Origin of the sequence: Phytohabitans maris, assembly GCF_031085175.1 — a bacterium.
In the GTDB taxonomy this organism is placed as follows: domain Bacteria; phylum Actinomycetota; class Actinomycetes; order Mycobacteriales; family Micromonosporaceae; genus Phytohabitans; species Phytohabitans maris.
On the sequence record NZ_JAVHUY010000021.1, the window covers coordinates 56,799 to 114,469 of the forward strand.

Annotated in this window: 50 protein-coding genes (2 of these 50 cut by a window edge); 37 read left to right on the forward strand and 13 right to left on the reverse strand. The window is 73.1% G+C overall.

Annotated features, from left to right (window positions below):
• Positions 1-1,162, forward strand: partial view of a putative bifunctional diguanylate cyclase/phosphodiesterase gene (locus tag RB614_RS22575; RefSeq protein WP_308714663.1) — the 3' portion only. The gene continues 980 nt to the left of window position 1, outside the view; the window shows 1,162 of its 2,142 coding nt (coding positions 981-2,142); the start codon falls outside the window, past its left edge; its stop codon occupies positions 1,160-1,162.
• Positions 1,163-1,273: 111 nt separating this feature from the next.
• Complete coding sequence (locus RB614_RS22580; protein WP_308714581.1) at positions 1,274-3,238, forward strand: serine/threonine-protein kinase; 1,965 nt, start codon at positions 1,274-1,276, stop codon at positions 3,236-3,238.
• Position 3,239: 1 nt separating this feature from the next.
• Here the strand turns inward: RB614_RS22580 and RB614_RS22585 are convergent, their stop codons facing one another.
• Positions 3,240-5,633, reverse strand: a complete 2,394-nt coding sequence (locus RB614_RS22585) for a GcvT family protein (RefSeq protein WP_308714582.1) — start codon at positions 5,631-5,633, stop codon at positions 3,240-3,242.
• A 125-nt stretch (positions 5,634-5,758) separates the two neighbouring features.
• Between RB614_RS22585 and RB614_RS22590 the strand changes: the two genes are divergently transcribed.
• The 10 genes from RB614_RS22590 (at position 5,759) to RB614_RS22635 (ending at position 16,013) form a co-directional block, all read left to right on the forward strand.
• Positions 5,759-6,802 (forward strand): phosphotransferase, encoded by a 1,044-nt coding sequence (locus tag RB614_RS22590; RefSeq protein WP_308714583.1) that lies wholly within the window; start codon positions 5,759-5,761, stop codon positions 6,800-6,802.
• Positions 6,803-6,822: 20 nt separating this feature from the next.
• Positions 6,823-8,394 (forward strand): amino acid permease, encoded by a 1,572-nt coding sequence (locus RB614_RS22595; RefSeq protein ID WP_308714584.1) that lies wholly within the window; start codon positions 6,823-6,825, stop codon positions 8,392-8,394.
• Between the two features lie 69 nt (positions 8,395-8,463).
• Positions 8,464-9,330 carry a FadR/GntR family transcriptional regulator gene (locus RB614_RS22600; protein ID WP_308714585.1) on the forward strand — a complete coding sequence of 289 codons (867 nt, stop codon included), beginning with the start codon at positions 8,464-8,466 and terminating at the stop codon, positions 9,328-9,330.
• Between the two features lie 59 nt (positions 9,331-9,389).
• Positions 9,390-10,793 (forward strand): glutamine synthetase family protein, encoded by a 1,404-nt coding sequence (locus RB614_RS22605; RefSeq protein WP_308714586.1) that lies wholly within the window; start codon positions 9,390-9,392, stop codon positions 10,791-10,793.
• Positions 10,790-12,145, forward strand: coding sequence for an aldehyde dehydrogenase family protein (locus RB614_RS22610; protein ID WP_308714587.1), 1,356 nt, complete (start codon positions 10,790-10,792; stop codon positions 12,143-12,145). The genes RB614_RS22605 and RB614_RS22610 overlap by 4 nt, the downstream gene beginning before the upstream one ends.
• Positions 12,146-12,217: 72 nt before the next feature.
• Positions 12,218-12,982 carry a 3-oxoacyl-ACP reductase gene (locus tag RB614_RS22615; RefSeq protein ID WP_308714588.1) on the forward strand — a complete coding sequence of 255 codons (765 nt, stop codon included), beginning with the start codon at positions 12,218-12,220 and terminating at the stop codon, positions 12,980-12,982.
• Positions 12,983-12,997: 15 nt separating this feature from the next.
• Positions 12,998-13,672 (forward strand): gamma-glutamyl-gamma-aminobutyrate hydrolase family protein, encoded by a 675-nt coding sequence (locus RB614_RS22620; RefSeq protein WP_308714589.1) that lies wholly within the window; start codon positions 12,998-13,000, stop codon positions 13,670-13,672.
• Between the two features lie 10 nt (positions 13,673-13,682).
• Positions 13,683-14,414, forward strand: a complete 732-nt coding sequence (locus RB614_RS22625; protein ID WP_428983089.1) for a gamma-glutamyl-gamma-aminobutyrate hydrolase family protein — start codon at positions 13,683-13,685, stop codon at positions 14,412-14,414.
• A 31-nt stretch (positions 14,415-14,445) separates the two neighbouring features.
• Positions 14,446-15,303 (forward strand): type I methionyl aminopeptidase, encoded by an 858-nt coding sequence (gene map / locus RB614_RS22630; protein ID WP_308714591.1) that lies wholly within the window; start codon positions 14,446-14,448, stop codon positions 15,301-15,303.
• Positions 15,300-16,013: a VIT1/CCC1 transporter family protein gene (locus RB614_RS22635; RefSeq protein ID WP_308714592.1), complete on the forward strand. Its 714-nt coding sequence runs from the start codon at positions 15,300-15,302 to the stop codon at positions 16,011-16,013. The genes map and RB614_RS22635 overlap by 4 nt, the downstream gene beginning before the upstream one ends.
• A gap of 20 nt (positions 16,014-16,033) precedes the next feature.
• On the opposite strand, the gene RB614_RS22640 is transcribed toward RB614_RS22635, so the two are convergent.
• The 6 genes from RB614_RS22640 to RB614_RS22665 all read right to left on the reverse strand — a co-directional run bounded on the left by RB614_RS22640 (position 16,034) and on the right by RB614_RS22665 (position 21,992).
• On the reverse strand, positions 16,034-16,786 hold the full coding sequence (locus RB614_RS22640) for a nucleotidyltransferase domain-containing protein (protein ID WP_308714593.1): 753 nt from the start codon (positions 16,784-16,786) through the stop codon (positions 16,034-16,036).
• 145 nt (positions 16,787-16,931) lie between these two features.
• On the reverse strand, positions 16,932-19,721 hold the full coding sequence (locus tag RB614_RS22645; RefSeq protein ID WP_308714594.1) for an FtsX-like permease family protein: 2,790 nt from the start codon (positions 19,719-19,721) through the stop codon (positions 16,932-16,934).
• Entirely contained in the window at positions 19,718-20,431 is a 714-nt protein-coding gene (locus RB614_RS22650) for an ABC transporter ATP-binding protein (RefSeq protein WP_308714595.1), read from the reverse strand. The genes RB614_RS22645 and RB614_RS22650 overlap by 4 nt, the downstream gene beginning before the upstream one ends.
• Positions 20,428-21,009 carry a PadR family transcriptional regulator gene (locus RB614_RS22655; protein ID WP_308714596.1) on the reverse strand — a complete coding sequence of 194 codons (582 nt, stop codon included), beginning with the start codon at positions 21,007-21,009 and terminating at the stop codon, positions 20,428-20,430. The genes RB614_RS22650 and RB614_RS22655 overlap by 4 nt, the downstream gene beginning before the upstream one ends.
• 49 nt (positions 21,010-21,058) lie before the next feature.
• A complete protein-coding gene (locus tag RB614_RS22660) occupies positions 21,059-21,484 on the reverse strand; it encodes a ferritin-like domain-containing protein (RefSeq protein WP_308714597.1) in 426 nt (141 codons plus the stop codon).
• A gap of 46 nt (positions 21,485-21,530) precedes the next feature.
• Positions 21,531-21,992, reverse strand: coding sequence for a hypothetical protein (locus RB614_RS22665; RefSeq protein ID WP_428983093.1), 462 nt, complete (start codon positions 21,990-21,992; stop codon positions 21,531-21,533).
• A 377-nt stretch (positions 21,993-22,369) separates the two neighbouring features.
• Between RB614_RS22665 and rimP the strand changes: the two genes are divergently transcribed.
• The 10 genes from rimP to truB all read left to right on the forward strand — a co-directional run bounded on the left by rimP (position 22,370) and on the right by truB (position 32,610).
• Positions 22,370-22,984 (forward strand): ribosome maturation factor RimP, encoded by a 615-nt coding sequence (gene rimP / locus RB614_RS22670; RefSeq protein WP_308714599.1) that lies wholly within the window; start codon positions 22,370-22,372, stop codon positions 22,982-22,984.
• Complete coding sequence (nusA, locus tag RB614_RS22675) at positions 22,981-24,015, forward strand: transcription termination factor NusA (protein WP_308714600.1); 1,035 nt, start codon at positions 22,981-22,983, stop codon at positions 24,013-24,015. The genes rimP and nusA overlap by 4 nt, the downstream gene beginning before the upstream one ends.
• A 47-nt stretch (positions 24,016-24,062) precedes the next feature.
• On the forward strand, positions 24,063-24,350 hold the full coding sequence (locus RB614_RS22680) for a YlxR family protein (RefSeq protein ID WP_428983094.1): 288 nt from the start codon (positions 24,063-24,065) through the stop codon (positions 24,348-24,350).
• Positions 24,351-24,457: 107 nt separating this feature from the next.
• Entirely contained in the window at positions 24,458-27,496 is a 3,039-nt protein-coding gene (gene infB / locus RB614_RS22685; protein WP_308714601.1) for a translation initiation factor IF-2, read from the forward strand.
• 76 nt (positions 27,497-27,572) lie between these two features.
• On the forward strand, positions 27,573-27,866 hold the full coding sequence (locus RB614_RS22690; RefSeq protein ID WP_308714602.1) for a DUF503 domain-containing protein: 294 nt from the start codon (positions 27,573-27,575) through the stop codon (positions 27,864-27,866).
• Between the two features lie 96 nt (positions 27,867-27,962).
• The gene (gene rbfA, locus RB614_RS22695) at positions 27,963-28,439 is read left to right on the forward strand and encodes a 30S ribosome-binding factor RbfA (protein WP_308714603.1); all 477 of its coding nucleotides are present in this window, start codon (positions 27,963-27,965) and stop codon (positions 28,437-28,439) included.
• A gap of 5 nt (positions 28,440-28,444) precedes the next feature.
• Positions 28,445-29,506, forward strand: a complete 1,062-nt coding sequence (locus RB614_RS22700) for a DHH family phosphoesterase (protein ID WP_308714664.1) — start codon at positions 28,445-28,447, stop codon at positions 29,504-29,506.
• A gap of 410 nt (positions 29,507-29,916) precedes the next feature.
• Positions 29,917-30,336, forward strand: a complete 420-nt coding sequence (locus tag RB614_RS22705; protein WP_308714604.1) for a hypothetical protein — start codon at positions 29,917-29,919, stop codon at positions 30,334-30,336.
• Between the two features lie 43 nt (positions 30,337-30,379).
• Positions 30,380-31,681, forward strand: a complete 1,302-nt coding sequence (locus RB614_RS22710; protein WP_308714605.1) for an MATE family efflux transporter — start codon at positions 30,380-30,382, stop codon at positions 31,679-31,681.
• A gap of 44 nt (positions 31,682-31,725) precedes the next feature.
• Entirely contained in the window at positions 31,726-32,610 is an 885-nt protein-coding gene (truB, locus tag RB614_RS22715; RefSeq protein ID WP_308714606.1) for a tRNA pseudouridine(55) synthase TruB, read from the forward strand.
• On the opposite strand, the gene RB614_RS22720 is transcribed toward truB, so the two are convergent.
• Positions 32,597-35,593, reverse strand: a complete 2,997-nt coding sequence (locus tag RB614_RS22720; RefSeq protein ID WP_308714607.1) for an NACHT domain-containing protein — start codon at positions 35,591-35,593, stop codon at positions 32,597-32,599. The two genes, truB and RB614_RS22720, sit on opposite strands and share 14 nt — an antisense overlap.
• A 76-nt stretch (positions 35,594-35,669) precedes the next feature.
• Here RB614_RS22720 and RB614_RS22725 point away from each other — a divergent pair, with 76 nt between their 5' ends.
• The 6 genes from RB614_RS22725 (at position 35,670) to dapB (ending at position 42,799) form a co-directional block, all read left to right on the forward strand.
• Positions 35,670-36,596, forward strand: a complete 927-nt coding sequence (locus RB614_RS22725; protein WP_308714608.1) for a bifunctional riboflavin kinase/FAD synthetase — start codon at positions 35,670-35,672, stop codon at positions 36,594-36,596.
• 285 nt (positions 36,597-36,881) lie between these two features.
• Positions 36,882-37,151, forward strand: a complete 270-nt coding sequence (rpsO, locus tag RB614_RS22730; protein WP_308714609.1) for a 30S ribosomal protein S15 — start codon at positions 36,882-36,884, stop codon at positions 37,149-37,151.
• 194 nt (positions 37,152-37,345) lie between these two features.
• Positions 37,346-39,721: a polyribonucleotide nucleotidyltransferase gene (locus RB614_RS22735; protein ID WP_308714610.1), complete on the forward strand. Its 2,376-nt coding sequence runs from the start codon at positions 37,346-37,348 to the stop codon at positions 39,719-39,721.
• Positions 39,721-40,977, forward strand: coding sequence for a M16 family metallopeptidase (locus tag RB614_RS22740; protein ID WP_308714611.1), 1,257 nt, complete (start codon positions 39,721-39,723; stop codon positions 40,975-40,977). The genes RB614_RS22735 and RB614_RS22740 overlap by 1 nt, the downstream gene beginning before the upstream one ends.
• Before the next feature lie 48 nt (positions 40,978-41,025).
• A complete protein-coding gene (locus tag RB614_RS22745; RefSeq protein WP_308714612.1) occupies positions 41,026-41,937 on the forward strand; it encodes an acetylxylan esterase in 912 nt (303 codons plus the stop codon).
• A gap of 100 nt (positions 41,938-42,037) precedes the next feature.
• A complete protein-coding gene (gene dapB / locus RB614_RS22750; protein ID WP_308714613.1) occupies positions 42,038-42,799 on the forward strand; it encodes a 4-hydroxy-tetrahydrodipicolinate reductase in 762 nt (253 codons plus the stop codon).
• 472 nt (positions 42,800-43,271) lie between these two features.
• Here the strand turns inward: dapB and RB614_RS22755 are convergent, their stop codons facing one another.
• Complete coding sequence (locus tag RB614_RS22755) at positions 43,272-45,293, reverse strand: amylo-alpha-1,6-glucosidase (RefSeq protein WP_308714614.1); 2,022 nt, start codon at positions 45,291-45,293, stop codon at positions 43,272-43,274.
• Between the two features lie 165 nt (positions 45,294-45,458).
• Between RB614_RS22755 and RB614_RS22760 the strand changes: the two genes are divergently transcribed.
• The 4 genes from RB614_RS22760 to RB614_RS22775 are packed head-to-tail and all read left to right on the forward strand — an operon-like array spanning position 45,459 to position 49,566.
• The gene (locus RB614_RS22760) at positions 45,459-46,475 is read left to right on the forward strand and encodes a LacI family DNA-binding transcriptional regulator (RefSeq protein WP_308714615.1); all 1,017 of its coding nucleotides are present in this window, start codon (positions 45,459-45,461) and stop codon (positions 46,473-46,475) included.
• 12 nt (positions 46,476-46,487) lie between these two features.
• Entirely contained in the window at positions 46,488-47,723 is a 1,236-nt protein-coding gene (locus RB614_RS22765; RefSeq protein WP_308714616.1) for a sugar ABC transporter substrate-binding protein, read from the forward strand.
• Positions 47,720-48,727 carry a carbohydrate ABC transporter permease gene (locus tag RB614_RS22770; protein ID WP_308714617.1) on the forward strand — a complete coding sequence of 336 codons (1,008 nt, stop codon included), beginning with the start codon at positions 47,720-47,722 and terminating at the stop codon, positions 48,725-48,727. The genes RB614_RS22765 and RB614_RS22770 overlap by 4 nt, the downstream gene beginning before the upstream one ends.
• Entirely contained in the window at positions 48,724-49,566 is an 843-nt protein-coding gene (locus RB614_RS22775; RefSeq protein WP_308714618.1) for a carbohydrate ABC transporter permease, read from the forward strand. Before RB614_RS22770 ends, RB614_RS22775 begins: the two co-directional genes overlap by 4 nt.
• Positions 49,567-49,920: 354 nt before the next feature.
• On the opposite strand, the gene RB614_RS22780 is transcribed toward RB614_RS22775, so the two are convergent.
• Together RB614_RS22780 and RB614_RS22785 are read right to left on the reverse strand one after the other, a co-directional pair.
• Entirely contained in the window at positions 49,921-50,472 is a 552-nt protein-coding gene (locus tag RB614_RS22780) for a GNAT family N-acetyltransferase (RefSeq protein WP_308714619.1), read from the reverse strand.
• Positions 50,473-50,528: 56 nt separating this feature from the next.
• Entirely contained in the window at positions 50,529-51,356 is an 828-nt protein-coding gene (locus tag RB614_RS22785) for a bifunctional DNA primase/polymerase (protein WP_308714620.1), read from the reverse strand.
• Between the two features lie 60 nt (positions 51,357-51,416).
• Here RB614_RS22785 and RB614_RS22790 point away from each other — a divergent pair, with 60 nt between their 5' ends.
• Both RB614_RS22790 and RB614_RS22795 read left to right on the forward strand, forming a co-directional pair.
• A complete protein-coding gene (locus RB614_RS22790; RefSeq protein WP_308714621.1) occupies positions 51,417-52,622 on the forward strand; it encodes a winged helix-turn-helix domain-containing protein in 1,206 nt (401 codons plus the stop codon).
• A gap of 69 nt (positions 52,623-52,691) precedes the next feature.
• Positions 52,692-53,177: a DUF2752 domain-containing protein gene (locus tag RB614_RS22795; protein ID WP_428983090.1), complete on the forward strand. Its 486-nt coding sequence runs from the start codon at positions 52,692-52,694 to the stop codon at positions 53,175-53,177.
• A gap of 96 nt (positions 53,178-53,273) precedes the next feature.
• On the opposite strand, the gene RB614_RS22800 is transcribed toward RB614_RS22795, so the two are convergent.
• Together RB614_RS22800 and RB614_RS22805 are read right to left on the reverse strand one after the other, a co-directional pair.
• The gene (locus RB614_RS22800) at positions 53,274-54,080 is read right to left on the reverse strand and encodes a DUF4097 family beta strand repeat-containing protein (protein ID WP_308714622.1); all 807 of its coding nucleotides are present in this window, start codon (positions 54,078-54,080) and stop codon (positions 53,274-53,276) included.
• 44 nt (positions 54,081-54,124) lie between these two features.
• A complete protein-coding gene (locus RB614_RS22805) occupies positions 54,125-54,601 on the reverse strand; it encodes a toxin-antitoxin system HicB family antitoxin (RefSeq protein ID WP_308714623.1) in 477 nt (158 codons plus the stop codon).
• Between the two features lie 80 nt (positions 54,602-54,681).
• On the opposite strand from RB614_RS22805, the gene thyX reads away from it, so the two are divergent.
• The 3 genes in view from thyX to RB614_RS22820 are tightly spaced (at most 60 nt apart) and all read left to right on the forward strand, a layout consistent with a single transcriptional unit that may run on beyond the window.
• Complete coding sequence (gene thyX / locus RB614_RS22810; RefSeq protein ID WP_308714624.1) at positions 54,682-55,434, forward strand: FAD-dependent thymidylate synthase; 753 nt, start codon at positions 54,682-54,684, stop codon at positions 55,432-55,434.
• A 60-nt stretch (positions 55,435-55,494) separates the two neighbouring features.
• On the forward strand, positions 55,495-56,388 hold the full coding sequence (gene dapA, locus RB614_RS22815; protein WP_308714625.1) for a 4-hydroxy-tetrahydrodipicolinate synthase: 894 nt from the start codon (positions 55,495-55,497) through the stop codon (positions 56,386-56,388).
• Positions 56,385-57,671: the 5' portion of a ribonuclease J gene (locus RB614_RS22820; protein ID WP_308714626.1), read on the forward strand. It continues 402 nt past the right edge of the window; 1,287 of the gene's 1,689 nt are visible here — the first part of the coding sequence; its start codon is at positions 56,385-56,387; its stop codon lies off the right edge, out of view. The genes dapA and RB614_RS22820 overlap by 4 nt, the downstream gene beginning before the upstream one ends.

Consider the following 57,671-nt stretch of genomic DNA (forward strand, 5'->3'; position numbering starts at 1 on the left):
CCACTACGTCGGCGACGAGCTGCTCGTGGTCGTCGCCCGGCGGCTGGCCGCGTCGGTCTCCGCGCGCGGCCACCTGGTGGCGCGGATGGGCGGCGACGAGTTCGTGATCCTGGTCGAGGACTCCAGCGGCACCGACGCGGCCGTCGCGGTGGCCGAGGCGGCGCTGGCCGCGGTGGCCGAGCCGGTGAAGATCGACTCGCATCAGCCGCTCTCGGTGACCGCCAGCATCGGCATCGTCGAGCGCGAGGTCCGCGGCACCAGCCCCACCGACGTGATGAAGGCGGCCGACACCACGCTCTACTGGGCCAAGGCCGACGGGCGTGGCCGGTGGGCGCTCTTCGACCCGGTGCGCGGCGCGCACCAGCTGGCCCGCGCGGCGCTCGCCGCTGCCCTGCCCGGCGCGCTCGACCGGGGCGAGTTCACGCTCGAGTACCAGCCGATCGTGGGCCTTACAAGCGGGCGGCTGCGCGCGGTCGAGGCGCTCGTGCGCTGGCGCCACCCGGAGCTGGGCACGGTGCCGCCGGACCGGTTCATCGGGCTGGCCGAGGAGACCGGCATGATCGTCCGACTTGGACGGTGGGTGCTGGAGCAGGCCTGCGTCCAGGCCGCGCGGTGGCACCGCGAGTTTCCGGACGCGGGGCTGGTGGTGAGCGTCAACCTCGCCGTACGCCAGGCGAACGCGCCGGGCATCGTCGAAGAGGTGGCCGGCGTGCTGGAACGCACCGGGCTACCGGCCCGCCAGCTCCAGCTGGAGCTGACCGAGAGCGCGGTGATGCCGACCGCCGGCGAACCGGTGCGGTCGCTGCGCGGGCTGGCCGACACCGGCGTACGGATCGCGATCGACGACTTCGGCACCGGGTACTCCAACCTGGCGTACCTGCGGCGGCTGCCGATCCACTCGCTCAAGCTGGCCGGGCCGTTCATCGAGGGGCTCCGCTCCGGCGACCTGGCCGACTCGGCGAGCGTGGCGGACGAGCGGATCGTGGACGCGCTGGTACGGCTGGCGCACGCGCTCGGCCTGACCGTGACGGCGGAGGCGGTCGAGACGGCCCAGCAGGCCGACCTGCTGCGCGGGCTGGACTGCGACACCGGCCAGGGCCTGCTCTTCGGCGGCGCCACGTCGGCCGACGACATCACGGCACGATTGCGGTCAACCCGCTGAACGGGCAAACCTGCCCTCCAGGACTGTCGTGATCCGCGAACGGATGGGATGCTGTCGCCTGGTCTGTTGGGTCTCGTGGAGGTCGGGGCCCTGACTGGGGGGTATACGGCCGTGAACGGGGATGTGGGGTCGCGTGCTGCGCCGCTGCGCAAGGGCGACCCGAAAAAACTGGGGCGGTACGAGCTGGTCGGGCGGCTCGGCGAGGGCGGCATGGGGGTCGTCTACCTCGCCCGTGGCGCCGACGGTCAGCAGGTGGCGATCAAGATGATCCGCGCCGACCTGGCGGTGGACGAGGAGTTTCGCCGCCGCTTCCGCAGCGAGGTCAACCGGGCGCGGCAGGTGCCGCCGTTCTGCACGGCCGAGGTGCTCGACGCCGACCCGGACCACGAGCGGCCCTACCTGGTGGTCGAGTACGTCGACGGCCCCAGCCTCTCCGCCGTCGTCGCCGAGCGCGGCCCGCTCAGCCCGGCCAACCTGCACGCGCTGGCGATCGGCATGGCCACGGCGCTGACCGCCATCCACGGCGCCGGCGTGATCCACCGCGACCTCAAGCCCAGCAACGTACTGCTCCCGCCGGGCAGCCCGAAGGTCATCGACTTCGGCATCGCGCGGGCGGTCGAGGCGACGAGCCACCACACGGCGACGAACCAGTGGCTCGGCACGGTGGCGTACATGGCGCCGGAACGGTTCGGCAGCGACGCCAGCGAGGTCATCACGCCCGCGGCCGACGTCTTCGCCTGGGGCGCCGTGCTGGCGTACGCGGGGACCGGCCGGACCCCGTTCGCGGCCGACTCGCCGCCGGTGGTCGCCGCCCGCATCCTGACCCAGCCGCCCGAGCTGGGCGGGCTGGTGCCGCCGCTACGCGACCTGGTCGAGCGTGCGCTCGCCAAGGACCCGGCCGCCCGGCCCACCTCGCGGGCGCTGCTCGACCTGCTGCTCGCCACCGGCCCGGACCAGCCGCCCGCGGTGGCCGCAGCGCTGGCCCGGCAGCCGGGCCTGCTGGTCGCGGCCGAGGAGGCGCAGGCGGCCACGGAGCAGCGCCCGGAGCACGCGATGACCGCGGTCGCCGTGCCGCCGGAGCTGAAGACGGTCGCCGCGGGCCCGACCGAGGTGTCGCCCACCCACCAGCCGACGGCGTTCCTGCCACCCGCCTCGCCTCCGGCGTCGCCCGCGGCCTCGTCCGCGATGGCGCCTGCCTCGCCCGCGGTGGCCGGCCCGCCCGGCGCTGTTGGCCCGCCGGCCCCGGCCGGGATGGGTGTCGCGCTCCCGCCTTCGGCTCCGCCGCCGGCCGGGCCGGTCACCGTGGAGGTGCCATCCGCGCCGCCGGCCCGGGGCAGCAGCCGCTGGGGCCGCTTCGCGAACGTCGCGATGGCCCTGGCCGTGCTCGTCACCTCGCTGACCGTGGCCGGCATCGCGACCGGCGTGCTCCCCTTCGGCGACGACGCCACTCCGTCCGGTGCGGCGGCCACGCCCAGCGCCGGCTCGCCGGCCGCGCCGACGCCCTCCGCGTCGACCCGGGCCAGCGAGCTCGTCGCCCAGGACCCGCTGACCGCGCCGCGGCTGTGGCAGCTGCGCGAAGACGACGCGCAGCTCACCACCTGCACCTTCGAGGGCGCGCTGGTGGTCACCCGTGGCAAGCAGGGGCCGTACCGCTGCCCCGGCCCGATGGACCAGCTCACCGACTTCTCCATGACCGTGGACGTGCGACTGCGCTCCGAGGGCGCCTGCGCCGCGCTGTGGTTTCGCTTCGTGGCCGCCGCCGGGTACATCGTGCGGGTCTGCCCGGAGGGCTTCTACGTCGGCACCCACGGCGTCGGCGACGGTACGACCGTGCGGGTGCTGCGCACGATGCCGTTCCCGACGCCGATCGCGCTCGACACCCCGACCCGGGTCGGCGTGTCGATGCAGGGCACGACGATCGCGCTGGAACGGGACGGGCAGCAGGTCGGCACCGTGCAGGACTCGACGTTTCGCGAGGGCCGCGTGGTGCTCGGCATCTACCCGGAGACCCCCGACCACGAGCCGCCGTTCACGGTCGCCTTCAACGACGTCGAGGTCCGCTCCTTCACCGGCTAGCTCAGACGCCCCGTACCCGCGCGTTCGCCGGGTCGTAGAGCGGCTCGGCGCGGACCTCGGCGCTCTGCCACGAGCCGAAGACCCCCACCTCGACCTTCGCGCCGACCTCCACTGTGGACGGCAGGTAGGCGTACGCGATGGAGGCGCCGACCCGGTAGCCGTAGCCGCCGGAGGTGACCCGGCCGCAGGGACGGCCGTCGACGCGGACCGGTTCGGTGCCGAGGCAGACCGTGCGCGGGTCGTCCAGCACCAGGCAGCGCAGCCGGCGCGCCGGCCCACCCGCCGCGCGGGCGGCCAGCAGCGCGTCGCGGCCGAGGAAGTCGGTCTCGGTCCGGACCGCGAACGACAGGCCGGCCTCGTCCGGGGTGGTCTCCGGCGTGATGTCGGCGCCCCAGACCCGGTACCCCTTCTCCAGCCGCAGCGCGTCGATCGCCCGGTAGCCGGCGGGGGCCAGCCCGGACGGGCCGCCGGTCGAGAGCAGCAGGTCCCAGAGCGTCAGCGTGTACTCGGTCGGCGCGTATAGCTCCCAGCCGTGTTCGCCGACGAACGTGACCCGCTGGGCGAGCACCGGCACCGGGCCGACGGTCAGCCGCCGGGCCCGCATGAAGCGGAAGTCGAGCGCCTCGTCGACCAGCGGCTGGAGGATGTCGCGGGCGGCCGGCCCCCACAGGCACAGGCAGCCGTACGCGCCGGTGACGTCCTCGACGCCGACCCCCTCGGGCGCGTGGCGGCGCAGCCAGGCCAGGTCGCGTACGCCGGAGGCGGTGCTCGTCACCACCCGGAAGTGCGTCTCGCCCAGCCGGGTGACGGTGAGGTCGGCCTCGATGCCGGCGCGGGCGTTGAGCAGCTGGGTGTACACCACCGTCCCCACTGGACGGTCTACGTCGGCGGCGCACATCCGCTGCAGGAACGACACCGGGCCGCGCACGTCGAGCTTGGCGAAGGAGGACTGGTCGAAGAGGCCGGCCGCGTCCGCCGTCGCGCGGCACTCCGCCTCGATGGCCGGCGACCACACGTGTCCGGCCCAGCCGGCCGGGCGGGGCGCCGAGGGTACGAAGCCGGGCGGCGGCGCGAACCAGTTGACCCGCTCCCAACCGGCCTTCTCACCGAGCGCCGCGCCGAGCGGCTCCAGCCGCGGCCAGGTCGCGGAGCGGCGCAATGGGCGGCCGGCGGACCATTCCGTGTACGGGTACACGACGTCGTAGTAGCGGGAGTAGGCGTCGAGAGCCTTGGCGGTGGCCCACGAACGGCTCGCCGCGTGCGCCCCGAACCGGCGGATGTCCATATGGGACACATCGAATTCCGGCTGGCCGTCCACAATCCACTCCGCCAGCACCTTGCCCACTCCGCCGGCCGCCGCGAGCCCGTGCACGCAGAAGCCCGCCGCCACCCAGAAACCGCCCACCGGCGTCTCGCCGAGCAGGAACTCGCCGTCCGGCGTGAACGCCTCCGGCCCGTGCACCACCCGGTCGATCCCGGCCGCCCGCAGTGCCGGGACCCGGCGCCGGGCGTTCGCCCAGGACTCCTCGAACTTGGGCAGGTCGGGCGGGAAGAGCGTGCGGGCGGTCGCGAGCGGCGCCTCGCCGCCGTCCGGCCAGCACACCTCGGGTGTCCGGATGTAGCCGCCGACCAGCAGCCCGTCACCCTCGCCGCGGAAGTACACGATGTGGTCGGGGTCCCGGACGGTGGGGATGCCGGGGACGTCCGGGGCGTCCAGCGCGGACGAGACCACGTACTGGTGCTTGATCGGCACGATCGGGACGGCGACTCCGGCGAGGCGCCCGACGTGGCCGGCTGCCGCGCCGGCCGCGTCGACGACCGTCTCGGTGGCGATCCGTCCCTGGTCGGTCAGGACCGCCCGCACCCGGCCCCGCTCCACCTCGACGCCGGTGACCCGCACTCCGGTGCGGAACTCGACGCCGAGCTGGCGGGCGCCGGCCGCGAGCGCCGCGGCGAGCGGCTCGGGCCGCAGGTAGCCGTCGCCGGGCAGCCAGCCGGCGGCGCGCACGTCGGAGACGTCCAGCAGGGGCAGGAGCGAGCCGGCCTCGGCGGGGGAGAGCAGCTCCATCTCCAGGCCGTACGTGGTCGCGGCGCTGACCTGCCGCAGCAGCTCCTCCTCGCGTTCCGGCGTGGTGGCCAGCCGCAGCCCGCCGACGCCCCGCCAGCCGGGGTCCAGCCCGGTGCGCTCGCGCAGCTCGGCGTAGAGCGACGACGAATACATGATCATGCGGGTCTGGCTGATCATCGAGCGGAGCTGGCCGACGAAGCCGGCCGAGTGCCAGGTGGTGCCCTCGGTCAGCTCGTGCTGCTCCAGCACCAGGACCTCGGTCCAGCCGAGCCGGGCCAGGTGGTACGCGATGCTGCACCCGGCCACCCCGCCGCCCACCACGACCACTCGCGCTTCTTTCCGCACACGTGAGTCGTATCACCTAATTGGTCAGACCAAAAGAGCTGAGTGGACACTCAAAACGTAACCTGGCGTGTATTGACGCTCCTCAGCCCGCGGGCTGAAACTCAGCCATGGGTGCACGGACGATCCATGTCGAAGACGTGCTGGGACGCGTCTCGATATGGGCTGGCCAGCCGGTCACCCACCGGCCGCTGACGGGCGGCCTTTCGCACCACATTTGGCGGGTCGACACCGAGCCTGCCTTTCGCGCGCGACTGCGGGGCTCGCAGGCGTCGGCCTCCGCGGAGGGGCTGGAGGCCGCCGGAGCTCACTCCTCGCGCACGCAGGGTGGGGCCAGCTACGTGCTGCGCGTGCTCGAACCCGCGGTCTCCGCGGCGGGGTTGGGGGTTCCCCCGCCGTTGGAGATCGAAAACACCCGGCTGGCGGCGGAGTCGGGCGCCGGCGCGCGGGTCTTCGAGGTGCTGCCCGACGTTCCCGCGCTGGTGCTGGAGTTTCTGCCGGGGCGCACACTGGACCCGGCGTCGGTCCGGGAGGCGAGCACGATCCGCCGGGTCGCGGCCGCCTGCCGGCGCCTGCACGCCGGGCCTCGCTTCGGCAACGACTTCGACATCATCGGCAAGCTGTACGAGCTGCTGGACGTGTGCCGCCACCACGACCTGCCGCTGCCGGACGGCTACCTGGAACGGCTCTCCACAGTGGAGCACGTACGGGCGGCGCTGGGCGTCCTCCCGCTGCCGACCGTGCCCTGCCACAACGACCTGCTGGCGGAAAACCTCATCGACGTCTCCGGCGACATCCGGATCGTCGACTACCAACTGTCTGGAAACAACGACCCGACGTTCGAGCTGGGCGACATCGCGGCCGAGTCCGACTTCGACCCGGACCAGGCGGCCGACCTCACCGCCGCCTACTTCGGCGCCGAGACCACGCCCACTCTGGTCGCCCGGGTACGGCTGAACCTGCTGCTCTCCAACGTCACCTGGACGTTGTGGTTCACCGTGCACCACGGCTTGCTCCGGGATCCCGAGTCGACGTTCGACTACTGGGCCGAGGCGGCCGACAAGTGGGGCCAGGCCTGCCGGGACATGGACGCACCGGACCTGGGCCGGCTCATGCGGGCGGCCGCGGGCCGCACGTCCTCCCTCCATCCTTAGTAGACATAGGGAGATCCCTCATGGCAACCACCGCGCCGGCGACGGCCGAGCAGCCCATGGATGACGACGCGCATCGCCTCGCCGAACTCGGTTACAAGCAGGAGCTGCGCCGCAAGTGGAGCGGCTTCTCCAACTTCGCCATCTCGTTCTCGATCATCTCGATCCTGGCCGGCTGCTTCACCACGTTCGGCCAGGCGTGGAACAATGGCGGCCCGATCGCGATCAGCTGGGGCTGGCCGCTCATCTCGCTGTTCATCCTGATCATCGGGTTGAGCATGTCCGAGCTCGTGTCGGCGTACCCGACGGCGGGCGGCATCTACTGGTGGGCGGCGCGGATGGGCAAGCCGATCCACGGGTGGTTCACCGGGTGGCTCAACCTCATCGGGCTCATCGCGGTCACCGCCTCGGTCGACTACGGCTGCGCGACGTTTCTCAACCTGACCCTGTCGGCGCTCTTCGAGGGCTGGGCCGGCACGCTCAACCAGGCGTTCCTGCTCTTCGTGATCATCTTGACGCTGCACGGGATCATCAACATCTTCGGCCACCAGATCATCGACGTCCTGCAGAACGTCTCGGTGTGGTGGCACGTGGTGGGCGCCGCCGCGGTCGTGCTGATCCTCGTCTTCGTACCGGACAACCACCAGAGCATGCAGTTCGTCTTCACCGAGAAGTTCAACAACTCCGGCTTCGCCGGCGGCGACTCGGGCGGGCTGACGTTCTGGTTCTACATCCTGCCGCTGGGCTTCCTGCTCACCCAGTACACGATCACCGGCTTCGACGCCTGCGCGCACGTGTCCGAGGAGACCAAGGGCGCGGCGCTGTCGGCGGCCAGGGGCCTGTGGCGCTCCATCTTCTACTCCGCGATCGGTGGCTGGATCCTGCTGCTCTCGTTCCTCTTCGCGGCGACCAATGTGGACGCGATCAACGAGGCGGGCGGCTTCTCCGGTGCCATCTTCGAGAGCGCGCTCACGCCGTTCTTCTTCAAGGCCGTCATCATCATCTCCACCATCGGCCAGTTCTTCTGCGGCATGAGCTGCGTGACGAGCATGTCCCGGATGACGTACGCGTTCAGCCGGGACGGCGCGGTGCCGGGCTGGCGGCTGTGGTCCAAGGTGGACCGCAACGGCACCCCGGTCAACGCCATCATCGGCGCCACCATCGCCGGCCTGGTCCTCACCCTGCCGGCGCTGTACCAGAGCCCGGCCGGCATCCCGGTCGCGTTCTACGCGGTCGTATCGGTCGCGGTCATCGGCCTGTACCTCGCGTTCCTCATCCCGATCGCGCTGCGGCTGCGGATGGGCGACCGCTTCGTGCCCGGGCCGTGGACACTCGGCCGCCGGTACAAGCTCTTCGGCTGGATCGCGGTCATCGAGATCGCGGTGATCTCGCTGTACTTCATCATGCCGATCGTGCCCGCGGGCGTGCCCGGCAACGACGACTTCAGCTGGTCGTCGGTGAACTACGCGCCGATCGCGGTCGGCGGTGTGCTGGTCCTCGTGGCGATCTGGTGGTACGCCTCGGCCCGCAAATGGTTCACCGGCCCCCGCCGTACGATCGACGAGCCGGAGGCCGCCGCGGAGCAGCCGGCCTAGCCCGAGGGGTGTTCGATGCCGAGCGACGGGGCCGCCGCGCCGCCGGGACAGGAGTCCAGGAGCGCGGCCATGCCCTTGTGGCGCCCCGTCCGCGGCGGCAACGCGTTCGAGATCACGGTGTCCCGGCTGGCCCAGGCGATCAAGCTCGGGCTGGTGGCCGAGGGAGAGCGGCTGCCGGCCGAGCGCGAGCTCGCCGAAAAGCTCCAGGTCAGCCGGGTCACCCTGCGCGAGGCGATCCGCGCGCTGCGGGAGGCGGGCTATCTCGAGTCGCGCCGGGGGCGCACCGGCGGCACGTTCGTCGTCTCGCGGGCGGGGCGGCCACCGGCCCAGCCGCGGGGCTCCGCGGGCCGGCTCGCGCCGCTCGCCTCGGCCCCGGAGGCCGGCTCGGTCCGGGCGGGTCGCGCCGCGCCCAGCTCCGGGTCGAGCCCGGCCCGGGGCAGGTCCGGCCGGAAGTCGGTGACGGCGGCCACCGTCACCCCGCTGGCCCGGCGGGGCGACGCGGCCGAGCTGGCCCGCGAGATGGGCGACGCGCTGCACGACGCGCTCGACTTCCGGCGGGTGGTCGAGCCGGGCGCGGCCGGGCTCGCGGCCAGCCGGGCGCTCGCCGCGACCGACCGGCAGCACCTGGTCGCCTGCCTCACCGCGTCCCGCGACCGCGACCCGGCCACGCGGCGGGTGGCCGACTCGCGGCTGCACCTGGCGATCGCCGGGGCGAGCGGCAGCCCTTCGCTGGTGGCCGCGGTCGCCGACGTGCAGCTCACGCTCGACCGGCTGCTCGCCGCGATCCCGGTCATCAAGCGCAACCTCGACCACTCCGACGCCCAGCACGGCCGGATCGTCGACGCGATCCTCGCCGGTGACCCGGCCGGCGCGCGGTCGCTGATGGAGGAGCACTGCGACGGCACGGCAGAGCTGTTGCTGGGGTTGCTCACCTGATATGCCTATAGCTCAGGAAGATTTGGTATAGCTACAGACCTTTTCCCGGAGGCGCTCTCATGACGGTACGCAGGGCCGCACTGTCGCTGGAAGAGCTGCGCGTGGCGGTCGACGCGGGGCAGATCGACACGGTAGCGCTCGCGCTCACCGACATGCAGGGCCGGCTGCAGGGCAAGCGGTTCCACGCCCGCCACTTCCTCGACGAGGTGGTCGCGCACGGCAGCGAGGGCTGCAACTACCTGCTCGCCGTCGACGTCGACATGAACACAGTGGACGGATACGCGATGTCGTCGTGGGAGCGCGGCTACGGCGACTTCGCGATGGCGCCGGACCTTTCCACGCTGCGCCGGGTGCCGTGGCAGCCGGGCACCGCGATGCTCCTGGCCGACCTGCGGTGGCTCGACGGTTCCGGCGACGTGGTCGCCTCGCCGCGGCAGATCCTGCGCCGCCAGCTCGACCGGCTGGCCCAGCACGGGCTGACCGCGTACGCCGGCACCGAGCTCGAGTTCGTGCTCTACCGCGACTCGTACGAGGACGCGTGGCGGCGCGGCTACCGCGACCTCAGCCCGGCCAACCTCTACAACATCGACTACTCGCTGCTCGGCACGGCCCGGGTCGAGCCGCTGCTGCGCCGGATCCGCAACGAGATGGCCGGGGCGGGGCTGGTGCCGGAGAGCGCCAAGGGCGAGTGCAACCTCGGGCAGCACGAGATCGCGTTCCGGTACGCGGACGCGCTCACCTGCGCCGACAACCACGCCATCTACAAGAACGGGGCGAAGGAGATCGCCGCCCAGGAGGGCATGTCGATCACTTTCATGGCCAAGCCCAACCAGCGCGAGGGCAACTCCTGCCACATCCACTTCTCGCTGCGTACCCTCGCGGGTGGCGCGGCGATGGTCGGCGACGGTAGGCCAGGCCCAGCGGCCGAGAGCGGCGGGAGGGCCCACCTCTCCGCGGTCGGGCAGCGCACGCTTGCCGGCCTGCTCGCCACGATGCGCGAGCTGAGCCTCCTCTACGCACCCAACATCAACTCGTACAAGCGCTACCAGCCCGGCTCGTTCGCCCCGACGGCCGTGCGCTGGGGCATCGACAACCGCACCTGCGCGCTGCGCCTGGTCGGGCACGGCGGCCACTCGCTGCGGGTGGAAAACCGGGTGCCGGGCGCGGACGTCAACCCGTACCTGGCGCTCGCCGCGCTCGTGGCCGGGACCCTGCACGGCATCGAGAACGAGCTGCCGCTGGAGGAGGCGTACGGCGGCAACGCGTACGAGGACGCCAGCGCTCCCCGGGTGCCGGCGTCACTGCGCGAGGCGGTGGGCCTGTGGGAGACTTCCGCCGTCGCGCGCGCGGCGTTCGGCGACGAGGTCGTCGCCCACTACGCCAACAACGCGCGCGTCGAGCTGGCCGCCTTCGACGCCGCGGTGACCGACTGGGAGATGCGGCGGGGGTTCGAACGGCTGTGACGACGACGGATGTGCTCAACCCGGCGACCGGGCAGGTCGTGGCGACGGTGCCGTCGTCATCGACCGACGAGACCGACGCCGCCATCGAGCGCTCGAGGGGGGCGTTCGATTCCTGGCGCCAGGTCTCGCCCGGCGATCGGGCCCGGCTGCTGCGGCGCTTCGCCGCGGTGGTCGACGCGCATCTCGCGGAGCTGGCCGACCTCGAGGTGCGCAACTGCGGGCACACGATCGGCAACGCCCGCTGGGAGGCGGGCAACGTCCGCGACGTGCTCGACTACTACGCGGGTGCCCCGGAGCGGCTGACCGGGCGGCAGATCCCGGTGCCGGGCGGGCTCGACGTGACGTTCCACGAGCCGTTGGGCGTCGTCGGCGTGATCGTCCCGTGGAACTTTCCGATGCCCATCGCCGGCTGGGGCTTCGCGCCGGCCCTGGCCGCCGGCAACACGGTGGTGCTCAAGCCGGCCGAGCTGACCCCGCTCACCGCCCTCCGCCTCGGCGAGCTGGCCTTGGCGGCGGGCCTGCCGGAGGGCGTCCTCACGGTCGTACCCGGGAAGGGGTCGGTCGTGGGGGAGCGGTTGGTGAGCCATCCCGCGGTGCGCAAGCTCTGCTTCACCGGATCCACCGCGGTGGGTAAGCGGATCATGGCGGGCTGCGCGGAGCGGGTGAAGCGGGTGACGCTGGAGCTCGGTGGCAAGAGCGCCAACCTGGTCTTCGCCGACGCCGACCTGGCGGCGGCCGCGGCGGCCGCGCCCGCCGCGGTCTTCGACAACGCCGGCCAGGACTGCTGCGCGCGGTCCCGGATCCTGGTCCAGCGATCCGTGTACGACGAGTTCCTGGCGCTGCTGGAGCCGGCGGTGCGGGCGTTCCGGGTGGAGGACCCGGCGCTCCCGACCGCGCAGATGGGGCCGCTCATCTCGGCCGGGCAGCGGGCCACCGTGTCGTCCTATGTGGAGGGTGCGGAGGTGGCGTTCACCGGCTCGGTCCCGGCCGGCGCGGGGTTCTGGTACCCGCCGACCGTGCTGCTCGCCGGCTCGCCGGCCGAGCGGCACTGGCGGGAGGAGATCTTCGGGCCGGTCGTGTCGGTGCTGCCCTTCGACGGCGAGACGGACGCGATCCGGCTGGCCAACGACACCGAGTACGGGCTCTCCGGCTCGATCTGGACCCGCGACGTGGGGCGGGCGATCCGGGTGGCGCGGGGCGTGGAGTCGGGCAACCTGAGCGTCAACTCCAACTCGTCGGTGCGCTACTGGACCCCGTTCGGCGGCATGAAGCAGTCCGGGCTCGGCCGCGAGCTGGGCCCCGACGCGTTGCACGCCTTCACCGACGTGAAGAACGTGTTCATCGCATCGTGATCGAAGCTCCCGCCACGTCGTTCTAGCGACGTGAGGGGAGCTTCGATCACCCAAAGCAGCGAGAGGAGTGGCATGGAGCGTCTTGCCGGGCGTGTCGCGGTGGTGACCGGGGCGGGCAGCGGGATCGGGCTGGCCAGCGCCCGCCGGCTGCACGCCGAGGGTGCCCTGGTGGTCTGCGTCGACATCGACGAGGCGAAAGGCAAGGCGGTCGCCGCCGAGGTGGCCGGCGAGTTCGTGGCCTGCGACGTGACCGGTGAGGCGGCCGTGCGCGACCTCTTCGACGGGGTGGTGGCGCGGCACGGGCGGGTGGACGTCGCGTTCAACAACGCCGGCATCTCGCCCCCCGACGACGACTCGATCCTGGTCACCGGGATGGCGGCGTGGGAGCGGGTGATCAAGGTCAACACCACGAGCGTCTACCTCTGCTGCAAGTACGCGATCCCGCACATGCGGCGCCAGGGCAAGGGCTCGATCATCAACACCGCCTCGTTCGTCGCGCTGATGGGGGCGGCGACCAGCCAGATCGCGTACACGGCGAGCAAGGGCGGGGTCCTCGCGCTCAGCCGGGAGCTCGGCGTGCAGTTCGCCCGGGAGGGGATCCGGGTCAACGCGCTCTGCCCCGGGCCGGTGGCGACGCCGATGCTCATGGAGCTCTTCGCCAAGGACCCGGAGCGGGCCGCGCGGCGCCTCGTGCACGTACCGATGGGGCGCTTCGCGCAGCCGGAGGAGATCGCCGCCGCGGTCGCGTTCCTCGCCAGCGACGACGCGTCGTTCGTGACCGCGTCCCAGTTCGTGGTCGACGGCGGCATCACCGGCGCGTACGTGACCCCGCTCTAGGGTAGGAACGCACAGATGCGTCCGATTATCGGAATCACCTCGTACGTGGAGCCCGCCGCCTGGGGCGTGTGGCACGACGTGCCGGCCACCCTCCTGCCGCACTCGTACGTCCGCGCGGTCGAGGCGGCCGGCGGGCGGGCGATCGTGGTCCCACCCGACCCCTCGGGTGCGGAGATCCTGCGCGTCCTCGACGGCCTGGTCCTCGCCGGCGGCCCCGACGTCGACCCGGCCCGGTACGGTACGCCGGCCGACCCGCGCACCGACAGCCCGCGCCGCGAGCGAGACGCGGGGGAGTTCGCACTGGTCGGCGCCGACCTGCCGATCCTGGGCGTGTGCCGGGGCATGCAGTTGCTCGCGGTCGCGTACGGCGGGCGGCTGCACCAGCATCTGCCCGACGTCCTGGGGCACGACAAGCACCGCCCGGCGCCCGGCGAGTACGGCTCGCACGGCGCCCGCTTCCTCCCCGGCAGCCTCGTCGACCGGATCATGGCCGGCGACGGCGAGGTCAACTCGTACCACCACCAGGGCGTCGCCGACGCCGGGCGGCTCACGGTCACCGGCTGGGCCGACGACGGCACGATCGAGGCGGTGGAGGACCCGGCGCGCCCCTTCCTGCTCGGCGTGCAGTGGCACCCGGAGGTGGACGGGGACGCCCGTCCGTTCCGGGCGCTGGTGGAGGCGTCACGATAAGTTGGGGCCCATGGGGCGGCCCTTGATTGGTTTGACCACTTACGCCGAAGACGCCCGGTTTGGCGTCAACGACACCTTCTCCGCCGTGCTCCCGCTGTCGTACGTGCACGCGGTGCACGAGAGCGGCGGCCGGGCGGTCCTGATCACCCCGGACGCGCCGGACACCGACGTGCTGGACGGTCTCGACGGGATCATGTTCACCGGCGGCTCGGACGTCGACCCGGCGCTCTACGGCGAGCCACCCCACCCCGCCACCAAGGTCAAGCCGCAGCGCGACACGGCCGAGCTGCTCCTGCTCCGCGCGGCGGTCGAGGCCGACCTGCCCGTGCTCGGCGTCTGCCGCGGGATGCAGCTGATGGCCGTCGCGTACGGCGGGCGCCTCCACCAGCACCTGCCCGAGGTGCTCGGCCACGAGGGGCACCGGCCGGAGCGCCGGGCGAGTGCCAACGGGCGCGGCCCCAAGTTCGCCCACCATCCGGTCCGCCTGCGGCCGGGATCCCGGGCGCACGCGATCCTCGGCGACGAGCTGGTCGTCAACTCGTACCACCACCAGGGCGTGCGCGACCCGGGCGGGCTCACGCCGGTGGGCTGGTGCCCCGGCGACGACCTCGTCGAGGTGGTCGAGGACCCGAGCCGCACGTTCGTCCTCGGCGTGCAGTGGCACCCCGAGGACACCGACGACTTCCGGGTCTTCGAGGCCTTCGTGGAGACGGCCAACGCCCGCAAGATGGCGTTGCGGTAACCGCCGCACGGCCGGCGCTAGGGTGGATGCCATGACCGACCGTGCCCCACTCGTGCCGGGCCAGATCTCGCCCTGGCGCCAGGTGCCCGCCAGCATTCCCCGCCCGGAGTACGTGGGGAAGAAGCGGCCCAAGGAGTGGCGCGGTTCGCACGTGCAGACGCCCGAGACGATCGAGCGGATGCGGGTCGCCAGCCGGCTCGCCGCCCAGGCGACCCAGCTCGCCGGCGAGCACTGCAAGCCGGGCGTCACCACCGACGAGATCGACAAGGTCGTGCACGAGTTTCTCTGCGACCACGGTGCCTACCCGTCGACCCTCGGCTACAAGGGCTTTCCGAAGTCCTGCTGCACCAGCCTCAACGAGGTGATCTGCCACGGCATCCCGGACTCCACGGTGCTCGAGGACGGCGACATCATCAACGTCGACGTGACCGCGTTCATCGGCGGGGTGCACGGCGACACCGACGCCACGTTCGGAGTGGGCGACGTCTCCGAGGAGGCGCGGCTGCTCGTCGAGCGCACCCACGAGGCGATGATGCGGGGCATCCGGGCGGTCGCGCCGGGCCGCCCGATCAACGCCGTCGGCCGGGTCATCGAGGCGTACGCGCGCCGCTTCGGGTACGGCGTGGTGCGCGACTTCACCGGGCACGGCATCGGCGAGGCGTTCCACAGCGGCCTGTACGTGCCGCACTACGACAACCCCAAGCTCGACGTGGTCATGGAGCCGGGCATGACGTTCACCATCGAGCCGATGATCACGCTCGGCACCCACGAGTACACGATGTGGCGCGACGGCTGGACGGTCGTGACCAAGGATCTCAAGTGGACCGCCCAGTTCGAGCACACGATCGTGGTGACCGACGACGGGCACGAGATCCTGACCTTGCCGTGACGGCCGATAGACCGGCAGCCCTCGACCCCAACCACCACGCCGACGTCTCCGGCGGCTGGCTCCGCGCGGCCGTGTTCGGGGCGATGGACGGTCTGGTCACCAACATCGCGCTGATCGCCGGCGTCGGCGGTGGCGGGGTCTCGCCGCGGAGCATCGTGCTCACCGGCGTGGCCGGCCTGGTCGCCGGCGCGATCTCGATGGGGCTCGGCGAGTACACCAGCGTCCGCACCCAGAACGAACAGGTGGCCGCCGAGGTGGCCAAGGAGCGGCGGGAGCTGGAGCGGTTTCCGGAAGCCGAGGCGGACGAGCTGGTGCGGGCCTGGACCGGCCGGGGCATGCCGCGCGAGCTGGCCGAGGAGGTCGCCGCCGTGCTCAAGCGCAACCCGGAGGAGGCGCTGCGCTTCCACGCCCGCGAGGAGCTCGGCGTCGACCCGGAGGAACGGCCCAGCCCGTGGATCGCGGCCTGGTCCTCGTTCGTCTGCTTCTCGATCGGGGCGGTCGTGCCGCTGCTGACCTACCTGCTCGGCTTCGACCAGCTGTGGCTGGCGCTCGCGGTCGGCGGCGTGGGGCTCTTCCTGGCCGGCGCGCTGGTCGCCCGGTTTACCAAGCGGTCGTGGTGGGGCAGCGGCCTGCGCCAGCTCCTTCTCGGCGCCGCGGCGGCGGCCGCCACGTACCTCATCGGCAGCCTGATCGGCGTCAGCGCCGCGTGATCGAAGCTCCCGCCACGTCGCTAGAACGACTTGACGGGAGCTTCGATCACCGGGCGGGGGCGGGCGTCGAAGACCGGGCGCACCGTGGCGGCGACCGGGCGGCCTCTGTTGGCCAGCTCCTTGGCCTGGTCGCGCAGGATCAGGCCGAGCTCGGTCATGTCGACGCCGGCCAGGCCGGTGCGCTTGACCGCGTCCGCGCTGTTGCGAAAGTACGTGCGGGTGAGCAGCCCCACCACCATCGCCGCGGAGAGCCGGGCCTCGCCGATCATCAGCATCGCGGCGTCCGTCTCGTACCACTGGGTGAGCCGGACCGCCCGCGCGTGCGCCGAGGAGGCCCGGCACCACGCCTCCCGGGCCAGCGTCGTGAACTCCAGCGACTTCGCCTCCGCCAGCCGGCCGAGGTGGGTGTCGCGGAGCCGCTCCAGCCACCCGTCCGGGTCGTAGATGGGGCGGGTCGTCACGTACCGGTCGGCGGCCAGCGGCCACGACGTGGAGAGAGTGCGGGCGTGCTGCAGGTACTCGTCGGCGGCCACCACCCCGAGGTCGACCAGGATCCCGTCCACCCGGCGGGTGACCGGTCGCGGCCCGGTGCCCGCCTTGTAGGTGACGACGACCAGGTCGACGTCGCTGGTGTCGGTGTCGTCGCCGTGGGCCAGCGACCCGTGCGCCCCGATCGCCAGCACCCCCGCCGGATATCGGCGCCGGGCCGCGTCGGCGACCTGTTCCGCCACGACCCAGCGGGGATTGGCGAGGTACGGGTTTGGCTCCGCCACGGCGATCATTCTCCGGCATCACCGTGTTCGTGCGGTAGCGCTCAGTTCTTTCTCGTCGGTCCGGCCCATCGCGTCATGCTTTCGAGCGTGCCGGCCGGCGGGCCCGCGCGGGCCCGCCGGCCACGCCTGTGGCACGACTTCGGGATCAGGTCGCGCGGCGCGCCTCGATCGGCAGCCGCGAGCGGGTGAGCAGGCCCGCGCCGAGCATCGCCACGAGCGGCACGACGGCGACGACCGCCAGGCTGCCCCAGGGCACCCCGACCGGGTACGCCGGTTGGACCGGCCACCGGTCGGCGCCGGCCTGGTTGTAGGCGTACAGGACGGCGGCGGAGACACCGAGCCCGGCGGCCACGCCCAGCACCGTGCCGAGGCCAGCGATCACGCCCGACTGGCTCAGCGACAGCCGCCGCCGTACCCCCGGACTGGCCCCCACCGCCGCGAGCGTGGACAGGTCGGAGCGGCCGTCGGCGGCGGCCAGGCCGGTGGCGATGCCGGCCGCGCCCAGCGTGATCAGCCCGGCCGCGCCGGCGAGGATCAGCAGCATCGGGTCGGAGCCGCGGGAAGGGCCGCGCTCGACCGAGACGAACAGGCTCTGGTCCAGGTCGCGCAGGCTGGCGGTCAGCCGGTCCTCTTCCACCGTGGTGGGCGTCCGGCTGTTGACCACCACGACGCCGGCCGGACGCTCGGCCAGCTTGGCCGCCGCGACCGCGCCGCTGGAGAGGATGGCGGAGCCGTGCGGCGGCGTGCCGGTGGCGACCGCGTACCCGGGTACCACGACCGTGGGTATCTTCGCCTGGTCCGCGGCCGTGACCGTACCGTCCTGCTGGCGGGCGTCGTAGATCTCCAGGGTGACCTTGCCGTCGACCACGAACCGCGGGTCGCCGAGCACGACGCCACCCGCGGCGATGGCCGCCTCGGCCCGGGCGAGGTCGTCGCCGGTCGCCCCGGTCAGCCCGGCGAGGGCGTCCGGCGTGGCGACGATGCCGCCGTAGCCGACGGACGACCAGCCGGTGTCCTGCGCGCAGCGCGGGTCCTGCCGGGCCTTGCGCTGGTCGGCGGCGCTGAGCGTGCCTCCGTCGTCGGCCCACGGGCACTCCCGCTCCGCCGGCAGGCGCGGAGTGAGTCCACAGTAGACGTCGGTGGGTGTGCCGGCGGCGCAGGCGACCTCGTTCGCGGGGACGGCGGCGACCACCGGGAACGCCGCCTGGGCCAGCGCCGCCACCCGCCCCAGGTCGGGCCCCTTCCCGGCGTCCCGCGGGTCCTCGGCGGAGCCGCCGTACTGGTACTGGATGAGCGCGTTTCCGGCGGGGATGCCGGCCCGGTAGCCGGCGTCGTCGCGCTCCTGCTCGGCGGTGAGCACGACGCCGAGGGCGACGCTACCGGCGACGGCGGCCATGACCGCGGCGATGGCCGGTGCCGAGGCGGCCCGGTTCCGGGCGGTGTCGCGCAGCGCGATCCGGGGCGCGAGCGGCAGCACCCGGCCGAGCCGGGCGATGAGCCCCACCAGGGCGGGGGTGCAGAGCACCAGCCCGAGCTCGCCGAGGATCAGGCCGGCCAGCACGGCGTTGATGTCGGTGCGGCGGGCGCCGAGGAACGTCACGGCGGCGCCGACCACGGCGAGCACGACGCCGGCGACCAGCCAGCGCTTGCGCGAGCGCACGCTGCCGCGCCGCCCGGTCAGGGCCGCGACCACGTCGCCGCGGGCCGCGGTGAACGCCGGCACGAGCGCGGCGAGCAGCCCGGTACCCACCGCGAGCGCGGCGATGCCGGCGAGGGCGAGCGGAAAGGCCCGGTAGCCGCCGGCCCGCTGGCTGACGACGTGGACCTCCAGCAGCGGGCGGGTGAGGAAGGCGACCGCGACGCCGAGCACCAGCCCGGCGCCGGCACCGAGCGCGCCCAGCACCACGCCGTCGGCGAGCACGATGCGGCGCAGGTGTGCCGGGGTACCCCCGTTGGCGGCGACGAGTCCGAGGTCGCGCCGCCGGCGGCGGGCGCCCACCGCGAACGCCGGGCCGGCCAGCAGCACGATCTCCAGGATCGCGAGGCCAGCGACCAGGCCGCCGACGCCGACCGCCTGCGCGTCGACGCCGGTGGAGCGGAACCCCGCCGGTACCTGCGACGCGGGCGGCGGGTGCAGGAACACGTCCCGCGAGAAGACCACCATGCCGCGCTGGTTGAGCTGCTTGACCTGCTCCCAGCTGACCGGGGCGGGGGCGTCCCAGAGCCAGGCGGCGCCGTCCGTCGAGTTGGGGCCGGTGGGCATGGCACCGGGCAGGAAGACCACTTTCTCCAAGAGCGAGTCCGGAAACTCGACGAGCCCGGTGACCGTCCAGGAGCGGATGCGGTCCGCGCTCTGGACCGTGCCGCCGATGCCGGCGCCGATCCGCTCGGCCGCCCGCGGGCTGAGCGCCACCTCGCCGTCGTCGGCCGGCCCGCGCCCCGCGAGGAGCGTGACGAGCCCGGCGGTGAGGGGGTCGCGTACGTCCAGGCCGCGGGTGGTCAGGGAGCCGATACCGCCGGCGGTACGGAACTCGGCGAAGCTCTCCAGCGACGGGATGATCCGGCTGCCGGCGGGGAGGCCGGCGAGGATCTCCCGCTCGGTACGGGGCACGGAGCGTCCGTCACCGTCGACGCTCCAGCCGTCGCCGCGCGGGTCCTGCGTGACCCGCCCGTCGTAGCCCCACATGAGCCGGGCGTCGGCGGCGCCCATCTCGCGTTCGGCCTGCTCGCCGGGGCGGAGCCGGAACATGTCGTACGAGGCGGCGGCGAAGGTCAGCGCCAGCACCGGCAGCGCGATCATCGCGACCACCAGCGCCGAGCGCCCCTTGGCCCGGCGCGCCTCCCGCCGCGCGATGCGCAGCGCGGTCAGCCAGGAGATGCCGGGGGCCCCGCGTAAACGTGGAGCGAAGCGGAGCGTTTTCGTGGGGTGGATCACGAGGCCGGCTCCAGCAGCTCTTCGGCCTGGGCCAGCGGGCCGGACGTGTCCACGACGACGCCGTCGCGCAGGAAGACCACCCGGTCGGCCCAGCCGGCGTGCCGCGCCTCGTGCGTGACCAGTACGCCGGCCGCCCCGGCGTCGACCCGGGCCCGGAGCAGCCGCAGCACCGCCTCGCCGGTCTGCGAGTCGAGCGCGCCGGTCGGCTCGTCGGCCAGTACGAGGCGGCGGTCGCCGACCAGCGCCCGGGCGATCGCCACCCGCTGCTGCTGGCCGCCGGACATGTCGTCGGGGAAGCGGGGGCCGAGGTCGGCGAGGCCCACCTCGTCCAGCGCGGCCACGGCGAGCCGGCGCGCCTTCCGTACGCTCATGCCGTCCAGCTCGAGGGGGAGCGCGACGTTCTCCGCGGCGGTGAGGCTGGGCAGCAGGTTGAGGTCCTGGAAGACGTAGCCGACCGAGCGCCGGCGCAGTGCGGCGAGCTGCCGTTTGGAGAGCTCGCCGAGCAGCTTGCCCTCGACGTACACGCCGCCCTGGGTGGGGCGGTCGAGGCCGCCGGCGAGGTTGAGCAGCGTGGACTTGCCGGAGCCGGACGGGCCCATGACGGCGGTCAGCTCACCGGGGCGTACCCCGAGCGTCACGCCGCGCAGCGCGTGCACGACCGCCGCGCCGCTGCCGTGGGTGCGGTGCACGTCGCGTAGTTCGAGGATCATGAGTGGGTCACCTCGCTGTGCTCAGGGTCCGGCGCCGTCGCCGGTACCGCCTTGGGTGGCGGGGGTGGAAAACGCATCAGGCTCGCCTCGCAATGGTCCAACCAGCGGATCTCCGCTTCGGCCTGGAAGATCATCGCGTCGAGCACGAGCCGCCACGGCAGGTCGACGGTCTCGGTCTCCCGGCTCTTGAGGCGGGTGTACTCCTGTAGTGCCCGCATTGTCGCCGTCCGCTGGGTCTGCACGACCGCCCGCACGTCGACGCCGGGGGTGGTGAGCGCCAGCGCGAGCTTGATCGCCAGCTCGTCCCGGGGGCGGTCGGTGCGGCTGATCGGGGTGGCAAACCACTGCGCCAGCTCGTCGCGGCCCGGATCAGTGATCTCGTACGGCCGCTGCCCCCCGTCGTTCTCCGGCAGCGGGCGCACGAGGCCGTCCCGTTCGAGGCGGGACAGGGTCGTGTAGACCTGCCCGATGTTGAGCGGCCACGTCGTGCCGGTCGACTCTTCGAAGGCGGCGCGGAGCTGGTAGCCGTACATGGGGCCACGTTCGAGCAGCGCCAGGAGGCCGTGACGGATGGACATGGCTACCGAGTATGCATACTCGGTATGGCGGGGGCAAGGGTGGGGGTTGTCAGGCGGCCCGGCCGGGGAAGGGGACGGTCGCCGGGCTGACTCCGGCGCGGCGGCGCCAGCGGGTGGCCCGGACCGCGCAGTCGGTGAGCGCGGCGAGCGCGGTGGAGCGGTCGGCCTCCGTGGTCTGCGGCAGGGCGGCCCGCCACACCGCCGCCGTACGCTCCTCGATCTCGGTGGCCAGCTTGAGCGCGGCGGCCCGGTCGGTGACCGGGTACGGCAGCGCGTAGCTCGGCGCCGCCGGCGGAGGGGTCGCGCCCAGCTCGGTCAGCCGGAGCACGAGCGCGTCCCGGCGACCGCGGTGGGTGGCCTCGGCCTGCCGGGCGTCCGCGGCCGAGGCGGTGTCGAGGCGGACCCCGATCGGCCCGTACGCGAAGATCGCGGCGTGCTCGGCGTCGAGCGCGGCGGCCAGCGCCTCGGGGCTCATCGGGTGCTCCCGGACGGGAATGGTCGCGGACCAGGTCGCGTTGCGTTCACCGGACCACTTCCAGGTGTGTCGCGCGGGCCGCGGCGATCGAGCCGAGCAGCGCGGCACGATCGGCCGGCGCGGCCTGGCAGGCCTGCGCGGCGCTCTTCTGCCCCTTGACCTCCGCGCTCCGCAGCGCGGCGAGCGTGCTCTTCGCGTCGCCGCCGGGCGGGGTGGGGCTGGCCGAGGGGTCCGGGGAGGCGGACGCGCTCGGTGCCGGCGCCTTGATCACCTTGGTCAGGGCGGTCGCGTGCTCGCGATGCGCCTGCGCGACCGGGGTCAACCGGTCGGCGAGGACGGGAAACGCGGTGATCGCGGCCTCGTGCTGGCCGGCCAGGGAGAGCGCCTCGGTGAGCAGTGGAGCGAGCGGGTCGGGCGCCGGGGGCGGAGCCTTCTCCTCTTCGTCGCCGAAGAGGCCGCACCCGCTGATCGGGCCCAGCACGGCGGCCCCCACCGCCGCGGCCAGCACTCCACGGCGGGACGGCTGTCGCAGTTCAGGCCAGCTCCGCACGGGCAAAGTCTGCCGTACTCCCGCCACCAGCCAGGCACCCCACTCCCGGAAACCTCCGCCTGGGGTGATCGGGCCGCTCTCCGGATGAGGTGCCGGGGTCGAAGGGAGGAGGCCTGGGGTGATCGGGCCGCTCTCCGGACGAGGTGCCGGGGTCGAAGGGAGGAGGCCCGACGGTGGGAAGGTCGGTGCGGCGGCCGTCCCCGACGGGCTCCGGCGCGTTACGCTCTGCGCAGCCACCGGACGCTCATCGGTCCGGTGGCAAGGAGGCATGGCCGCCTAACCAGGCCGGAGAGACGGCGGTCGGGTGGCCCGAGTGACGGAGAGAGGTGCGCCTGATGACTCAGCGTGGTCGCACCACTCCATCTCGAAGCTCCGGCGACCGCCGCCGCCCGCCGGCCGGCGCCGACCGGACCCCGCAGCCGCGGGTGTCCAAGGAGCGGGTCGCCGCCGTCGTGCGGCCGGTGGTGACCGCCGCCGGGTACGACCTGGAGGACCTCGCGGTCTCCCGGGCCGGGCGGCGGCACGTGGTGCGGGTGACGATCGACGGCGACCGGGGCGTGAGCCTCGACGACATCGCCGACGTCTCCCGGACCGTCTCGGCGGCGCTCGACGCGGCCGAGGAGACCGAGGGCGACCTGCTGCCCGGGGAGTACGAGCTGGAGGTCAGCTCGCGCGGCGTGGACCGGCCGCTGACCCTGCCCCGGCACTGGCGGCGCAACGTCGGGCGGCTGGTGAAGGCGAGCGTGGCCGGGCGGCAGGTCACCGGGCGGATCAAGGCCGCCGGCGACGACGGCGTGACGCTCGATGTCGACGGCACCGTCCAGGAGGTGGCCCACGCCGACCTCGGGCCAGGCCGGGTGCAGCTGGAGTTCACCCGGTGGGGTGAGGTCGAGGGCGCCGACGAGGACGACGAGATCGATGAGATCGACGAGGAGGACGAGGAGAGGTGAACATCGACCTCGCGGCGCTGCGCGCCCTCGAACGGGAGCGGGAGATCCCGTTCGACACGATCCTCGCGGCGATCGAGACCGCGCTGCTGACCGCGTACCGGCACACGGAGGGCGCCGAGGCGCACGCGCGGGTGGAGATCGACCGGAAGACCGGCGCCGCGCTCGTGTACGCGCAGGAGCTGGACCCGGACGGCGCCGTGATCCGCGAGTGGGACGACACCCCGCACGACTTCGGCCGCATCGCCGCGATGACCGCCAAGCAGGTCATCCTGCAGCGGTTGCGCGAGGCCACCGACGAGGTGCACTTCGGCGAGTACGTGGGCCGCGACGGCGACCTGGTGACCGGCGTGGTGCAGGCGCACGAGGCGCGCTCGGAAAAGGGCATCGTCACCGTCGACCTGGGCAAGCTGGAGGCGGTACTGCCCCACTCCGAGCAGGTGCCCGGCGAGATCTACGGGCACGGCCAGCGGATCCGCTGCGTCGTCGTCCACGTGGCCAAGGGCTTCCGCGGCCCACAGATCACGCTCTCCCGGTCGCACCCCAACCTCGTGAAGAAGCTTTTCGCGCTGGAGGTGCCGGAGATCGCCGACGGCACGGTGGAGATCGCGGCGATCGCCCGTGAGGCGGGTCACCGCACCAAGATCGCCGTACGCTCGACCGCGCCGGGGGTCAACGCCAAGGGCGCCTGCATCGGTCCCATGGGCCAGCGGGTCCGCGCGGTGATGAGCGAGCTGCACGGTGAAAAAATCGACATCATCGACTGGTCGGACGATCCCGCCCACTTCGTCGGCAACGCGCTCTCGCCCGCCAAGGCGCTGCGCGTGGAGGTCATCGACGCGGCGACCCGTACCGCTCGGGTCACCGTTCCGGACTTCCAGCTCTCGCTCGCGATCGGTCGGGAAGGGCAGAACGCCCGGCTCGCCGCGCGGCTCACCGGATGGCGGATCGACATCCGCCCGGACAACGAGCCGGCGCGGCCCGCCGGTAGCGATCATGCGACCGAGCCAGGCGGCGCGGTCGCCGAGGCGTAGGGGTAGACTCTCTGTTGGTACGACGTGCGCGGCCGGTGCGCACCTGTGTGGGTTGCCGGCAGCGGGCGGCGGCCACCGATTTGCTACGGGTTGTCGCGGTTCCCAGTGAGGCTGGCCACAGCCTCATGGTGGATCCGGCCCGTAGACTGCCGGGTCGGGGAGCTCACCTGCATCCTGATCCGGCTTGCTTCGCGCTGGCGGAGCGGCGTCGAGCCTTCGGGCGAGCGCTGCGCCTCACCGGTGTCCTGGACACCGGTGCGCTGGCCGAGCACATCCGTGCGGTAGCCACTACGACCGGCCAGCAGGCCGGTCGGGGGTCGCAAAGAGCAAGGTAGGACGACCGACATGAGCACACGATGAAGTCGCTGAAATGACCAGGCTTCAAGTGCAGGAGTGAGGTCGCTGCGGGTGCCGCCCGCACGACCTCGGAGTGAGGAGTGCAGTGGCAGGCAAGGCCCGCGTACACGAGCTCGCGAAAGAGCTCGGGGTCGAAAGCAAGACCGTGCTCGCCAAGCTGAAGGAGATGGGCGAGTTCGTCAAGTCCGCGTCGAGCACTGTGGAGGCGCCGGTCGCCCGGCGGCTGCGCGGTGCGTTCGCCGCACAATCGCAAGCCCCCGCGGCGGCTTCGGCCGCCCCACCGGCACCGGCCGCATCTCCGGCGGCACCAGCCGCACCGGCCCCGGCGCCCCAGAAGGTCTCGGCGCGCCCCGCGCCGCCCCGGCGGGCGACGCCCGCTCCCGGGCCCTCGGCCCGGCCAAAGGCCCCCGTCCCCGGTCCGCCCCAGCCCGCCCCCGTCGCCAAGCCCGCGAGCGCCCACGACATCGAAGTCGCCGCGGCCGAGGAGCGTGCGGCGCGGCTCAAGCGCGACCAGGAGGCGGCGGTCAAGGCCGCCCAGCAGGCAGCTAAGCAGCGTGACACCGCGCGCCGGGAGCCCCCGGCCGACGGTGCTACCCGGCCCAAGCCCGGTCCGGGCGCGGTGCCTCCGCGGCCCGGCTCCCCGGCCGCCGGTCGGCCCACGCCTCCCGCGGCACCCAGCCCGGGTCCCGGGCGTCCCGGTCCGCGCCCCCCGCGCAGCGGCGGCAACAACCCGTTCGGCATCACGCCCGGCGGTCAGCGCCCCGCGGCCAGCGGCGGTGGTGGCGGTGGCGGCCCCCGGCCCAACCCGGCCTCGATGCCGCCGCGGCCGAGCCCGGCGTCCATGCCGCCGCGGCCGAGCCCGGCGTCCATGCCGACGCAGCGGCCCGGCCGACCCGGCGGCGGCCCCGGTGGTCCCGGCGGTGGCCGTGGCCCCGGCGGCGGCGGGCGCGGTCCCGGTGGCGGCGGTGGCGGTGGCTTCCGCGGCGGCGGTGGCGGTCCCGGCGGCGGCGGTGGCGGTGGCTTCCGCGGCGGCGGTGGCGGTCCCGGCGGCGGTGGCGGCGGTGGCTTCCGCGGCGGCGGTGGCGGTCCCGGCGGTGGCGGCGGCGGTGGTGGTTACCGCGGCGGTCCCGGTGGCGCCCCGGCGGGTGCCGGCGGTGCCGGCCGTCCCGGTGGCGGTGGCCGCGGTCGCGGCGGTGGAGCGGCGGGTGCCTTCGGGCGTCCCGGCGGGAAGCCGACCCGCGGTCGCAAGTCCAAGAAGCAGCGCCGTCAAGAGTTCGACAACCTGTCCGCGCCGCAGATGAGTTCCGGTGCTCCGCGCGGTCAGGGCCAGGTCGTCCGGCTCTCGCGCGGTGCGTCGCTCTCCGACTTCGCCGACAAGATCAACGCCAACCCCGGTTCGCTGGTCCAGGAGATGTTCAACCTGGGCGAGATGGTGACGGCGACGCAGTCGTGCTCCGACGACACGTTGCTGCTGCTCGGCGAGCACCTCGGCTTCGACGTGCAGATCGTCAGCCCCGAAGACGAGGACCGCGAGCTGCTCGCGCAGTTCAACATCGACCTCGACGCGGCGGTCGACGAAGACCGGCTGGTCAGCCGGCCGCCGGTCGTGACCGTCATGGGTCACGTCGACCACGGTAAGACGAAGCTGCTCGACGCGATCCGCAAGACCAACGTGATCGAGGGCGAGGCCGGCGGCATCACCCAGCACATCGGTGCCTACCAGGTCATGGTCGAGCACGATGGCGCCGAGCGGGCGATCACCTTCATCGACACCCCGGGTCACGAGGCGTTCACCGCCATGCGTGCCCGTGGTGCCCAGGTGACCGACATCGTCATCCTGGTCGTCGCGGCCGACGACGGCGTCATGCCGCAGACGATCGAGGCGCTCAACCACGCCAAGGCGGCCGAGGTGCCGATCGTGGTCGCGGTCAACAAGGTCGACAAGCCGGAGGCCAACCCGGACAAGGTGCGCCAGCAGCTCACCGAGTACGGGCTGGTGGCCGAGGAGTACGGCGGCGACACGATGTTCGTCAACGTCGCGGCCAAGCCGGGCATCGGCATCGACGACCTGCTCGAGGCCGTCCTGCTGACCGCCGACGCGTCGCTCGAGCTGACCGCTGCGATCGACGGTCCGGCCCAGGGTGTGGCCATCGAGGCACACCTCGACAAGGGCCGGGGCGCGGTGGCCACGGTGCTGGTGCAAAAGGGCACGCTCCGCGCCGGCGACTCGATCGTCGCCGGTGGGGCGCACGGCCGCGTCCGCGCCATGCTCGACGAAAACGGCAAGCCGGTCGTCGAGGCGGGCCCGTCCCGTCCGGTGCTGGTGCTGGGCCTCACGGCGGTGCCGGGCGCGGGCGACACGTTCCTCGCCGCGACCGACGACCGCACCGTGCGGCAGATCGCCGAGCAGCGCCAGGCGCGGCGGCGGGCGGCGAGCTTCGCCAACTCCCGCGGTCGGGCCACCCTCGAGACGCTCATGGAGCAGATCAAGGAAGGCGAGAAGACCACGCTCAACCTCATCCTCAAGGGCGACGTCTCCGGTTCGGTGGAGGCCCTGGAGGATGCGCTGTTCAAGCTCGACATCCCAGACGAGGTGCAGCTCAAGATCCTCGACCGGGGCGTCGGCGCGATCACCGAGAGCAACGTCATGCTCGCCAGCGCCTCGTCCGAGGCCGCGACGATCATCGGCTTCAACGTGCGGGCCTCCAACAAGGTCCGCGAGATCGCCGACCGCGAGGGCGTGGAGATCCGGTACTACACGGTCATCTACCAGGCCATCGAGGAGATCGAGGCGGCGCTCAAGGGCCTGCTCAAGCCCGAGTACGAAGAGGTCGAGCTCGGCTCGGCGGAGGTCCGCGAGGTCTTCCGTTCGTCCAAGGTCGGCAACATCGCGGGTTGTATCGTCCGGTCCGGCCTCCTGCGGCGCAACGCCAAGGCGAGGCTCATCCGCGACGGGGTCGTGGTGGCGGAAAACCTCACGATCAGCTCGCTCAAGCGGTTCAAGGACGACGCGACCGAGGTCCGCGAGGGCTTCGAGTGTGGTCTGACGCTCCAGGGCTACAACAACATCCAGGTCGACGACGTCATCGAGACGTTCGAGATGCGGGAGAAGACGCGCGCCTGAGACGCGTGGTTCGTAGAGCGCCCCGCCGGCACCCGCCGGCGGGGCGCTTCGCGTCGGGCCAGTAAGTTCTCTCGGCGTGTACACCGGAACCGCTGTGTTTGACGTGCTCCTCCCAGGGGACTCACGTTCGTTGAAGGCCAAGCGCTCGTACGTGCGGCCGATCGTCGCGGCCTTGCGCAAGTTCGAGGTCTCCGTGGCCGAGGTCGGCGCGCTCGACCGGCACGGGCGGGCGGAGATCGGGGTGGCGGTGGTGGCCGCCGAGCCCGGGCACGTGGGGGAGGTGCTCGACTCCTGCGAGCGGCTCGTCGCCGGCCGCCCGGAGCTCGAACTGCTGTCCGTGAGGCGCCGGCTACACGGCGACGAGGACTGATTTTGTGCTGCTCACACGGGTAGTGTGCAGAGGGTTGGCGGGTGTCTCCGGCCGCCTGGCCGGGTGCGCGCAAATGGAGCTTCCGGAGGTGGCGAGATGACGGACCCGGCCAAGGTACGCCGGCACGCGGAACGGGTGCGGGAGCTGGTGGCTTCGGTGGTGCGCACCCAGATCAAGGATCCCCGCCTCGGCATGATCACCATCACGGACGCCCGGATCACCGCCGACCTGCGCGACGCCACGGTCTTCTACACGGTGCTCGGTGACGCGGCGGCCCAGGCGGGCACCGCGGCGGCCCTCGACAGCGCCAAGGGGCTCGTGCGCAGCACGGTGGGCAAGGCGCTCGGGCTGCGCCACTCGCCGACGCTGACCTTCATCCACGACGACGTGCAGGACCACGCCAAGCACATCGACGACCTGCTCGCCCAGGCGCGCACCGCCGACGCCGAGGTGCAGCGGATGGCGGCCGGCGCGGAGTACGCGGGCGAGTCCAACCCGTACAAGGAGGAGTCCGAGGAGGACGAGTCCGACGAGCCGGACGCCGCCGCGGACGACTCCCGGGACCGGCCGTGACCTCCGTGGTGGAGGTGCCGGCCGCGGAGACGGCCGAGCCGACCGCCGCCGACTGGGCCGCCGCCGTCGCCGCCGTGCACGGGCTGCCGGCGGGTGGCACGGTGCTGCTGGTCTGCCACGTCAACCCGGACGGCGACGCGCTGGGCAGCATGCTCGGCATGGCGCTGGGCCTGCGCCGGCTGGGGATCACCCAGCTCCAGGCGACGTTCCCGGGCGCGACGGCCGGGTCCGGCGACGACGGGTACGCCGGGCCGCCGGAGGTGCCCGAGCCGTTCCGCTGGCTGCCCGGCCTCGACCTGCTGGTGCCGGCCGCCGACGCGTATCCGGCACCGGACCTGTTCCTCTGCTTCGACGCGGCGAGCGCCTCGCGGCTCGGCGGGCTGGCCGACCGGCTCGGCACGGCCGGCGCCGCCGTGGTGCTCGACCACCATGCCTCCAACACCCGGTTCGGCGGCATCCACCTGGTCGACCCCGGTGCCGCCGCCACTTCCGTGGTGGCCGAGGGGCTGCTCAACCGGCTGGAGGTGCCGCTCGACGCGGAGATCGCCCAGTGCCTGTACGTGGCGCTGGCCACCGACACCGGCTCGTTCCGGTTCGACATGACCACCCCGGCGGTGCACGAGATGGCCGCCCGGCTCATCGCGACCGGCATCAGCCCGGGTGTCATCTCCCGCCGGATCTTCGACACCCGCCCGTTCGGCGCGGTTCGGCTCTACGGTGACGTGCTGCAGCGCGCCAAGCTGGAGCCCGAGGCGGCCGGCGGGGTGGGGCTCGTGTGGACGTACGCGACGCTCGACGACCTGGCCCGCCACGGCCAGAAGCCGTACGTGCTGGAGGCGCTCATCGACTCCGTGCGCTGCGCGGCGGAGGCCGATGTGAGCTGCGTGGTCAAGCAGGCCGGCCCGGGCGAGTGGGCGGTGTCGATGCGCAGCAAGGGCGCGGTCGACGTGAGCCGGGTCGCGGTGGCGCTGGGCGGGGGCGGCCACCGGCTGGCCGCGGGCTTCACCGGGCGGGGCTCGGTCGATGACGTGATCGGGTCCATCCGGGCCGAGCTTCGAGGGGCATGACGACGCAGCGTTTCCTTCCGCTACCGGTCCGTATGCCGGGAACCTAGGGCGCGTTCATCTGACTTAACGCTAACTTGGTTGGCGTTGCGTGCCGGTTCGTGCGTGAGTTCGTATCCATGAGCGCCGCGTGCGGCCGGTGTTGCCTCCAGGGTCCGACCGACCCGGGCTCGCGCCACTGTCGCTCCGGCGATCCCGGAGGGCCGTCCCGGCGCACCGCACGACCGCCCGCTGTGTGGCCTCGCATGCCGCGCGCCGCACACGCCCTGGAAGGATCGCCGTTCCCATGGCCAGCAAGCCCAAGCCGCAGACCTCTGAGGAAGAGCGCGAGCAGGCCCGCCGCGCCCTGCAGACCTCGATGGACACGCGCCAGTAACGCACGCTCTTGATTGGCCGTGGCACCATGCCACGGCATGCGGATCGAAGGCCCTGACGGCCGCCGGTGGTGGGTCGGCCGGCGCTGGTTGCCCTGGCGGTGGCGTCCCCGCGGTGCCGATGTCGGCGGCGGTGTCCCCGACTTTCCGGTGAGCGGTGACGAGCCCATCGGCTTCCTGATCGCGATCGGCGTCCTCGCCGTGATCGTCGTCCTGCCGGCCATCCTCGTCGCCGCCGTCTTCGTGGCCGAGTGGCTCCTGCTGCTCCTGCTGCTGCCGATCGTCACCGTGCTCCGGGTGGGCTTCGGCATGCCCTGGACCGTCGTCGCCCGCGCCAAGGGCGCGCGCTACACCGAGCAGGTCTCCGGCTGGCGCCGGTCGCGTGAGCTCATCCGGACCACCCGCTCCGAGATCAAGGAGTACGGCGAACCGCGCTCGCTCTTCAGTGTAAGTACCTAGGAACGTTGCGGTCATTACGCGACCGGTGTCAGGATTGCGGGCGATGTCCCCGTACTCCTCGCGCCGGGTCGCGGCTCTCGCGCTGCCCGCGCTGATCGTGCTGGCCGCCGAGCCGATCTACGTGCTCGTCGACACCGCGGTCGTGGGTCACCTGGGCAGCGTCCCGCTGGCCGCCCTCGCGATCGGTGGCACGGTGATGTCGGCCGCCGCCTGGCTGGGCACCGTGATGGCGTACGGCACGACCGGCCGCTCCGCCCGCCGGTTCGGCGCCGGGGACCGGGCCGCCGCGGTCGCCGAGGGGGTGCAGGCGTCGTGGCTCGCGTTCGGCGTGGGGCTCGCGCTGGCCGTGGTCGCTCAGGTGGCGGCCGGCCCGCTCGCCCGTACCCTCGGCGGTGGCGACCCGGTCGTGGCCGGCGCCGCCGCGCAGTGGCTGCGGATCGCGGCGCTGGGCGCCCCCGGCCTGCTCCTGGCCGCGGCCGGCAACGGCTGGATGCGCGGGGTACAGGACACCCGACGTCCGCTTTACTACGTGCTCGGCGCCAACGCGCTCTCCGCGGTGCTCTGCCCGATCCTGGTGTACCCGGCCGGGTTCGGGCTGGTCGGCTCGGCCGTGGCCAACGTGGTCGCGCAGACCGTCGCCGGCGTCCTCTTCGCCCGGGCGCTGGTCGCCGAGCGGGTGTCGCTGCGCCCGCGCCCCGAGGTGATCGGCCAGCAGATCGTGCTCGGCCGCGACCTGCTGATCCGCGGCTCGGCGTTTCAGGCCTGCTTCCTCTCCGCGACCGCGGTGGCCGCCCGCTTCGGCACGGCGGTCGTCGCCGCGCACCAGATCACCGTCCAGCTGTGGTTCTTCTGCGCGCTCGCCCTCGACGCGGTGGCGATCGCCGCCCAGTCGCTGGTCGGTGCCGCGCTCGGCGCCGGGTACGACCGCGAGGCCCGCGACCTGGGCCGGCGGATCGCGCTGATCGGCGGCGTCTGCGGGGCGTGCTTCGCCGTCGTGATCGGGGCGGGGGCGGACGTGGTGCCGGGCTGGTTCAGCGGCGACCCCGCGGTCCGCGACCAGGCACTGGTGGCCTGGCCGTGGTTCGTCGCGCTGCTGCCGCTGGCCGGTGTCGTCTACGCCCTGGACGGCGTGCTCATCGGCGCCGGCGACGCCCGCTATCTGCGCAACGTCACGATCGTGGCCGCGCTCGCCGGCTTCCTGCCGGTGGTGTGGCTCGCCTACGCGCTGGACGCCGGGCTCGGCGGCATCTGGGCCGGGCTGTCGCTCTTCATCGTGCTGCGCCTGGTCACCCTGCTGCTCCGCATGCGCTCCGGCGCCTGGGCCGTGGTCGGCGCGGTGCGGTAGGACCGCGCGAGTTCCTCGACCTGCCCTAGTGGAGACTTGCGCGCGTGAGTACGGACGGGCTGGTGGTCGTGGACAAGGCCGGCGGGATGACGTCGCACGACGTCGTCGCACGCGTACGGCGGCTGGCGCGCACACGCCGGGTCGGGCACGGGGGCACGCTCGACCCGATGGCGACCGGCGTGCTGGTGATCGGGGTGGGCCGGGCGACGCGGCTGCTGACGTACGTGATCGGGTCGGCCAAGGGCTACACCGCGACCATCCGGCTCGGGCAGGCCACGGTCACCGACGACGCCGAGGGCGAGGTCGTGGCCACCACGCCGGCCGGGGACGTGACCGACGACGCGATCCGCGGTGGGCTGGCCGGGCTCACCGGCGAGATCGCGCAGGTGCCCAGCGCGGTCAGCGCCATCAAGATCGACGGCAAGCGGGCGTACAAGCGGGTGCGGGAGGGGGAGCAGGTGACGCTCGCCGCCCGGCCGGTGACCATCTCGCGCCTCGACCCGCTGGCGATCCGGCGGCCGGCGCCGGACCTGGTGGACGTCGACGTCGAGGTGGTGTGCTCCTCCGGGACGTACGTGCGGGCCATCGCCCGTGACCTCGGCGCCGGCCTGGGCGTGGGCGGGCACCTGACGGCGCTGCGCCGTACCGCCGTCGGTGGCTTCACGCTCGCCGAGGCGTCCACATTGGAGGAGTTGGAGAAGGTGGCGCCCGAGGTGGTCAACCTGCCCCTCGCGGACGCGGCGCGCCGGTTCTTCGCCGCCCGGGAGGCCACTGTGGACGAAGCCCGGACGCTGTCCCACGGCGGGCCGCTGGACCAGGCCGGGATCGACGGCCCCTACGCGGTCTTCGCCCCGGACGGCGGCCTGCTCGCGATCGTGCGGGAGCGCGCCGGACGGGCCCGACCCGAGGTGGTCTTCACCGGCTCGTGACGCCGTCCTCCCAGGCGCTGCGGACCAGGCTGCCCGGGCCCAACCCGGCCTCGCCGACCACCTCCGCGCTGCGGCGGTACAGGTGCACCCGTACGTTGGCGCGGCCGGCCAGCAGCGACAGGTCGAGCGGGCCGCGGCCGTGGTGGTGGATGGCGAGCACCGGGCCGGTCAGCTCGCGCAGGGCGCCCAGATCCGGTGGCGTCGCGAAGTGGACGGCCAGCCGCCGCAGCCCCGGGAGCACCGGAAACGCCTCCGCGGTCCAGCCGTCCGCGAGGTGCAGGTCGAGCCGGGCCACCCCGGGCAGGCCGACCGTGCCGAGCGGCTCGACGGTGGTGACCTGGTAGAGCGTCAGCGACTTGAGCGCGGGCAGCTCGGCGCCGCCCAGCTGGTAGAAGCTCGGCGCGCCGAGGGCCAGCTCGCGCAGGGGCAGCTCGGTCAGCACCCGTACGCTCGTCACGTCGCCGGCCACGACGAGGGCGCCGAGCTTCGCCCGGCCGGCGAGGGGCGCCAGGTCCAGCGGCCCCGGTGACGCCGCGACCTCCAGCGCCCGCAGGGCCGGCAGGTCGCGGACGAAGCCCAGCCCGCCCGGCCCGCTCACCGCCGCGGTCAGGTGGGTCAGCCGGCGCAGCCAGCGCAGGGCGGGCAGCAGGCTGGGGTCGTCGACGGTCAGCTCCCCGGCGTGCAGCGGCGAGTCGGCCAGCACCCGCGCGGCGTACTCCTCGGGGTCGAAGTGCGGCCAGGCCCGGACGAGCGCGTCCACGACGCTGTGCCGCGAGTCGCCGCCGAAGCGGGCCAGCAGCGGCAGCGCGGCCGGGTCGCCCGACTCGCGCACCGCCTCGATGGTGAGCACCGCCGCGTACTCGTTGTTGGGCTCGCTCGCCATCAGCAGGTCGATCGCGAACGGCCCGGCCCGCCCCAGCGCCCGCGCGGCCGCCTCGCCCTGCGGCGGTACCAGCTTGGCGGTGGCCTCGCGGATGCTCCTTTCGAGCGCGGGGGAGCGCTCCGGCGAGGTCTCCAGGCAGGCGAGCGCGACCAGGCCGAGCAGGTCGCGGTGCGTACGCGGGACGTCCCGTTCGCGCGCGCGAGCGAGCAGGCCACCCAGCAGCGCCTCCCGGCCGGCGGCGCTGGCGTGGCCGGCCGCCATCACCACGACCTCGTGCCACTGCGACTCGTGCGCGTGCGCCCGCAGCACCCCGAAGTCGCCCTCGTCGACCGCCTGCTTGGCGGCGAGGTACTCCTCGAACGAGCGGTGCACGAAGTCGACCCGCCCCTCGACCTGCTCGCGCAGCAGGCCGGTGCGCTCCAGCAGTACCCGGTAGACCTGGGCCGGCTCGGCCTTGACCTGCGGCATCGCCCGCAGCTTCGCGGCCAGCCGGTCGATCGCGTCGGCCCGGGCCGCGTCCGACCAGCCGTTGCGGATCAGCCAGTACGCCAGGTCGCTCAGGAGCAGCGTCTGCTCGGTGCGGCCGATCACCGGCTGGGTGTCGATCCGGCGCTCCCGGTCGCGCCGCTCCAGGAGCATGTGCAGCGCGATCTCGTACAGCTCCATGCGGTTGCCGGGAAGCTGGCCGCGGCGGTCCCGGTGCAGCGCGCAGAGCAGGGCGCACAGCAGCGGGTACCCGGCGAGCTGCCGCAGGTGGCGGTGGTGGTCGAGGGCGTCGAGCAGCCTCTCCTCCTGCTCGGTGACCTCGGCGCGCTCCGGCTCGGTGGTGCACCCGCTGCGGATCGCCTCGTGCCACCGGTGCGCGAACGCGCGTACCTGAGTGGGGGTCATCGGCTCGAGCTCGGCGGCGAGGAAGCCGGCCGCGGCGAGCCACTCCTCGGGCGCCGCCGCCGGCCGCGACGTGACCACGTAGCGGGCCCGCGGGAACGCGGTGATGAGGTCGGTCAGCCACCGCTTCACCTCGTCGCGGCGCTCTTCGGCCAGCTCGTCGACGCCGTCCAGCAGCACGATCGCCCGCCCGGAGCGGAGCTGGCGCTGCACCCAGCCGGGCGCCATCTCCTGCGCGATGTGCCGCCCGACCTCCTGCAGGAACGCCTCGGGCGCGGGCAGCTCGGCCGCCGCGTACCGGCGCAGGGGCAGGAAGAACGGGACGGTGCCGTTCCAGGCCGTGAGCCGCTCCGGGAACGAGCCGCGGGCGCTGTGCACGGCGATCCAGTGCAGCAGCGTGGTCTTGCCGGTGCCGGCCTGCCCGCGCACGAAGAGCCGGTCGGAGCGGGCCAGGACCCGTTCCACCTGGTCGGCTCCGAGCAGGTCGCCCGGCGCCCGGGCGGCCCGCGCGGTGAGGCTGAGGTACGCGACCGAGAGCGGGTAGCGCCGGCTGGACTCGGACAGCGTCACCCCGAAGAACTCGACCTGGTCGAGCCGGTTGGCCACGAGCTGGCGGTAGTCGCGCTCGAAGTCGTGCAGCCCGCGCCGCTCGGGCAGGCGCTCCAGCACGGCGCGGATGTCGTCGAGGATCTGGCGGTCGCGGCGCAGGAGCTCGGTGATGCCGGCGAGGCCCGCGCCGGGCAGTGCGTGGACGGCCTCGATCGCGTACGCGGCGCACTCGCGCAGCACCAGGTCGTACAGGCGGACCGCGCCCTCGGCGAGGCCGGCCCGCTCGGCCCGCCCGGGGTCCTGGGCGCGCAGGTAGCGGTCCAGGTAGCCGGCGTCCAGGTCCTGTTTGAACAGGTCGTCCTCGGTGAGCCGGGCCGCCTCGAACGTTTCCCGCACCGCGTGGATCGCCGCCTCCCGCTCGTTGGGCGGCAGGTCGCGCGGCTCGCGGAGAGCGAGGATGCGCTCGGCGACCAGCTCGGCGGCCTCGTCCCAGATCCGGTGGAAGCGGCGCCGCTCGCGGGCGCTGGTCAGCCGCTCGGCCGCCTGGTCGATCACGCTGGCGCCGACTTCGGCCGCTATCCGGTGGTCGCCGAGCCAGACGCCGCAGGCCGCCCGCGCGACCGCCGCGCCGAGCGAGATGGCGGCTACTTCCAGACCGGGCACGGGCCGAGGGTGCCACAGTCCCAGTGATAACGCACACAGCGCAGGTCACACCACCGCACGGCCTAAGCTGGGCGGCATGGAGAGGTGGCGGGGGTACGAGGCGGTGCCGGGCGGGTTCGGCCGCTCGGTGGTGACCATCGGCGTGTTCGACGGTGTCCACAGGGGACATCAGGCGACCATCGGGCACGCGGTGAAGCGGGCCCGGGAGGCGGGGCTCCAGTCGGTGGTGGTGACCTTCGACCCGCACCCGTCCGAGGTGGTCCGCCCGGGCACCCACCCCGCCGTGCTCACCGAGCCGCGGCGCAAGGCCGAGCTGATCGCCGACCTCGGCGTCGACGTGCTGTGCGTGGTGCCGTTCACGCTCGAGTTCTCCCGGCTCCCGCCGGAGGCGTTCGTGCACGACGTGCTGGTCGAGCACCTGCACGCGGCCGCCGTCGTCGTGGGCGGCAACTTCCGCTTCGGGCACAAGGCGGCCGGCGACGGGGCGCTGCTGCGCGAGCTGGGCCGCCGGTGGGGCTTCGCGGTCGAAGACTCGCCGCTGGTGTCGAGCGCCGACACGATGTTCTCCTCGACGTACATCCGGGCCTGTGTCGCGGCCGGCGACGTGGCCGCGGCGGCCGAGGCGCTCGGCCGCCCGCACCGGGTGGAGGGTGTGATCGTCCGGGGCGACCAGCGCGGGCGCGAGCTCGGCTTCCCCACGGCCAACTTCCTCACCGGCACCCACACCGCGGTCCCGGCCGACGGCGTGTACGCCGGGTGGGTGATCCGGGGCGGCCAGCGGCTGCCGGCCGCGGCGTCGGTGGGCACCAACCCGACCTTCTCCGGCGAGGACCGGCGGGTCGAGGCGCACATCCTGGACTTCGACGGCGACCTCTACGGCGAGCGCCTCGGCCTGGAGTTCGTGGCCAACCTGCGCGGCCAGGTCAAGTACGACGGGGTCGAGCCCCTGATCGCCCAGATCAAGGAGGACGTGGCGCAGACCCGGACAGTGCTGAGCAGGTAGCGTCCCACGGGCTGGTAGTGTTACGTGAACGTCGAGTTACTGATTTCCCCGGCGCGGGGGGGGGGGGGGGGGGGGGGGCCGCGCCCCCCCCGCCCCCCCCCCCCCCCCCCGCGGGGGGGGGGGGGTGGTCGGGGCGTGTGGGCGGCCGGGCGCCGCGCGCCGCGCCCGGCCCCCCCCCCCCCCCCCCCCCCACGACCAGCACCCCATAGCACAGCCGTTGGGTTTCGGCTGCCTGCACGACGCCGCGGGTCCGAGACCATGACAATCCACGGAAACAGGGAGAAAATGGCGCTCGACCAGCAAGCCAAAGCCAAGATCAGGGAAGAGTACGCGACCGTCGAAGGGGACACCGGTTCCCCGGAGGTGCAGGTCGCGGTGCTCACCAAGCGGATCGCCGACCTCACCGAGCATCTCAAGGTGCACAAGCACGACCACCACAGCCGTCGTGGCCTGCTGCTTCTGGTGGGTCGCCGCCGCCGCCTCCTGAACTACATGGCGAAGAAGGACATCAACCGCTACCGGTCGATCATCGAACGGCTCGGCCTGCGGCGGTAGCACCATCGGGGGAGCGGCACGGGTCGCTCCCCCGTCCCACACGAGGGGGCCCGGGAGCGGATCGACGCACCGGTCCTCGGTAGTGGCCCCCGGGCTGCCGCATCCGGCCCCCGGGCGCTTCGATCGAAGACCGGCCCGTCTGAGCAGCTCCCGAGGTTGTGGCCCCCACGACCGAAGAGGAGTGCATCCAGAACATGACCGAGCAAACCAGCCTCGGCGCACAGCACAGCACCGCGGTGATCGACAACGGGTCGTTCGGCACCCGTGAGATCACCTTCTCCACCGGCCGGCTGGCCAAGCAGGCCGCCGGCTCGGTGATCGCCCAGCTCGGCGACACCGTCGTCCTCTCCGCGACCACGGCGAGCAAGCAGCCGAAGGAGCAGTTCGACTTCTTCCCGCTGACCGTCGACGTCGAAGAGCGGATGTACGCCGCGGGTCGCATCCCCGGCTCGTTCTTCCGCCGCGAGGGGCGCCCCAGCGAGGACGCGATCCTCACCTGCCGCCTGATCGACCGGCCGCTGCGCCCGAGCTTCGTCAAGGGCCTGCGCAACGAGGTCCAGGTCGTCGAGACGGTCCTGGCGCTCGACCCGGCCCACCCGTACGACGTGGTGGCGATCAACGCCGCGTCGCTCTCCACCAAGCTCTCCGGCCTGCCGTTCTCCGGCCCGATCGGGGCCACCCGGATGGCGCACGTCGACGGCCAGTGGGTCGCCTTCCCGACGCACGAGGAGCTGGCCCGGGCCACGTTCGACATGGTGGTCGCCGGGCGGGTCGTCGGAGACGGCGACAGCGCCGATGTAGCGATCATGATGGTCGAGGCCGAGGCCACCGAGCACACGGTCGCCCTGGTCGCCGGCGGTGCCACCGCCCCGACCGAGGAGATCGTCGCGGGTGGCCTCGAGGCCGCCAAGCCGGCGATCCGCGAGCTCTGCCGGGCGCAGGGCGAACTGGCCGAGGTGGCCGCCAAGCCGGTCGCCGAGTTCCCGGTCTTCCTCGACTACCAGGACGACGTGTTCGAGGCGGTCGCCACCGCCGTCCGCGGCGAGGTCACCGAGGCCCTCAAGATCGCCGGCAAGGCCGAGCGCGAAGAGGCCCTCGACCGGATCAAGGACAAGGCGTTCGAGGTCGTCGCGCCCGGGTTCGAGGGGCGCGAAAAGGAGGTCTCCCCGGCGTTCCGCTCGCTGGTCAAGTCCGAGGTGCGCAGCCGCGTGCTCCGCGACCAGGTGCGCATCGACGGCCGCGGCCCGCGCGACATCCGGCCGCTGACCGCGGAGACCCAGGTGCTGCCGCGGGTGCACGGCTCGGCGCTGTTCGAGCGGGGCGAGACGCAGATCCTCGGCGTCACCACGCTCAACATGCTCCGGATGGAGCAGCAGCTCGACACGCTGTCGCCGGAAAAGCACAAGCGCTACATGCACAACTACAACTTCCCGCCGTACTCGACGGGTGAGACCGGCCGCGTCGGCGCCCCCAAGCGCCGCGAGATCGGCCACGGCGCGCTGGCCGAGCGGGCGCTGATCCCGGTGCTGCCCAGCCGCGAGGAGTTCCCGTACGCGATCCGCCAGGTCTCCGAGGCGCTCGGCTCCAACGGCTCCACCTCGATGGGCTCGGTCTGCGCCTCGACGATGTCGCTGCTGTCGGCCGGCGTGCCGCTGAAGGCGCCGGTCGCGGGCATCGCGATGGGCCTGATCTCCGACGAGGTCGAGGGCAAGACGCAGTACGTCAGCCTGACCGACATCCTCGGCGCCGAAGACGCGTACGGCGACATGGACTTCAAGGTCGCCGGCACGCGGGAGTTCGTGACCGCGCTCCAGCTCGACACCAAGCTCGACGGCATCCCGTCCGACGTGCTGGCCGCCGCGCTGCAGCAGGCCCACGACGCGCGGCAGACGATCCTCGACGTGATGCAGGAGGCCATCGAGGCGCCGGCCACGATGTCCGAGTACGCGCCGCGGGTCACCACCGTCAAGATCCCGGTCGACAAGATCGGCATGGTGATCGGGCCGAAGGGCCAGACGATCAACGCGATCCAGGACGAGACCGGCGCCGAGATCTCCATCGAAGACGACGGCACGATCTACGTCGGCGCGACCAACGGCCCCTCGGCCGAGGCCGCCGTCGAGCGGATCAACTCGATCGCCAACCCGACGCTGCCGAAGGTCGGCGACAAGTTCCTCGGCACGGTGGTGAAGACGGCCGCGTTCGGCGCGTTCATCTCGCTGCTGCCCGGCCGCGACGGCCTGCTGCACATCTCCAAGGTGGGCAACGGCAAGCGGGTGGAGAAGGTCGAGGACTTCCTGAACGTCGGCGACAAGGTCGAGGTGCAGATCGCCGACATCGACCAGCGCGGCAAGATCTACCTGGACAAGGTCCGCGCCGAGGGCGATGAAGACGCCGCGGCGCCGTCTGAAGCCGCTGGTGGCGACCGCCCGCCGGCCCGTGACCGGGGCGACCGGGGTCCGCGCGACCGCGGTGACCGCGACGGTGGCGACCGCGGGCCGAGCCGCGGCGAGCGCGAGGGTGAGGGCGACAGCGAGGGCGGCCCGCGCCGCCGCCGGCACCGCCGCTGATGGCGCTCGACTCACGAGATGGGGGCAGCACGGTACGCCGTACCGTGCTGCCTTCCGGTCTTCGGGTGCTGACCGAGGCGATCCCGTCGATGCGGAGCGTCTCGTTCGGCGTGTGGGTGGGCATCGGCTCCCGTGACGAGGCGCCCGCGCAGTCCGGCGTGTCGCACTTCCTGGAGCACCTGCTCTTCAAGGGCACCGAGCGGCGCACCGCGCTGGACATCTCGGCCGAGATCGAGGCGGTGGGCGGCGAGACCAACGCGTTCACCACCAAGGAGTACACCTGCTACTACGCGCGGGTCCTCGACGAGGACCTGCCGCTCGCCATCGACGTGATGTGCGACCTGGTCTCCCACTCGGTGCTGGAGGCGGCCGACGTGGAGACCGAGCGGGGCGTGATCCTCGAAGAGATCGCGATGCACGACGACGAGCCCGGCGACGAGGTGCACGACGTCTTCGCCGAGGCCGTGTACGGCGCGCACCCGCTCGGCCGGCTCATCTCCGGCACCGAGGAGACGATCGCGCCGATGACCCGGGCGCAGATCGAGGGCTTCTACCACGAGCGGTACCTGGCGCCCGCCGTCGTGGTCGCCGCCGCCGGCAACCTCGACCACGACGTCGTGGTCGAGCTGGTGCGGCAAAACCTCGACCTGGCCGGTGGGGGCACGCCGGCGCCGCTGCGCGCCACCGACGCCGTGCCGACCAGGGCAGCCGACACCGTGGTACGGGAGAAGGACACCGAGCAGGCGCACCTCGTGCTCGGCTGCCCGGGCATCGGGCGGCTCGACGACCGGCGGTTCGCGCTCGGCGTGCTCAACAACGTGCTCGGCGGCGGCATGTCGAGCCGGCTCTTCCAGGAGATCCGGGAAAAGCGCGGCCTCGCGTACTCGGTCTACTCGTACTCCAGCCAGTACGCCGACACCGGCCTCTTCGCGGTCTACGCCGGGTGCGCGCCGGGCAAGGTCGACGAGGTGCTGGAGCTGACCCGGGCCGAGCTGGCGGCGGTGTCGGCGAAGGGCTTCACCGAGGCGGAGCTGGCCCGCGGCAAGGGCATGGCCAAGGGTTCGTACGTGCTGGGCCTGGAAGACACCGGCTCGCGGATGAGCCGGCTGGCCAAGGGTGAGCTGCTGTACGGCGGGGTGCTCTCCGTCGACGAGCTGCTGGCCCGCGTCGACGCCGTGACCCTCGACCAGGTAAACGCGCTCGCCGCCGACCTGCTGACCCGCCCCACCTCGCTGGCGGTGATCGGCCCGCTCTAGTGGCTGGGGCTTGAGCCTTCTTGTGTGCGGGCGGCACCATAGATCGCGATGAGCGACGGGCCCCTCCCCGAGCCGCCCGCACCACCGCCGGAGCCGGCCGACTTCGACGCCTTCTGGCGCACTACGCGCGAGGAGCTGGGCAAGCCACCGCTGTCCTGGCGGATTCACCGGCGGTACGACGACGCCCGGCTGGGCCGCCGGGTCGAAGAGCTGACCTTCGACTCGTCCACCGGCGAGCGGGCGTTCGCCTGGCTCACCTACCCGGGCGGCGCCGAGGTGACCCGCGGCATGGTGGTCAGCCACGGCTACCAGGGGCGCCCGGACGGCCCGGATGAGTACGCGCCGGCGCCCGGGGCCGCGAAGATCTTCCCGTGCGCGCCCGGGCTGCCGCCGAGCCTGTCGCCGACGATCCCCTCGGCCGCGAACGAGCACGTGCTGCACGGCATCGCCTCCCGCGACACGTACGTGCACCGGTACTGTGCCGCCGACATCTGGCGGTCCGCGTCGGTGCTGCTGGAGCGGTTTCCCGGGATCGCCCGGCTCGACTACAACGGCGGCAGCTTCGGCGGCGGCATCGGCGCGCTGGCGCTGCCCTGGGACGAGCGCTTCCACCGCGCGCACCTCTACCTGCCCAGCTTCGGCCACCACCCGCTGCGCCTGCGCGAACGCTGCACGGGCAGCGGCGAGGCCGTACGCCGGCGGGTGGCCCGCCAGCCGGAGCTGCGCGAGGTGCTCGGCTACTTCGACGCCGCCACCGCCGCGACCCGGATCCGGATCCCGACGTTCGTCTCCGTGGCCCGGCGCGACCCGGCCGTACCGCCGATCGGCCAGTTCGCCGTGTACCACGCGCTCGCCGGCCCCAAGCACCTGCACGTGCTCAGCGCCGGGCACACCCCGTACCCGACCGAGGCCGCCGAGCTGGCGGCGCGCGACCGTGAGCTGGCGGCCTTCTTCGCGTGACGCCCGGGCCGGTGGGATAAGTTCTCCCCGTGAGCGAGCGAACCATCAGGTACAGCCCGGTTGGAGCCTCGCGGCCGCCCGCGGCGAAGCGAGGACGGCCGTGAGCGACGAGCGCGAACCCATCCGGGTCGGCGTCCTCGGCGCCCGCGGGCGCATGGGCGTGGAGGTCTGCAAGGCGGTCGACGCCGCCGACGACCTCGAGCTGGTCGCGATGATCGACCAGGGCGACTGGCTGTTCAACGCCTCGGACGCGGGCGCGGAGGTGGTCGTCGACTTCACCAACCCCGACGTGGTGATGGACCACCTGCACTGGTGCATCGACCAGGGCATCAACTGCGTGGTGGGCACGAGCGGCTTCACCGAGCAGCGCCTCGATCGGGTCCGCACCTGGCTCCAGCACAAGCCCGAGGTCGGCGTGGTCATCGCGCCCAACTTCGGCGTCGGCGCGGTACTGATGACGGAGTTCGCCGCCCGGGCCGCCCGGTATTTCGAGTCCGTCGAGATCATCGAGCAGCACCACCCGGCCAAGGTGGACGCCCCGAGCGGCACGGCCGCCCACACCGCCCGCGTCGTGGCCGAGGCCCGGGCCGCCGCCGGCCTGGCCGCCATGCCCGACGCCACCAAGGACGAGCTGCCCGGCGCCCGCGGCGTCGACCTGGACGGCGTCCGCGTCCACTCGGTGCGCGCCGCCGGCCTGGTGGCACACCAGGAGGTCCTCTTCGGCACGACCGGCGAGACCCTGACGATCCGCCACGACTCGTACGACCGCGCCTCCTTCATGCCCGGCGTCCTGCTCGCCATCCGCCAGGTCACCCAGCGTCCCGGCCTCACCGTGGGCCTGGCCCCACTGCTCGACAGCTGACCGCGCCGGCCGCGGCAGGCTGTCCGAGCCGCCGCTGGATGGCGTTGAGCGTCCCCGCCACCGGCGGTCGGTGCCGACGAGGCCCGTCCTTCACCCCCGACCGCTCGCAGCCCGTGTGTTGGTGCGGGAAGCTACCGAGCTGCACGCACAGACGGGGCAGCGGCCCTACCCCCTGGAGGGCGTTGGGCAGCTTCGCGAGCGACGGGCGGTGCCCGACGGGCCCACGCCGCGAGGCTGCGATTCGCCCCGACCCCGGCCCGCACACGCTTGTGGCCGTGGTGGTGTGGTGCGCAGGAGGCCGTCGAGCGCACGCACAGACGGGGCAGCTCGATAGGCCCGCGAAACCTCAACCACCGCCGGCCGTGAGCCTGGCGGGAACTGCCCGGGGCGATGTCCCTGACATTGCCCACTCACCCGGCGAGCGGGCTGCCCGACGCCCCGCGCCGCACGTGGGCGGCCCGGGGGCGAGGCGTCAGGGGGTTTCGCGGAGGGTCAGGCCGGTGGGGAGGCCGGTCAGGCGGGCGTGGCCGGCGGCGTCGACCGCGGCGTCGACCGGGCTGCCGGCGACTCGTAGGCCGCGCGCCCGCACGGCGCCGAGTGGGAGGGACGGGCGGAGGGTGACGCGGCCGGCTGGGACGTCGGGGTAGATGCCGAGCGCGGCGTGCAGGACCACCACGGCGGCCGCTGCGGACCAGGCTTGGGGGCGGCAGGCGGCGGGGTAGGGCATCGGGCGGGCGAAGTCCGTGCGGTCGTCGCCGCCGTAGAGTTCGGGGAGGCGGTAGTCGAAGGCCTCGCCGGCGGTCAGGAGGCCATCGGCCAGCTTGGCGGCGGCCGGCCCGAAGCCCTCGCGGGCCAGGCCGGCCAGGACGATAGCGGTGTCGTGTGCCCAGATCGAGCCGCAGTGGTACGAGAGCGGGCTGAAGCCGGCGTCCTGTGTGGACATCGTGCGCAGGCCGTAGCCGCCGGAGAGGGCGGGGGAGGCCAGCGCCTCGGCCACCGCCGTGGACTCCTTCGCGGTGAGCAGGCCGGTGCCGAGCAGGTGGCCGATGTTGCTGGTCAGCGCGTCGACCGGGCGGCCGTGGCGGTCCAGGGCCAGGGCCGGGTACGTCCCCTGTGGACCGTCGACCCAGTAGCGGGCGCGGAAGCGCTCGGCCAGTGCGCCGGCGTAGTCGCGCCAGCGGTCGGCGCCGGGGCGGTCGAAGGCGTCCAGCAGGGCGGCGCCGTGCAGTGCCGCCTGGTACGCGTAGCCCTGCACCTCGGCCAGCGCGATCGGCGGCTCGGCGTGGCGGCCGTCGCGGAAGCGGACCGCGTCGCCGGAGTCCTTCCAGCCCTGGTTGGCCAGGCCGCGCCCGCTCTCGTCGATGTACCGCACGAAGTCGGCACGGCCGCCGAAGTCGGTGTGGCCGCCCAGCCACGAGAGCGCCGCCTCGACATGCGGCAGCAGCGCGGCCACCTCCTGCGGCGGCATGCCCCAGCGCCAGGCGTCGTGCAGCAGGCTGACCCAGAGCGGGGTGGCGTCGACCGTCCCGTAGTACGCCGCCGGAAGCTCCATCAGCTCGCCCTGGTGGCGGCTGTCCTGCCGGCGTAGCTCGTGCATGATCTTTCCGGGCGCCTCGCCGGAGCGGCCGTCCTCGCGCGTGCCCTGGCGCCGGGCGAGCACCCGCAGCGTGCCGGCGGCAAGCTCGGTGCCGAGCGGGAGCAGCATGCGGGCGGCCCAGATGCTGTCCCGCCCGAAGAGCGTGAGGAACCACGGCACCCCGGCGCCCAGGTACGTGTCGTCGCCGTCGGTCAGCCGCAGCGCGGCCAGGTCGTCCAGGGAGCGGTCGAGCAGGCGGACCAGGCGGTGGTCGTCGGCGGTGACCTCGGGGCGGGCCCACTCGACCGGCCCCTCCGGCGCGGCCACCATCGCCCGCGGGTCGTCGATCCGCACCTGCCAGCGGAGCGTCGTGCTGCCGCGGGTGGGCAGGTCGACCGGCCAGGCGAGGCGGTCGACGCCGGCCGGCGGACCGGTCACCGTCACCGTGATGCCGCCGGCGTGCCACACCAGCGGCTCGACCGGGGTGAGCCGCGGCGCGGTGCCCCCCGACTTCACCACCTCTATCGGGGCGAGGTCGCAGGCCAGGTCGAGGGTGACGGTCGCGTGGACCGGGACGTCGGCGGCCGAGGTGACCGTGATCTCCTCGGCCATCCCGCCCGGGGTCACCTGGCGCAGGCGGTCGATCCGCACGGTGGGGTCGGCGATCCGGGTGCCGAGCCAGCGCACGACCGAGACGAACCGGGTGGCGCCGGGACCGGCCGGGGTGTGCCCGATCGGCTCCGGCTCCCGGCCGTCGACCAGCAGCCGGGCCTCGGCGAGCGCGCGGGCGTCGGCGTGGAAGACGCCCTGGACGCCAGCCCCGCTGACCTGCCCGCCGGCCGCGCTCAGCACGGTGGTCGGCGCCGCTGTCGTGGTCACGAGGTCGTGCAGCAGCGGCTGCAGCTTGTGGTCCGGCACGGGCGACTACCTCCTGGGGACAGTCTTGACAGATCGGCGTGCTTGACAGATCGGCGTGCTTGACAGATTGGCGTGCGCAGAGCAAAGTGCGAAACAACCCAGAAACTTGAACGATCCAATCATGCTCCACCTCGCTTTGAACGTTCAAGGTGATAGAAGGTATGAATGGCCGATAAAGTGACGATCGCCACGGTTGCCGCCCACGCCAACGTGTCCCGGCAGACCGTCTCCAACGTGCTCAACACCCCGCACCTGGTCCGTGAGGAGACCCGGGAGCGGGTGCGCGAGGCGATCGCCGTCCTCGGCTACCGCGCCAACCAGGCCGCCCGGCTCATGCGCACCGGCCGGTCGCACCTGCTGGCCGTGCGGATCGAGCCGACCCGCGACGGGATCAACGGCTCGGTCCTCGACCGCTTCCTGCACGGGCTGACCGAGGCGGCGGCCCCGGCGGGATACCGCATCCTGCTCTACGCCGCCGCCGACGACCAGGCCGAGATCGCCACCTACGACGACCTGCTCGCCACGTACGAGCTGGACGGCTTCGTGCTCACCAGCACCCACCACGGCGACGTGCGCACGTCGTGGCTGGCCGAGCGGGGGGTGCCGTTCGTGACGTTCGGCCGTCCGTGGGGCCGGCTCGGTGCGGACGCGCGGACCGAGCCGGCGGCACTCTCGGGTGCCGCCGGCAGCCACCCCTGGGTCGACGTCGACAACGCCGCCGGCACCGCCGCCGCCACCCGGCACCTGCTCGACGCCGGGCACCGGCGGATCGGCTTCATCGGCTGGCCGGAGGGCTCCGGTGTGGGTGACGAGCGCCGCGCCGGCTGGGCCGCCACCGCCGGCGCCGACCTGCCCGAGCTCGCCCGCGCCACAGTGGACGGTGTCGCCGAGGGTGAGGCGGCCGCCCACGACCTTCTGTCCATATCGGATCCACCCACCGCCCTGGTGTGCGCGAGCGACTCGCTGGCCGCCGGAGCCTACGGTGTCGCGCCTCCGGGCGTGGCGGTCACCGGCTTCGACGACACGGCGGTCGCCCGCGTGCTCGGGCTCACCAGCGTGGCGCAGCCGCTCGCCGAGGCGGCCGCCCGCTGTGTCGACCTTCTCGCCGGCGTGCTCGACGGGGGCGCCGCGCCGCATCCCGTGCTCCTCCCACCCTCCCTCGTGATCCGCCAGTCAGCCTGAAGGAGATCGGAAATGCCACATAGGACAGTCCTGGCGGCCTTCGCGGCCGGTGCCCTGCTGGCGAGCGCCGCGTGCGGCAGCGGCTTCGACGACGATTCCGCGGACACCCCGCAGCGGTCCGGGCCGGTGTCGTTGCAGATCCTCATCGGCTCCTCCGGCCAGGCCGAGACGACCGCGGTGCAGGAGGCCGCCGCGAAGTGGGCCAGCTCGTCCGGAAACACCGCCACCGTCACGCCCGCGCAGGACCTGACCCAGCAGCTCGGCCAGGCGTTCGCCGGAGACAGCCCGCCGGACGTGTTCTATGTGGACGCCGTCCGCCTCGCCGACTACGCGAGCGTGGGTGCGCTGGAGCCGTACGGCGACAAGATCAGTAACCCGGACGACTTCTACGAGAGCCTGCGCACCGCGTTCACGTACGACGGCAAGCTCTACTGCGCCCCCAAGGACTTCTCCACGCTCGCGCTGGTGGTCAACACCGATCTGTGGAGCAAGGCCGGCCTGACCGAGGCGGACGTGCCGACCACCTGGGACCAGCTCACCTCGGTCTCGCAAAAGATCAAGAGCAGCGGCACGGTACCGCTGGCGCTCGGCGACACCCGCGACCGGATCGGCGCGTTCATGGTGCAGGCCGGCGGCTGGATCACCAGCGCGGACGGCAAGACGGCCACCGCCGACAGCCCGGAAAACCTCCAGGCCCTCCAGTACGTCCAGGGGCTGCTGAAGAACAAGTACGCCCAGTACCCGAAGGCGCTGGACGCCGGCTGGGCCGGTGAGGCGTTCGGCAAGGGCAAGGCCGCGATGACCATCGAGGGCAACTGGATCAAGGGTGCGCTGCGGGCCGACTTCCCGAACGTGAAGTACACCGTGCACCCGCTCCCTGCCGGTCCCAAGGGCCAGGGCACGCTCTCGTTCACCACGTGCTGGGGCGTCGCGGCCAAGAGCAAGAACAAGGACGCGGCGGTCAACTTCGTCGAGGCGATGACCACGGCCGAACAGCAGATGACGTTCGCCAAGGCCTTCGGCGTGATGCCGTCGCGCCAGTCGGCCGGCGCCCAGTTCACCCAGCAGTACCCGGACGACAAGGCGTTCATCGACGGCGCCGGGTACGCGCAGGGCCCGGTCAACGCGCCCAAGATGGACAGCGTCCTGGCCGACTTCGACACCGGCCTGCAGGGCCTGGCGAACGGTGACCCCAAGGCGCTGCTGGGCCGCGTGCAGAAGAACACCGAGTCGGCGCTTGGACGATGAGGACGCGCAGCGAGAGCCTGGCGGGTTGGCTCTTCGTCGCCCCCGTGGTGCTGATCCTGGGCGTCTTCCTGCTGCTGCCGATCCTGATGGCGCTCTGGGTCAGCCTCACCGGCTGGAACGGGCAGGGTAGCCCGTTCCGGTCCGGGGTGCCCTTCGTCGGCGCGGACAACTACACCTCCCTCTTCACCGAGGACGGCCTGCCCCGCCAGGACTTCATGACGAGCATCCGCAACAACGTGTACTACGTGCTGCTCGTGGTGCCGGCGCAGACCGCGCTGGCGCTCGGGCTCGCGCTCGTCGTCAACCAGCGGATGCTCAAGCGCAAAGGGTTCTTCCGGACCGCGTTCTACTTCCCGTCGGTCACCAGCTCGGTGGCGATCAGCGTGGTGTTCCTGTTCGTCTTCGCCAACTCCGGCGCGGTCAACGCCCTGCTCGGCGCGGTCGGGATCGACGGGCCGGTGTGGTTCGACGACTCGCGCGGCCTCATCCACGTACTGCTCGGGACGGTTGGCGTCGACAACCCGCCCGGCGCGCTCGCCAACCACAGCGTGCTGGGCCTGACCTGGTGGGATTGGGTCTCCGGGCCGAGCGTGGCGATGTGCGCGATCATCGTGCTGGTCGTGTGGACCACCTCCGGCACGTTCATGCTGATGTTTCTCGCCGCCCTGCAGGCCATCCCCCAGCAGGTGGAGGAGGCGAGCCTCATCGACGGCGCCAACCGCTGGCAGCGGCTGCGCTTCGTCACGATCCCGATGATCAGGCCGACCATGTTTCTGGTGCTCACGCTCGGGCTGATCAGCACCTGGCAGGTCTTCGACCAGATCTACGTGATGAGCCAGGGCAACCCGGCCAAGACCACGCTCACCCCGGCCTTCCTGTCGTACCGCACGGCTTTCAAGGACTTCGAGTACGGCCGGGGCGCCGCGATCTCGTTCGTGCTCTTCCTGATCATCGTGGTGATGACGCTGGTGCAGCGGTGGATGCTCCGGGAGCGCCGGTCATGAGGCGGCAGCCGCGGGGCCTGGTCAACACGTTCGTCGGGTACTCGATCCTGATCTTCTTCGCGCTGGTCTTCCTGTACCCCTTCGTGATCCAGCTCGCCAACTCCCTGAAGACCGAGCCGGACGCGGCGGCCAACCCGCTCTCCCCGGTGCCCGGCCCGGTGTCGTTCGCCAGCTTCGAGCGGATCTTCGAGGGGACAGACTTTCCGCTCTGGCTGGGCAACTCGCTGCTGGTGACCCTGGTGCTCACGGCCGGCCGGGTGTTCTTCGACTCGCTGGCCGGGTACGCGCTGGCCCGCCTCCGCTTCGCCGGACGGCGGGCCATCTTCGCGGGCGTCGTCGCGGTGATAGCGGTGCCCGGCGTGGTGCTGCTGATCCCGAAGTTTCTGGTGCTCAACCAGCTCGGCATCTACGACAGCTACACCGCGCTGATCCTGCCGATCATCGTGGACGCGGCCGGCGTGTTCATCATGAAGCAGTTCTTCGAGTCGGTGCCGGCCAGCATGGAGGAGGCGGCCCGGATCGACGGGGCGGGCGTGTTCCGCACGTACTGGTCGGTGGTGCTGCCGATGGCCCGGCCGGCGCTGATCACGCTCACGATCCTGTCGTTCCAGGGCTCGTGGAACGAGTTTCCGCACACCCTCGTCGCCGTCCAGAACCCGGACCTCTTCACGCTCCCGCGCGGCCTGGCCGACCTGGTCAGCGGCTCGCTCGGCACCGGCACGCAGTACCCGCTCAAGCTCGGCGCCGCCCTGCTCGCCACGATCCCGGTGGCCGTCATCTTCGTGATCTTCCAGCGCTACTTCGTCCGCGGTGCCACCGAAGGCGCCGAGAAGGGCTGAACCCATTGAGCTACCGCGATGTCCGCGGTGGTCCGGACCGTTGCGCGGGGTGCTTTCCCGCAGCCTCACCCTCCGCGTCCGCGGATCTTGCCAACGCCGTCGCTCCGCGCCACCCACCCCGGCTCGATCTACGCCAAGACCTGAGCAATCGCGACGGCCACGGCGGTTCGGATCCCGCGCGATCGTCCACCAGTGATCGTGGTATTCCAGTGCCCCTACAGGGGCACCTCGGTACCACGATCTGACTCCGCGCTGGACGGGCACGGTGAGCCACCCCCTCTCCGGGCCGCACGGTCTCTGGAGTCGTTCGGCACGGACCGGTCCGCTGACTCGGGCCGGGGCATTGAAGCTCGTCTAGAGGCTCGTGTGCAGGCGGTGCTGGGGGATGAGCTGGTCGTCGACGTCCAGGGCGCGGGTGGCGCCGTCCGGCTCCCAGCCGGCCGAGCCGAGGAACTTGCGGCTCGCCGGGTCGCCGTCGTAGACCCAGGCCACCGCCGTGGCCAGGGCGTCTTCGCGCCAGAGGTCGACGCTCGCGGCGAGCAGCCGGCTGCCGTGGCCGCGGCGGCCCCAGCGTGGCTCGACCAGCAGGTCGGTGACGGCCGCGACGTCCGCGGCGAGGGGCGGCTCGTCGGGCGCGAGCGCCTGCTCGTCGGCCGGGCCGGAGGCGGCGAACCCGACCAGGTACGTGCTCTCCGCCTGCTCGAAGGCGACCAGCACCCGGTGCCGCGGCGAGGGTGGGGCCTCGATCGCCGCGCGCCACTGGTCAGCCATCCACGCCTCGTCGAGCCGGTCGAGGGCACGGGCGGGGAGCACCCTGCGGTACGCGGTCCGCCAGGTCGAGAGCTGGATGCGCGCGATCTCGCCGGCGTCCTCGGGACGGGCCGGCCGGACGTACCCCGTGGCCATGGGTGACCAGCCTACGGAGGTGGATCCGGCCCGCTGCGGCCGGCCCACGACGGCGGTCAGGCCACCCGGCGGCCGCGGCCCGCGGTCAGGCCCGAGCGGATCGTGCGGGCGGTCTCGGCGCTGCCCAGCCCGGCGGCGAGCGCGGCCGGCGTCAGGGCACTCACCACGTCGTACCGGTCGAGGTGCCCGGCGGCCACCAGCCGGCCCAGGCTGCGGGCGGCCCGGTACAGCGTGTTGTTGCGCTCGCCGACCGGCGCGGACCGCACCCGCGTGACCTCGTTGTCCAGCGCGGCGGCCGCGTATCGCCCGGGGTGGCGCACCACCGTCGGCAGGGGCGGCGGTGGCGGGACGACCAGGCGCAGCAGCGCCGGCGGGCAGGGTGGCGCCGGGCCGTGGCTGATCCACCGGTAGCGCGTGCCGTTGCCGTGCACGGAGGGCGGCGCCACCACGTAGCCGCCCTCGCCGCGCCAGTCGACGCCGGGCAGCAGCCGCACCCGGCTGGGCGCTCCGGTGGCCGCGAAGTACAGGTGGAGGCCGCCCGAGCCGGTCCGCACGAGCGGGGTGTCGAGCAGGTCGCCGATGAGCTCATGGAGCAGGTGCAGGCCGGCCGGAGTGTCCACATCGCACACGTCGATCGCGATGCCGGTGCGCAGCCCCACGTTCGCCTCCGGCCAGGCGGCCCACCAGCGGCGCACCTGCTCGGGGTCGGTGCTCGCCTCGTGCAGCCCGGCCGTGATCAGGCGGGGGTGCCACCGTGGGTGCTTGCCGGGCCGGTCGCAGTGCGGGCGCCGGCACGAGCAGCGCCCGCCGCCGAGGCCGGTGTGGAGGGGGAGCACGGGTACGCCGCTCGACGCATACCACAGAGCGCTCTCGACCGGTCGCATCCCGTAATCGTATCGAACACGCGTGCTAATTGTCGTACGGCTGAGTTAACGTCCGGTGCGATGGCCGTTCCAGAGACTTTGTCGATCGCCCAGGCCCGCCGGATCGCGCTGGCCGCCCAGGGCTTCGCCGACCCCCCGCCGGCGGGGGCCGTGACGATGCGCCACCTGCGCCGGGTGCTGTCCCGCACCGCGCTGCTGCAGATGGACTCGGTCAACGTGCTGCAGCGCGCCCACTACCTGCCGATCTACAGCCGCTTGGGCCCCTATCCCACGGCCCTGCTCGACCGCGCGGCCTACGGGCGGCCCCCGGAGCTCTTCGAGTACTGGGGGCACGAGGCCTCGCTCATCCCGCTGGCGCTGCACCCCGCGCTGCGGTGGCGGATGGCCGGCGCCCACGCCTGGGGAAACGTGCGGCGGATCGCCGACGAGGAGCCGGCGCTGGTCGACTGGGTGCGCGACGAGGTCCGGGTCAACGGCCCGCTCACCGCCGCCGAGATCGAGCACGACGCGCCCCGGGAAAAGGGCAACTGGGGGTGGAACTGGTCGTCCGTCAAGCGGGCGCTGGAGTTCCTCTTCTGGGCCGGCGAGGTGGTCGCCGCCCGGCGCAACGGCAGCTTCGCCCGGGTCTACGACCTGCCCGAGCGGGTGCTGCCGGCGCGGGTGCTGGCCGCGCCCACCCCGACCCCCGCCGAGGCCTACCGGGAGCTGGTCGCGGTGGCCGCCCGCTCGCTGGGGGTGGCGGCCGAGTTCGAGCTGCGCGACTACTTCCGGCTGCCGGTCGCCGGTGCCCGCGACGCGATCCCCGAGCTCGTCGAGGCCGGCGTGCTGACCCCGGTCGAGGTGCGCGGCTGGCGCCAGCCGGCCTACCTGCACGCCGACGCCAAGCTGCCCCGCCGGGTGCGGGGCGACACGCTGGTCAGCCCGTTCGACCCGCTGATCTGGGAGCGGGCCCGCACCGAGCGGCTGTTCGGCTTCAGCTACCGGATCGAGATCTACACGCCGGCACACAAGCGGGTGCACGGCTACTACGTGCTGCCGTTCCTGCAGGGTGACCGGCTCACCGCGCGGGTCGACCTCAAGGCCGACCGCAAGGCCGGGGTGCTGCGGGTGCCGGCCGCGTGGCTGGAGCCGGGCGCAGACCCGGACACCACCGCGGAGGCGCTCGCCGCCGAGCTGCGGCGGCTCGCGGAGTGGCTGGGCCTGTCGGAAGTGGCACCGCCCGAGGGCGGAGACCTCAAGATGAGAAGCGCCCTCGGTGTACCGTGAGCGAGTGGGCGCCGGCGGCGCCCGCCCCGATGGTGCGGAGCGAGCGACCCCGGAGGCACAGTGACCAGCGTGGCCGACCCCACCGCCCCGCCGCCCGCGCACTACTTCGTGCCCCCGCCGCCCGGCCGGTTCACCCGGCTGATGGCCCGGTCGCCCCGGTGGCTGGCCCCGGTCGCGGTGCTCGGCTGCCTCGCCGCCGCCACGGGCTACGTCACGATCGCCAACCCGACCGAGTCGACCGCAGACGCGCCGCCGACCTGCCTGCTCAAGCTCACCACCGGGCTCGACTGCCCAGGGTGCGGCGGCACCCGCGCGTTCTGGTACATGATCCATGGCGACCTGCCGGCCGCCGCCCGCCACCACGCGCTGTTCATCTTCGCGGTGCCGTTCCTGGTGTACGTGTACGTGGCGTGGGTGGGTAAGCAGGTCTTCGGCAAGTCGCTGCCCAAGCTGCGGGTCACGCCCGCGATGGTCGGCGTCCTGCTCTCCGCGTGGTTGGCGTTCAGCATCCTGCGCAACCTGCCGTGGACGCCATTCACCTGGTTCTACGTCTAGGGCCTGTACCGCCGGGCCGGTCATCTGTGATCAAAGCTCCCCTCATGTCGTTCTAGCGACGTGAGGGGAGCTTTGATCACAGACAGTGGAGGCGGGTCAGGCCGCGGTGGCCTCGGCCGGCACCCGGCGGATCGCGATGTCACCGCTGGCCGTGCGGACGTCGACGCTGAGGTCGTGACCGGCCCCGCCGTCCCCGGCGGTCATGTCCAGGTCGTTGGTGGTACGGCCGGAGATCGTGCCCAGGTCGAGCCACACGCCGGTGCCGCTGCGCACGCCCACCGCGACGTCGCCGCTGGCCGTACGGACCTTGACGGTGCCGCGCCGGGTCGCGCCGATCCGCACCCCGCCGGAGGCGGTCTTGGCCCGTACGCCGGAGTCGGCCGTGCCGATGTCGATGCTGCCGCTGGCCACGCTGGTGTCGACCGGGCCGCTGACGTGCTGGGCGGTGACGTCACCGGCCGCGCCGCTGACCTGCAGCTCGCCGTCGATCTGCCCGGCCGTGACGTCGCCGCTGGCGATCCTCACCTTGGCGTCGCCGGCGATGTGCTCCAGGAACATGTCACCGGAGGCGCCGGCGGCGTCCAGCCCGGCGAACCGGCCGCGGCAGGTCACGTCGGCCGAGGCGGTCTTGAGGCGCAGCCGGCTGTCCAGCGGGACCCGGATGGTGATCAGCAGCGAGGCGGGGCGGCGCGCCAACCAGCCGCCGTCCGGCGCGGCCACGGTCAGCGTGTCGCCGCGCAGCTCGACCGTCGTACGCTCGGCGGCCTCGTGCGAGGCGGGACGGTCGTCGTACGGCTGGACGTCGACCACGGCCGTGTCGCGCTCCTCGGCGGTGATCTCCAGTGCCCCGCTGGCCAGCTTGACGGCGGCGGTGACGGGGTGAGGGGTGGGAAACTCGGGCATTGCTAGCTCCTCTCGGGCGTGACTCCGGCGGCCCGGTCACGCACTCAGGCGCGGCCGAAGCCGGTGATCCGGCGGCCGGCGGTGCCCCGGACCGGTGGGGTGGGTGGGCCGCCCTGCGCCGCGATCTGCACGGCGCGGACCAGCCAGGTGTTGACCGAGACGCCTTCCGCGGCGGCGGCCCGCTCGACCGTGTCCTTGAGGGACTCGGGGAGGCGAAGCGTGATCCGCGTGACGTCACCGGACGGCTCTTGTGGTGTCATCGGTGGCGGCGCTGGGACGTCGATCGGCGTCACCACGAAGTCGGCCTGGCCGCCGCGGAGCCGCACCTCGACGGCGGACGTGGAAAGCTTCGCGGTGATCTCGTCTGCCGCGTGGGAGAGCACCTCCAGCAGGGACAGCCGCATCGACGCGTCGAGCGCGCTGGTGAGCAGCTCGGCGGCGCGGGCGACATCGGGCCCGCCCGGTGCGGCGGTGGCGGCGAGGTCTCGCCGGAGGGTCTCCAGGTACGGCGCCAGGTCCATGACGTCACCATGACACCATGATGACGCCATCGCAAGCCGCGGTGCCGGTGTTGTCGGTGGGGTGGTCTAGGCTCGCGGCCATGCCGGAAGTAGTCCCGCCCCAGGTCAAACTCATCGCTTGGACGCATTTCGAGGCGCCGGACGACGTGCCCTGGTCCACCGACGCCGACGGGGGTCAGGCGCTCGCCGAGTTCGCCGGCCGCGCCTGCTACCAGTCGTGGAAGAAGCCCAACCCCGCCACCGCCACCAACGAGGGTTACCTCGCCCACATCCTCGAGGTGGGTCACCTGTCGGTGCTGGAGCACGGTTCGGTGACGTTCTACTTCACCGGGGTGTCCCGCTCGTTCACCCACGAGCTGATCCGGCACCGCCACTTCTCGTACTCGCAGCTCTCCCAGAGATACGTGCCGGAGCGCGAGGCCGCGATGGTCGAGCCGGACGTGATCGCCGACGACCCGGAGCTGCACAAGCTCTTCGTCGAGGCGACCGAGGCGAGCCTGCGTGCCTACAACGAGCTGCTCGAGGGGTTGGAGCGCAAGTTCGCCGACGTGGCAAACGGCACGCTCCGGCGCAAGCAGGCGCGGCAGGCCGCCCGTGCCGTGCTGCCCAACGCCACCGAGACCCGCATCGTGGTGACCGGTAACTACCGGGCCTGGCGGCACTTCATCGGGATGCGCGCGACCGAGAGCGCCGACGTCGAGATCCGCGCGCTGGCGGTGGAGTGCCTGCGCCAGTTGCAGGGCGTCGCACCCAACGTGTTCGCCGACTTCACCATCTCCCGGCTCGACGACGGCACGGAGGTCGCGGCGAGCCCGTACGCACAGGTGTCGTAAGGCTGTCGGACCGGGCCTAACCCTTCGGCCGGTCAGCGTGGGTCCGCTAGGTTGTCAAGCATGACGCACGACCACCGACCCTTCGGGCGGCTGCTCACCGCGATGGTGAGCCCGTTCCGTGCCGACGGCTCGCTCGACGTTGAGGGAGCGGCCCGGCTCGCCACCTACCTGGTGGACGAGCAGGCCAACGACGCGCTGGTGATCAACGGCACCACCGGCGAGTCGCCCACCACCTCCGACGGGGAGAAAGAGCAGCTCATCCGGGCGGTGGTAGAGGCCGTCGGTGACCGGGCCAAGGTGGTCGCCGGCGTGGGCACCAACGACACGTCACACACGGTCGAGCTCGCGACCGCCGCGGAGAAGGCGGGCGCGCACGGCCTGCTGGTCGTCACGCCGTACTACAACAAGCCGCCGCAGAGCGGTCTGCTCCGCCACTTCACCGCGGTGGCCGACGCGACCGGCCTGCCGATCCTGCTCTACGACATCCCGCACCGCGCCGGCATCCCGATCGCGACCGAGACGCTGGTCCGCCTCGCCGAGCACCCGCGGATCGTCGGGGTCAAGGACGCCAAGGGCGACCTCGTCGCGACGTCGTGGGTCACCAAGCGCACCGACCTGGCGTTCTACTCCGGCGAAGACGCGCTCGCGCTGCCGCTGCTCGCGGTCGGCGGGGTCGGCCTGATCGGCACGTCGACGCACGTCAGCGGCGCCGCGACCCAGGAGATGATCCAGGCGTACGAGCGCGGTGACGGCGCCGCCGCACTGGCCCTCCACCATCGGCTGCTGCCGATCTTCACGGGCATCTTCCGCAGCCCGGGCACGATCCTGGTCAAGGCGGCGATGGCGGCCAAGGGCCTGCCCGGCGGTCCGGTGCGCTCGCCGCTGGTCGACGCGACCGAGACGGAGCTGGCGCAGCTGCGCGAGGACTGCGAGGCCGCGGGGCTTCCTCTATGACCGGGGCGCACGCCGAGCTGGAGTTGCCCCCGCCGCTCCCCGCGGGCGGCCTGCGCGTGATGCCGCTGGGCGGCCTCGGCGCCATCGGTCGCAACATGACCGTCTTCGAGTACGACGGAAAGCTGCTCGTCGTCGACTGCGGCGTGCTCTTTCCCGACGTGGAGCAGCCGGGCGTCGACCTGATCCTGCCGGACTTCGCGCCGATCCTCGACCGCCTCGACGCCGTACAGGCGATCGTGCTCACCCACGGCCACGAGGACCACATCGGCGCTGTGCCGTACCTGCTCGCGCACAAGCCGGACATCCCGCTGGTCGGGTCGCAGTTCACGCTCGCCCTGGTCGAGGCAAAGCTGGCCGAGCGGCGGATCGAGCCGTACACGCTGACCGTGCGCGAGGGGCGGCGTGAGTCGCTGGGGCCGTTCGAGTGCGAGTTCTTCGCGGTCAACCACTCGATCCCGGACGCGCTGGCGGTGGCGATCCGCACCCCGGCCGGGCTGGTGCTGCACACCGGTGACTTCAAGATGGACCAGCTGCCGCTGGACGGGCGGATCACCGACCTGGCCGGCTTCGCGCGGCTCGGCGCCGAGGGCGTCGACCTGCTGCTGTCCGACTCGACGAACGCGGAGATCCCCGGCTTCGTCACCCCGGAGCGCGACATCGGGCCGGTGCTCGACTCGATCTTCGCCAAGGCCACCGGCCGGATCATCGTGGCCAGCTTCGCCTCGCACGTGCACCGCGTGCAGCAGGTGCTCGACTCGGCGTACGAGTACGACCGGAAGGTCGCGTTCATCGGCCGCTCCATGGTCCGCAACATGGGCATCGCCCGCGACCTCGGCCTGCTGCGCATCCCGGGCGGCCTGGTGGTCGGCCTGGAGGAGGCGACCGTCCTGCCGCCGGACCAGATCGTGCTGATGTCGACCGGCTCGCAGGGTGAGCCGATGAGCGCGCTGGGCCGGATGGCCGTGGGCGACCACCGGCACATCACGGTGGCGCCCGGCGACACGGTGGTGCTGGCCAGCTCGCTGGTGCCGGGCAACGAGACCTCCGTGTACCGGGTGATCAACCAGCTCTCCCGGGCCGGCGCGACGGTGATCCACAAAGACGTGGCCAAGGTGCACGTCTCCGGCCACTCACCCGCCGGCGAGCTGCTCTACCTGCTCAACGTGGTGCGCCCGAGCAACCTCATGCCGGTGCACGGGGAGTGGCGGCACCTGCGCGCCCACGCCCGGCTCGGCATCGAGTCCGGCGTACCGGCCGACCGGGTCGTGCTCTGCGAGGACGGC

Coding starts and splice junctions, on each gene's coding strand:
- RB614_RS22590 (WP_308714583.1), top strand. CDS start 5,759: ATGGGTGCACGGACGATCCATGTCGAAGACGTGCTGGGACGCGTCTCG.
- RB614_RS22595 (WP_308714584.1), top strand. CDS start 6,823: ATGGCAACCACCGCGCCGGCGACGGCCGAGCAGCCCATGGATGACGAC.
- RB614_RS22600 (WP_308714585.1), top strand. CDS start 8,464: ATGCCCTTGTGGCGCCCCGTCCGCGGCGGCAACGCGTTCGAGATCACG.
- RB614_RS22605 (WP_308714586.1), top strand. CDS start 9,390: ATGACGGTACGCAGGGCCGCACTGTCGCTGGAAGAGCTGCGCGTGGCG.
- RB614_RS22615 (WP_308714588.1), top strand. CDS start 12,218: ATGGAGCGTCTTGCCGGGCGTGTCGCGGTGGTGACCGGGGCGGGCAGC.
- RB614_RS22620 (WP_308714589.1), top strand. CDS start 12,998: ATGCGTCCGATTATCGGAATCACCTCGTACGTGGAGCCCGCCGCCTGG.
- RB614_RS22625 (WP_428983089.1), top strand. CDS start 13,683: ATGGGGCGGCCCTTGATTGGTTTGACCACTTACGCCGAAGACGCCCGG.
- map (WP_308714591.1), top strand. CDS start 14,446: ATGACCGACCGTGCCCCACTCGTGCCGGGCCAGATCTCGCCCTGGCGC.
- RB614_RS22650 (WP_308714595.1), bottom strand. CDS start 20,431: ATGATCCTCGAACTACGCGACGTGCACCGCACCCACGGCAGCGGCGCG.
- RB614_RS22655 (WP_308714596.1), bottom strand. CDS start 21,009: ATGTCCATCCGTCACGGCCTCCTGGCGCTGCTCGAACGTGGCCCCATG.
- RB614_RS22660 (WP_308714597.1), bottom strand. CDS start 21,484: ATGAGCCCCGAGGCGCTGGCCGCCGCGCTCGACGCCGAGCACGCCGCG.
- rimP (WP_308714599.1), top strand. CDS start 22,370: ATGACTCAGCGTGGTCGCACCACTCCATCTCGAAGCTCCGGCGACCGC.
- rbfA (WP_308714603.1), top strand. CDS start 27,963: ATGACGGACCCGGCCAAGGTACGCCGGCACGCGGAACGGGTGCGGGAG.
- RB614_RS22705 (WP_308714604.1), top strand. CDS start 29,917: ATGCGGATCGAAGGCCCTGACGGCCGCCGGTGGTGGGTCGGCCGGCGC.
- RB614_RS22710 (WP_308714605.1), top strand. CDS start 30,380: ATGTCCCCGTACTCCTCGCGCCGGGTCGCGGCTCTCGCGCTGCCCGCG.
- RB614_RS22725 (WP_308714608.1), top strand. CDS start 35,670: ATGGAGAGGTGGCGGGGGTACGAGGCGGTGCCGGGCGGGTTCGGCCGC.
- rpsO (WP_308714609.1), top strand. CDS start 36,882: ATGGCGCTCGACCAGCAAGCCAAAGCCAAGATCAGGGAAGAGTACGCG.
- RB614_RS22735 (WP_308714610.1), top strand. CDS start 37,346: ATGACCGAGCAAACCAGCCTCGGCGCACAGCACAGCACCGCGGTGATC.
- RB614_RS22740 (WP_308714611.1), top strand. CDS start 39,721: ATGGCGCTCGACTCACGAGATGGGGGCAGCACGGTACGCCGTACCGTG.
- RB614_RS22745 (WP_308714612.1), top strand. CDS start 41,026: ATGAGCGACGGGCCCCTCCCCGAGCCGCCCGCACCACCGCCGGAGCCG.
- RB614_RS22760 (WP_308714615.1), top strand. CDS start 45,459: ATGGCCGATAAAGTGACGATCGCCACGGTTGCCGCCCACGCCAACGTG.
- RB614_RS22765 (WP_308714616.1), top strand. CDS start 46,488: ATGCCACATAGGACAGTCCTGGCGGCCTTCGCGGCCGGTGCCCTGCTG.
- RB614_RS22770 (WP_308714617.1), top strand. CDS start 47,720: ATGAGGACGCGCAGCGAGAGCCTGGCGGGTTGGCTCTTCGTCGCCCCC.
- RB614_RS22775 (WP_308714618.1), top strand. CDS start 48,724: ATGAGGCGGCAGCCGCGGGGCCTGGTCAACACGTTCGTCGGGTACTCG.
- RB614_RS22780 (WP_308714619.1), bottom strand. CDS start 50,472: ATGGCCACGGGGTACGTCCGGCCGGCCCGTCCCGAGGACGCCGGCGAG.
- RB614_RS22785 (WP_308714620.1), bottom strand. CDS start 51,356: ATGCGACCGGTCGAGAGCGCTCTGTGGTATGCGTCGAGCGGCGTACCC.
- RB614_RS22790 (WP_308714621.1), top strand. CDS start 51,417: ATGGCCGTTCCAGAGACTTTGTCGATCGCCCAGGCCCGCCGGATCGCG.
- RB614_RS22800 (WP_308714622.1), bottom strand. CDS start 54,080: ATGCCCGAGTTTCCCACCCCTCACCCCGTCACCGCCGCCGTCAAGCTG.
- RB614_RS22805 (WP_308714623.1), bottom strand. CDS start 54,601: ATGGACCTGGCGCCGTACCTGGAGACCCTCCGGCGAGACCTCGCCGCC.
- thyX (WP_308714624.1), top strand. CDS start 54,682: ATGCCGGAAGTAGTCCCGCCCCAGGTCAAACTCATCGCTTGGACGCAT.
- dapA (WP_308714625.1), top strand. CDS start 55,495: ATGACGCACGACCACCGACCCTTCGGGCGGCTGCTCACCGCGATGGTG.